The organism is Streptomyces sp. UG1, from assembly GCF_049974585.1.
Lineage (GTDB): Bacteria > Actinomycetota > Actinomycetes > Streptomycetales > Streptomycetaceae > Streptomyces.
Genome location: NZ_JBNGGG010000036.1, coordinates 55,981 through 113,149 on the forward strand (window position 1 = coordinate 55,981; position 57,169 = coordinate 113,149).

The 57,169-nt window shown below is 70.4% G+C and carries 48 protein-coding genes (2 of these 48 running past the window's edge); 23 read left to right on the forward strand and 25 right to left on the reverse strand.

Going from position 1 to position 57,169, the window contains the following annotated elements; all coding sequences use genetic code 11:
• The 6 genes from ACP4J3_RS34685 to ACP4J3_RS34710 form a co-directional block, all read left to right on the forward strand.
• On the forward strand, positions 1-110 hold the 3' end of the coding sequence (locus ACP4J3_RS34685; protein ID WP_426540270.1) for a GntR family transcriptional regulator. Its footprint begins 676 nt before the window's first position; 110 of the gene's 786 nt are visible here — the last part of the coding sequence; its start codon lies beyond the left edge, outside the window; the stop codon is at positions 108-110.
• A gap of 217 nt (positions 111-327) precedes the next feature.
• Positions 328-1,122 (forward strand): glycosyltransferase family 2 protein, encoded by a 795-nt coding sequence (locus ACP4J3_RS34690; protein WP_426540271.1) that lies wholly within the window; start codon positions 328-330, stop codon positions 1,120-1,122.
• Positions 1,119-2,483: a glycosyltransferase family 2 protein gene (locus tag ACP4J3_RS34695; protein WP_426540272.1), complete on the forward strand. Its 1,365-nt coding sequence runs from the start codon at positions 1,119-1,121 to the stop codon at positions 2,481-2,483. Before ACP4J3_RS34690 ends, ACP4J3_RS34695 begins: the two co-directional genes overlap by 4 nt.
• 93 nt (positions 2,484-2,576) lie before the next feature.
• Positions 2,577-3,857 carry a lipopolysaccharide biosynthesis protein gene (locus ACP4J3_RS34700; protein WP_426540273.1) on the forward strand — a complete coding sequence of 427 codons (1,281 nt, stop codon included), beginning with the start codon at positions 2,577-2,579 and terminating at the stop codon, positions 3,855-3,857.
• The gene (locus ACP4J3_RS34705; RefSeq protein ID WP_426540274.1) at positions 3,854-4,858 is read left to right on the forward strand and encodes a glycosyltransferase family 2 protein; all 1,005 of its coding nucleotides are present in this window, start codon (positions 3,854-3,856) and stop codon (positions 4,856-4,858) included. Before ACP4J3_RS34700 ends, ACP4J3_RS34705 begins: the two co-directional genes overlap by 4 nt.
• A complete protein-coding gene (locus tag ACP4J3_RS34710; RefSeq protein WP_426540275.1) occupies positions 4,855-5,688 on the forward strand; it encodes a polysaccharide deacetylase family protein in 834 nt (277 codons plus the stop codon). The genes ACP4J3_RS34705 and ACP4J3_RS34710 overlap by 4 nt, the downstream gene beginning before the upstream one ends.
• 10 nt (positions 5,689-5,698) lie before the next feature.
• Here ACP4J3_RS34710 and ACP4J3_RS34715 read toward each other — a convergent pair whose 3' ends face one another.
• From ACP4J3_RS34715 to ACP4J3_RS34725, 3 genes are read right to left on the reverse strand one after another with little or no spacing between them, the layout of a single operon-like run.
• Positions 5,699-6,514, reverse strand: coding sequence for a glycoside hydrolase family 16 protein (locus tag ACP4J3_RS34715; protein WP_426540276.1), 816 nt, complete (start codon positions 6,512-6,514; stop codon positions 5,699-5,701).
• A gap of 4 nt (positions 6,515-6,518) precedes the next feature.
• Positions 6,519-6,974, reverse strand: a complete 456-nt coding sequence (locus ACP4J3_RS34720; RefSeq protein ID WP_426540277.1) for a hypothetical protein — start codon at positions 6,972-6,974, stop codon at positions 6,519-6,521.
• Entirely contained in the window at positions 6,971-8,800 is a 1,830-nt protein-coding gene (locus ACP4J3_RS34725) for a glycosyltransferase (protein ID WP_426540278.1), read from the reverse strand. Before ACP4J3_RS34725 ends, ACP4J3_RS34720 begins: the two co-directional genes overlap by 4 nt.
• Positions 8,801-8,976: 176 nt before the next feature.
• Here ACP4J3_RS34725 and ACP4J3_RS34730 point away from each other — a divergent pair, with 176 nt between their 5' ends.
• Entirely contained in the window at positions 8,977-9,855 is an 879-nt protein-coding gene (locus ACP4J3_RS34730) for an alkaline phosphatase family protein (protein WP_426540279.1), read from the forward strand.
• Between the two features lie 21 nt (positions 9,856-9,876).
• Here ACP4J3_RS34730 and ACP4J3_RS34735 read toward each other — a convergent pair whose 3' ends face one another.
• From ACP4J3_RS34735 to ACP4J3_RS34750, 4 genes are all read right to left on the reverse strand, one after another.
• The gene (locus ACP4J3_RS34735; protein ID WP_426540280.1) at positions 9,877-10,908 is read right to left on the reverse strand and encodes a GNAT family N-acetyltransferase; all 1,032 of its coding nucleotides are present in this window, start codon (positions 10,906-10,908) and stop codon (positions 9,877-9,879) included.
• Between the two features lie 83 nt (positions 10,909-10,991).
• Positions 10,992-12,035, reverse strand: a complete 1,044-nt coding sequence (locus tag ACP4J3_RS34740) for an aminoglycoside phosphotransferase family protein (RefSeq protein ID WP_426540281.1) — start codon at positions 12,033-12,035, stop codon at positions 10,992-10,994.
• Positions 12,036-12,050: 15 nt separating this feature from the next.
• Positions 12,051-12,863 (reverse strand): DUF427 domain-containing protein, encoded by an 813-nt coding sequence (locus ACP4J3_RS34745; protein WP_426540282.1) that lies wholly within the window; start codon positions 12,861-12,863, stop codon positions 12,051-12,053.
• 47 nt (positions 12,864-12,910) lie between these two features.
• Entirely contained in the window at positions 12,911-13,894 is a 984-nt protein-coding gene (locus tag ACP4J3_RS34750; protein ID WP_426540283.1) for an aldo/keto reductase, read from the reverse strand.
• A gap of 183 nt (positions 13,895-14,077) precedes the next feature.
• On the opposite strand from ACP4J3_RS34750, the gene galE reads away from it, so the two are divergent.
• From galE to ACP4J3_RS34770, 4 genes are all read left to right on the forward strand, one after another.
• Entirely contained in the window at positions 14,078-15,166 is a 1,089-nt protein-coding gene (gene galE / locus ACP4J3_RS34755) for a UDP-glucose 4-epimerase GalE (RefSeq protein WP_426540284.1), read from the forward strand.
• Between the two features lie 208 nt (positions 15,167-15,374).
• A complete protein-coding gene (locus ACP4J3_RS34760) occupies positions 15,375-18,530 on the forward strand; it encodes an EAL domain-containing protein (protein WP_426540285.1) in 3,156 nt (1,051 codons plus the stop codon).
• A gap of 19 nt (positions 18,531-18,549) precedes the next feature.
• The gene (locus ACP4J3_RS34765; protein WP_426540286.1) at positions 18,550-19,800 is read left to right on the forward strand and encodes an aminotransferase class I/II-fold pyridoxal phosphate-dependent enzyme; all 1,251 of its coding nucleotides are present in this window, start codon (positions 18,550-18,552) and stop codon (positions 19,798-19,800) included.
• A gap of 8 nt (positions 19,801-19,808) precedes the next feature.
• Positions 19,809-20,585, forward strand: coding sequence for a class I SAM-dependent methyltransferase (locus ACP4J3_RS34770; RefSeq protein ID WP_426540287.1), 777 nt, complete (start codon positions 19,809-19,811; stop codon positions 20,583-20,585).
• Here ACP4J3_RS34770 and ACP4J3_RS34775 read toward each other — a convergent pair.
• Entirely contained in the window at positions 20,494-22,320 is a 1,827-nt protein-coding gene (locus ACP4J3_RS34775; RefSeq protein ID WP_426540288.1) for a glycoside hydrolase family 15 protein, read from the reverse strand. The two genes, ACP4J3_RS34770 and ACP4J3_RS34775, sit on opposite strands and share 92 nt — an antisense overlap.
• 137 nt (positions 22,321-22,457) lie before the next feature.
• Here ACP4J3_RS34775 and ACP4J3_RS34780 point away from each other — a divergent pair, with 137 nt between their 5' ends.
• Positions 22,458-23,201: a TetR/AcrR family transcriptional regulator gene (locus ACP4J3_RS34780; protein ID WP_426540289.1), complete on the forward strand. Its 744-nt coding sequence runs from the start codon at positions 22,458-22,460 to the stop codon at positions 23,199-23,201.
• A 27-nt stretch (positions 23,202-23,228) separates the two neighbouring features.
• Here ACP4J3_RS34780 and ACP4J3_RS34785 read toward each other — a convergent pair whose 3' ends face one another.
• From ACP4J3_RS34785 to lat, 6 genes are all read right to left on the reverse strand, one after another.
• Positions 23,229-23,891: an NUDIX domain-containing protein gene (locus tag ACP4J3_RS34785; protein WP_426540290.1), complete on the reverse strand. Its 663-nt coding sequence runs from the start codon at positions 23,889-23,891 to the stop codon at positions 23,229-23,231.
• A 54-nt stretch (positions 23,892-23,945) separates the two neighbouring features.
• Positions 23,946-24,614 (reverse strand): hypothetical protein, encoded by a 669-nt coding sequence (locus tag ACP4J3_RS34790; protein ID WP_426540291.1) that lies wholly within the window; start codon positions 24,612-24,614, stop codon positions 23,946-23,948.
• 93 nt (positions 24,615-24,707) lie between these two features.
• Positions 24,708-26,960: a protein kinase domain-containing protein gene (locus ACP4J3_RS34795; RefSeq protein WP_426540292.1), complete on the reverse strand. Its 2,253-nt coding sequence runs from the start codon at positions 26,958-26,960 to the stop codon at positions 24,708-24,710.
• Between the two features lie 63 nt (positions 26,961-27,023).
• Positions 27,024-29,204, reverse strand: a complete 2,181-nt coding sequence (locus ACP4J3_RS34800) for a thiamine pyrophosphate-dependent enzyme (RefSeq protein ID WP_426540293.1) — start codon at positions 29,202-29,204, stop codon at positions 27,024-27,026.
• Complete coding sequence (locus ACP4J3_RS34805; RefSeq protein WP_426540294.1) at positions 29,201-30,754, reverse strand: aldehyde dehydrogenase family protein; 1,554 nt, start codon at positions 30,752-30,754, stop codon at positions 29,201-29,203. The genes ACP4J3_RS34800 and ACP4J3_RS34805 overlap by 4 nt, the downstream gene beginning before the upstream one ends.
• A 30-nt stretch (positions 30,755-30,784) precedes the next feature.
• Positions 30,785-32,125: an L-lysine 6-transaminase gene (gene lat, locus ACP4J3_RS34810; protein WP_426540295.1), complete on the reverse strand. Its 1,341-nt coding sequence runs from the start codon at positions 32,123-32,125 to the stop codon at positions 30,785-30,787.
• Between the two features lie 215 nt (positions 32,126-32,340).
• Here lat and ACP4J3_RS34815 point away from each other — a divergent pair, with 215 nt between their 5' ends.
• The 3 genes from ACP4J3_RS34815 to ACP4J3_RS34825 all read left to right on the forward strand — a co-directional run bounded on the left by ACP4J3_RS34815 (position 32,341) and on the right by ACP4J3_RS34825 (position 35,363).
• Complete coding sequence (locus ACP4J3_RS34815) at positions 32,341-34,230, forward strand: AMP-binding protein (protein ID WP_426540296.1); 1,890 nt, start codon at positions 32,341-32,343, stop codon at positions 34,228-34,230.
• Positions 34,227-34,487: a hypothetical protein gene (locus ACP4J3_RS34820; RefSeq protein ID WP_426540297.1), complete on the forward strand. Its 261-nt coding sequence runs from the start codon at positions 34,227-34,229 to the stop codon at positions 34,485-34,487. The genes ACP4J3_RS34815 and ACP4J3_RS34820 overlap by 4 nt, the downstream gene beginning before the upstream one ends.
• A 132-nt stretch (positions 34,488-34,619) precedes the next feature.
• The gene (locus tag ACP4J3_RS34825; protein WP_426540298.1) at positions 34,620-35,363 is read left to right on the forward strand and encodes an XRE family transcriptional regulator; all 744 of its coding nucleotides are present in this window, start codon (positions 34,620-34,622) and stop codon (positions 35,361-35,363) included.
• Positions 35,364-35,459: 96 nt separating this feature from the next.
• On the opposite strand, the gene ACP4J3_RS34830 is transcribed toward ACP4J3_RS34825, so the two are convergent.
• Positions 35,460-36,104 carry a class I SAM-dependent methyltransferase gene (locus ACP4J3_RS34830; protein WP_426540299.1) on the reverse strand — a complete coding sequence of 215 codons (645 nt, stop codon included), beginning with the start codon at positions 36,102-36,104 and terminating at the stop codon, positions 35,460-35,462.
• 115 nt (positions 36,105-36,219) lie between these two features.
• On the opposite strand from ACP4J3_RS34830, the gene ACP4J3_RS34835 reads away from it, so the two are divergent.
• Genes ACP4J3_RS34835 through ACP4J3_RS34855 form a run of 5 tightly spaced genes read left to right on the forward strand, consistent with a single transcriptional unit; the run spans position 36,220 to position 41,676 of the window.
• Positions 36,220-37,344, forward strand: coding sequence for a radical SAM protein (locus ACP4J3_RS34835; protein ID WP_426540300.1), 1,125 nt, complete (start codon positions 36,220-36,222; stop codon positions 37,342-37,344).
• Between the two features lie 12 nt (positions 37,345-37,356).
• Positions 37,357-38,298 carry an Rv1678 family membrane protein gene (locus ACP4J3_RS34840; RefSeq protein WP_426540301.1) on the forward strand — a complete coding sequence of 314 codons (942 nt, stop codon included), beginning with the start codon at positions 37,357-37,359 and terminating at the stop codon, positions 38,296-38,298.
• A 5-nt stretch (positions 38,299-38,303) separates the two neighbouring features.
• Positions 38,304-39,197 carry a putative selenate ABC transporter substrate-binding protein gene (locus tag ACP4J3_RS34845; protein ID WP_426540302.1) on the forward strand — a complete coding sequence of 298 codons (894 nt, stop codon included), beginning with the start codon at positions 38,304-38,306 and terminating at the stop codon, positions 39,195-39,197.
• Positions 39,194-39,940 carry a phosphonate ABC transporter ATP-binding protein gene (locus ACP4J3_RS34850; RefSeq protein WP_426540303.1) on the forward strand — a complete coding sequence of 249 codons (747 nt, stop codon included), beginning with the start codon at positions 39,194-39,196 and terminating at the stop codon, positions 39,938-39,940. Before ACP4J3_RS34845 ends, ACP4J3_RS34850 begins: the two co-directional genes overlap by 4 nt.
• The gene (locus tag ACP4J3_RS34855) at positions 39,937-41,676 is read left to right on the forward strand and encodes a PhnE/PtxC family ABC transporter permease (protein WP_426540304.1); all 1,740 of its coding nucleotides are present in this window, start codon (positions 39,937-39,939) and stop codon (positions 41,674-41,676) included. Before ACP4J3_RS34850 ends, ACP4J3_RS34855 begins: the two co-directional genes overlap by 4 nt.
• A gap of 687 nt (positions 41,677-42,363) precedes the next feature.
• Here ACP4J3_RS34855 and ACP4J3_RS34860 read toward each other — a convergent pair.
• Together ACP4J3_RS34860 and ACP4J3_RS34865 are read right to left on the reverse strand one after the other, a co-directional pair.
• Positions 42,364-42,927: an MBL fold metallo-hydrolase gene (locus ACP4J3_RS34860; protein ID WP_426540305.1), complete on the reverse strand. Its 564-nt coding sequence runs from the start codon at positions 42,925-42,927 to the stop codon at positions 42,364-42,366.
• 54 nt (positions 42,928-42,981) lie between these two features.
• Complete coding sequence (locus tag ACP4J3_RS34865; protein WP_426540306.1) at positions 42,982-43,596, reverse strand: TetR/AcrR family transcriptional regulator; 615 nt, start codon at positions 43,594-43,596, stop codon at positions 42,982-42,984.
• 188 nt (positions 43,597-43,784) lie between these two features.
• Here ACP4J3_RS34865 and ACP4J3_RS34870 point away from each other — a divergent pair, with 188 nt between their 5' ends.
• Positions 43,785-45,440 (forward strand): amidohydrolase, encoded by a 1,656-nt coding sequence (locus tag ACP4J3_RS34870; RefSeq protein ID WP_426540307.1) that lies wholly within the window; start codon positions 43,785-43,787, stop codon positions 45,438-45,440.
• A gap of 89 nt (positions 45,441-45,529) precedes the next feature.
• Positions 45,530-47,017: an APC family permease gene (locus ACP4J3_RS34875; RefSeq protein WP_426540308.1), complete on the forward strand. Its 1,488-nt coding sequence runs from the start codon at positions 45,530-45,532 to the stop codon at positions 47,015-47,017.
• Positions 47,018-47,222: 205 nt separating this feature from the next.
• On the opposite strand, the gene trpC is transcribed toward ACP4J3_RS34875, so the two are convergent.
• The 6 genes from trpC to ACP4J3_RS34905 form a co-directional block, all read right to left on the reverse strand.
• On the reverse strand, positions 47,223-48,008 hold the full coding sequence (gene trpC, locus ACP4J3_RS34880; protein ID WP_426540309.1) for an indole-3-glycerol phosphate synthase TrpC: 786 nt from the start codon (positions 48,006-48,008) through the stop codon (positions 47,223-47,225).
• A 52-nt stretch (positions 48,009-48,060) separates the two neighbouring features.
• A complete protein-coding gene (locus ACP4J3_RS34885; RefSeq protein ID WP_426540310.1) occupies positions 48,061-49,398 on the reverse strand; it encodes a ferredoxin reductase family protein in 1,338 nt (445 codons plus the stop codon).
• A gap of 138 nt (positions 49,399-49,536) precedes the next feature.
• A complete protein-coding gene (locus ACP4J3_RS34890) occupies positions 49,537-49,851 on the reverse strand; it encodes an AbfB domain-containing protein (RefSeq protein WP_426540311.1) in 315 nt (104 codons plus the stop codon).
• Positions 49,852-50,001: 150 nt separating this feature from the next.
• Positions 50,002-50,184, reverse strand: a complete 183-nt coding sequence (locus tag ACP4J3_RS34895) for a hypothetical protein (protein WP_426540312.1) — start codon at positions 50,182-50,184, stop codon at positions 50,002-50,004.
• Between the two features lie 93 nt (positions 50,185-50,277).
• On the reverse strand, positions 50,278-50,421 hold the full coding sequence (locus ACP4J3_RS34900) for a hypothetical protein (protein ID WP_426540313.1): 144 nt from the start codon (positions 50,419-50,421) through the stop codon (positions 50,278-50,280).
• A gap of 389 nt (positions 50,422-50,810) precedes the next feature.
• A complete protein-coding gene (locus ACP4J3_RS34905; RefSeq protein ID WP_426540314.1) occupies positions 50,811-51,500 on the reverse strand; it encodes a FadR/GntR family transcriptional regulator in 690 nt (229 codons plus the stop codon).
• Between the two features lie 546 nt (positions 51,501-52,046).
• Between ACP4J3_RS34905 and ACP4J3_RS34910 the strand changes: the two genes are divergently transcribed.
• Positions 52,047-54,278, forward strand: a complete 2,232-nt coding sequence (locus tag ACP4J3_RS34910; protein ID WP_426540315.1) for an alpha-L-fucosidase — start codon at positions 52,047-52,049, stop codon at positions 54,276-54,278.
• A gap of 138 nt (positions 54,279-54,416) precedes the next feature.
• Here ACP4J3_RS34910 and ACP4J3_RS34915 read toward each other — a convergent pair whose 3' ends face one another.
• Together ACP4J3_RS34915 and ACP4J3_RS34920 are read right to left on the reverse strand one after the other, a co-directional pair.
• A complete protein-coding gene (locus tag ACP4J3_RS34915) occupies positions 54,417-56,063 on the reverse strand; it encodes a glycoside hydrolase family 27 protein (protein WP_426540316.1) in 1,647 nt (548 codons plus the stop codon).
• Positions 56,064-56,151: 88 nt separating this feature from the next.
• A protein-coding gene (locus ACP4J3_RS34920) for a non-reducing end alpha-L-arabinofuranosidase family hydrolase (RefSeq protein WP_426540317.1) crosses the window boundary here: on the reverse strand, positions 56,152-57,169 show its 3' portion. 401 nt of this gene lie beyond the right edge of the window; 1,018 of the gene's 1,419 nt are visible here — the last part of the coding sequence; the start codon falls outside the window, past its right edge — the gene reads right to left on this strand; the stop codon is at positions 56,152-56,154.

The window sequence follows — 57,169 nt, forward strand, 5'->3', positions numbered from 1 at the left end:
CGATGCAGCGCACGGCGTACGACGACACGGGCCGGCCGGTCGAGTACGGGACGCACATCTACCGCGCGTCCCGGTACGCGTTCGACTTCCAGCTCCTGGTCAGGCCCTAGGCGACCAGGCCCACGGCCGACTACCGCACCAAGGCCCCCGGCATCGCTCACACCACGCGATGTGACCGGGGGCCTCGCCATGAGCGCCGGTATACCACCGCACCACACCTTGACCACTTGCCCGAAATGGGCAAAATAGGCATGTATACAGCGTAAATATACGGCGTCGCCCGCACGACCGGCGTCCACCGCATCGCTCTCCGAAGAGACCGGCACCATGAACTCCTCGCGGCTCAACCAACACACCACACCCCTCCGGCGGCCCGATACCCATCCCCTGCGCAGGGCGGACGACCATCCGCGACCTCCAGCGACCGTCACCCTCGTTGTGCCGGCCCTCAATGAGGCGCGCAACATCCCATGGGTCTTCGCACAGATTCCGGACTGCGTCGACGAAGTGATCTTGGTCGACGGCGCCTCCGTCGACGCCACCGTGCACATGGCCAGGGAGTGTCTGCCCGGTGTCCGCAGCGTCCCGCAGAGCGGCCCGGGCAAAGGCAACGCACTGCGCACCGGCTTCCGCTCCGCGACCGGCGACTACATCGTCATGATGGATGCGGACGGCAGCATGTCCCCCACGGAGATCCCGCACTTCCTGCACTTCTTGGATCACGGCTACGACTTCGTGAAGGGGTCGCGGTTCATCGCCGGCGGCGGCTCACTGGACATCACATGGTTCAGGCAACTGGGCAACCACGTGCTGCTGACCGCCGTGAACCACCTGTACCACGCGTCGCTGACCGATCTGTGCTATGGGTTCTGCGCCTTCCGCCGCAGCTTCCTGGACGATCTCGACCTGCACTCCTCCGGTTTCGAGATCGAGACCGAGATGATCGCGCACGCTCTGTGCTCCGGTCTGCGCATCGCCGAGGTCCCGAGCCTCGAACTGCCTCGCCGCAGCGGACGCTCCAACCTGCACGCCATCTCCGACGGTCGGCGGGTGCTGCGCACCCTGCTCTCCGAGCGGCCCAGGGCATGGTCGGCCGCACGGTGCGAGCGGAGCCCGGCATGAATTCTGTCCACCGGCAAGTGAACGGCACCACCCGTCGCCCGACGTCGAGCACGACATCCTCCGGCCCATACACCCCGGTCGACGTCGTCGACATGGATCTGGTGCGGCCGTACGAGTTCCGCCCGCCGGGTGGTCAGGGCCTGGCCCATCCGCAACCACCGGTCCTGGCCCTCGTACGACTTCGAGGCCACCCGCTCGGCCTGGTCATGGCATCCGGCGACCAGGCCCCGAGCGGCGGTCCCGCCGAACTGTGGCTGGCCCTGGCCGAAACGGCCGACCGCCGATTCGGCTTCCCACAGCTCCGGCGTCAGCCGCCCGACGCGACCGGCCGCCCGGCACCGGTGCACGAGGCGCGCGGCAACCGGCCGCAGAGCTCCGTAGCGGGCCTCCGGTCGTGCGCGTCGGCTCCCCCCGCCAGCGTGATCGTCGCCACGCACAACAGGCCGGAACTGCTTCGGCAGTGCCTCGACACCCTGCTGCGCACGGAGTACCCGTGGTTCGAGGTGATCGTCGTGGACAACGCGCCCGCCGATGACGCCACCGCGCGCCTGGTCCTGAGCAAGTATCGGCACCGGCTCCGCTACCTCAGGGAGCCGAGGGCCGGTCTGGCCCGCGCGCACAACCGTGGCCTCGCCGCCGCCCGGGGCCACATCGCCGCGTTCACCGACGACGACACCCTGGTCGATCCGCGATGGCTGCCGGCCCTCGCCGAGGGCTTCACCCGGGCCCCCGGCATCACGTGCGTCACCGGCCTCATCGTCCCCGCCGAACTGCGGACCGCAGCGCAGGACACCCTGGAACGGCACGGCCGGTTCGCCAAGGGCTACGAATACCGCACCTGGTCGCTGAGGCACCCGCCGGACGACCCGCTCTTCCCCTTCACCGCCGGCCGCTTCGGTTCCGGCACCAACATGGCCTTCCGGGTGGAGGCGCTGCGCACACAGGGCGGATTCGATCCGGCGACGGGCGTAGGCACCCCCGCCCACGGCGGAGACGACCTGCTCGCCTTCTTCCGGGTGCTGGCAGCGGGTCACACTCTGGCCTACCAGCCGGACGCGATCGTATGGCACCGCCATCGCAGCGCACGCGAGGCTTTGGACCAGCAGGCGTTCGGCTACGGCGCCGGGCTCGGCGCCTATCTCACCGCCGCCGTGGTCCATGAACCCCGCATGCTCCCGGCCCTGCTCCGTGCCTTGCCCGGAGGCGTCCGGTACGGCTTGTCCAGGGCTCACGACCAGGTGTCGGCGGACAGCGCGTGGTCCCGGCGACTGGCCCTGCTGGAGCTGCGCGGGCTGCTGTACGGGCCGTTCGGCTATCTGCGCAGCCGCCGACTGAACGGTGGCGGCAGCCGCCCGGGCTGAGGAGGGACCGTGTACGCGTCACGGGACCTCAGGGATTCCGGACGAGCCCGTACAGCGGGCGGATCACGCCCCTGCGCCAGGGCACGACCGCTGGTGACCTCGGTACGGACCGGCATCGCACGCGTTCTGCCCAGCGAGCCGCTCGTACGCAACGGCCACCTGCTCGCGATCAGTTCTCTGATCAACGCGGGGGTCGGCGCCGTCTTCTGGCTGTTCGCCACCCATTGGTACGACGACGCGGACGTGGGGCTGAGCTACTCGGCTCTCTCCGCCTCCCTGCTGCTGGCCAACATCGGCCAGCTCAACCTCAACGACTTCCTGATCCGCTTCCTGCCGTGCTCCGGACGGCACACCCGCAAACTCCTACTCGCCTGCTACGCCGTGAGCGCCACGTGGAGCGCTCTCGTCGCCGTCGCGTTCCTCCTCGCCGTCCCCGTGCTCGCGCCCGGCCTGGGGTTCCTGCGCACCCCCGCGCTCGGTACCTGCTTCATCGCGGCGACCGCGGCGTACACCGTCTTCGTCCTGCAGGACGGTGCCCTGACGGCACTGCGCCGTCCCGGCTGGGTGGTCGCGGAGAACATGGTCTTCGCCTCCGCCAAGATCCTGCTCCTGGCCGGCGGAGCCGCCCTCGCCGTGCGGTCCGGAATTCTGCTGTCCTGGGCCGGGGCACTGTTCATCTCTCTGCTCGTGGCCAACTACTTGCTGCTGCGACGGGCAGTGCCGCGTCATGAGCGGGAGAATCCCGACACGATGCGCCCCCCGCGCCTGCTGAGCTACGCGGCGGCCGACTACGCCGGCTCCCTGTTCCGAATGGCCGCCTACACCCTCGTGCCCCTGCTTGTGCTGAACACCCTGGGAGCGGATCAGAGTGCGTACTTCTCGCTCGCCTGGATCATCGGCTACGTGCTGTTCCTGGTGGTGCGCAACATGGGCAGCTCCCTGGTCGTCGAGGTGGTGCGCCGCCCCGAACGGCTCGTCGAGCAGGGACTGCGGGTGCTGCGCCACACCGGGATTCTGCTGACAGCCGGCGTTCTGGTGATCGTGGCAGGAGCCCCCTGGATACTCGCCCTCTTCGGACCCGGCTACGCGGAGCACGGCACCACCCTCCTGCGCCTGCTGGCCCTCGCCGCGCTTCCCAACCTGGTCTTCAGCGTGGCCGTGGACGTGCTGCGGGCCCGCAGGCGAATGCGTGCGGTGGTCGGGTTGCAGGTCGCCCTGTGCGTCCTGGTGCTGGGGCTGGCCGGGCTGCTGCTGCCCGTACTCGGAGTGACGGGGGCGGGTGTCGCCTGGCTCATGGCGGAGTGCCTCATCGCGGCTCCCCTGTTGATCGGACGGTCTCATTGGCTCGCTTCCACCCAAGGGAGCACCCCATGAACAGTGCACCGAGCCTGTCGGTCGTGGTCTGCGCGTACACATGCGACCGCTGGGACGATCTGAGGGCCGCTCTCGCCTCGGTACAGTCCCAGCATCGTCCGCCGGACGACATCGTGCTGGTCGTCGACCACTGCGCGGACCTCCACCGACTGGCCCGCGACCGGCTGCCCGGGGTCCGCGTGATCCCCAACCGGTACCGGCGAGGTCTGTCCGGCGCCCGTAACACGGGAGTGGCGGCGGCCGTGGGGGACGTCGTGGCCTTTCTCGACGACGACGCGGTCGCCCATGCGTCGTGGACCGACCGACTGTTGACCCGGTACACCGACCCGCGGGTGGCGGGTGTCGGAGGGCTGGTCATTCCCTGGTGGCAGTCCGGCCGACCGGACTGGTTCCCGCCCGAGTTCGACTGGGTGGTCGGCTGTTCTTACCGCGGACTGCCCGAAGAGCCCGCGCCGGTACGCAACTTCATCGGCGCCAACATGTCCTTCCGCAGGTCCGAGCTCGTCGCGGCCGGAGGTTTCCGCACTGATCTGGGGCGCGTGGGCACCCGGCCGCTGGGCTGCGAGGAGACGGAGCTGTGCCTGCGGATCAAGTCCCGACACCCTCGCGCCGTGCTGCTCTACGACCCGTCGGCTGCGGTCCGGCATCGAGTACCGGCGGCTCGGGCCAGTTGGTCGTACTTCCGATCGCGGTGCTACGCCGAAGGGCTCTCCAAGGCTCTGGTCGCCCGGCACAGCGACGGCACCGCCGCCCTGTCCAGCGAGCGCACCTACCTCCGGTCGACCGTCCCCCGCGCCATGCTGCGTGCCCTGCGACCGGGGAGGTCGGCGCCGGTGCGCACCGTGGCGGCCCTGTCCCTGGGTGTCGGCGCCACCGTCGCGGGCTACGCAGTGGGCTCCGCACGCGCACTGCGCTCCGTGACGCCCCCGGCTGCACCGGCAGTCCTCGGCGCGGCCGGTGCCGCGCCGGTACGGGAGTCGACAAGGGGTGCGCTGTCATGACCTACCCGCCCGTCCCCGTCTTTCTGTACCACTCGGTGTCCATGGACGCACCCTCATGGATCGCGCCGTTCACCGTGAGCCCCCAGGCCTTCGTCGAGCAGCTCGACCTCCTCGCGGACAGTGGGCTGGTGATCATTCCCTTGCGACGTCTGGTCGCGGCACTGCGGGGCGGTCCGGCCCTGCCGCCCCGGTCAGCCGTGCTGACCTTCGACGACGGTTTCGCGGACTTCCACTCCACGGTGGCTCCGCTGCTCGCCGCGCGAGGGCTGCCTGCGACGCTGTACGTCACCACGGATGCCCTCGGTGGACGCCGGGCACCGTCGGACGGCTCCGGGCCGTTCCCGCCCGCCGTCATGCTGACGTGGCCTCAGGTCCTGGAGCTGGAGACGGCCGGCATCGAGATCGGCGGCCACACCCGGACGCATCCACAGCTGGACGCCCTGCCACGGCGCCTCGCTCGCGAGGAGATCGCGGGCTGCAAGGAGCGGCTCCAGGAGGCGCTCGGGCACCCCGCCGAGTCCTTCTCGTATCCGCACGGGTATTCCAGCCGCTCGGTGCGCCGCCTGGTCCTCGACTCGGGCTGGACCTCGGCCACCGCCGTACGCCACGGATTCAGCTCCTGCGCGGACGAGCCACTGCGGATCGCGCGGCTGATGGTGCGGGCCGACACCGACCGCGAGGAGTTCCAGTCCTGGGCGCGGGGTGTGGGAGCCCCTGTCGCGCCGTTCCCGGAGAAGACGCGGACGAAAGCCTGGCGCACCTACAGGCGCCTGCGGGCGGACATCGGCCATCCCTACACCGCGTTGCCCCGCTCCCTGGCAGCACAGTGACGTAAGCCCCTCACGGCTGCCAGACGCGCACCCAGTCCACCTTCATCTCGGCCGAGTCGACCGAGGTGGGCGGCGACCTCGGCACTCCGACGGCCAGATTGATCAGGACCTCCATCGGGACATGGGGGATCCGCTCGGGCTCGGTCACCCGGAACCGCCGCACACCGTCCACGTACCAGCTCAGCTCGTCGGGGGTCCACAGCAGGCCGAACACGTGGTGGTCGGCAGGGAAGTCGACAGGCCCGTAGCTCCCCCGCGCACGGTGCTCGGCGTCCGCGTCCCGCCAGTGCACGTACATGAAGACCTGCCGAGTGTTCCCGAGGAACTCCATGATGTCCAGTTCTGGGGGCGTGAAGCGGGACGCCGGCATCATCCAGAAGGCCGGGAACATGCCGGCCTGCGGGGGAATCCGGATCGCCGCCTCGAAGTATCCGTACGTGAAGGTGTGCCGGGGTGTGGCATCCCAGTGGTCGCGGCCGGTCGAGACCATGCCCGACCGCCACGGGTACGTCATGCCGTCACTGCCCCGGGTCGTACGACGCTCCGCGCTCAGAGTCAGGACACCCTGCCCGACGGACACCTGACCGGGCAGGTACCACTGCTCCTCGTCGTTACCGCTGTTGGTGCACCCGTCTCGGTTCCAGTCATAGCACGTGACCCAGCGGCCCGTGTCGAGTTCCGTACCGCCGAACTCGTCGTGGAAGGTCAGCCTCCAGCCACTCGGCACGGGCGACCGGGCCGGCTGCGACGCCTCCCCACTGCCACAGGCTGCCGTGACCAGCAGCACTATGGCAGCCAGCGCGGCTCGCAGCCCACGGGGACGCATGCGGTCACCCTCGCGGCTCGTCCGCGGCCGGACCGCGCGTCCGCGGGGGGCGAGTCCTCCCTACCGCGCGCCCGCCAGTGGCAGCGCGCCGGGGCAGCAGCGCGAGGAGGGATGTGACGGCCGCCAGTGCGGTCAGTACCCGGATCGGGGTGAACGCGTCGCTGAGGTAGAACACCTCCGCGGCGAGAACCGCCAGGCACAGGCTGAGCGCAACGGTCAGGAAGGCGGCCTCCAGTACCACCGGCCAGCCGGCGTCTCTCCACTGCGCCCCTGGCCGTGCCCACCGCACGGCCGCCGCCCCCGGTCCGAGCAACAGGAACGTCGTGGTCATCAGTGCGCGCGCGAAGGACCCGTCCGGCAGGCCGGTGGCCGTTGCCAGGGCAAGCCAGCCGGACAGTGCGAGAAGGAGGCGGAGCGGCCATCCCCCGCCTCGCCCGGGGCGCGTGCGGAGCGTAGTCATGGGCTCTCCCCGCTGTCCGGATTCTGGTACCGGTAGACCACGGCGTCCTGATTGCGGTATACGGGAACGAATCCCCATGTCTTGGACATCTGGGACTCCAGGCGGCGCGTCGTGTCGGCGGGCAGAGTTCCGTTGAGGTAGCACTCGGCGGCCTGGGCGCGGCTCAGCAGGATGTAGGCCGGGTCACGCACAGTGGCCCCTTCGACGAAGGGTTTCAGGCCTTCCAGCGGATTCTCGGCCACGCGGCGCCGATCGTCGGTGTCCTGCTCGTTGAGCTGGATCCGGGGATGGAGGTCGTAGTTCATGTCCAGGCCTGGCACGTCCGAGGTCAGCGTGATGATCAGCGACCCCGGCGGCGTGGTGGCCGTGATGAATTGAGCGGCCGCCACCTCGTCCTTGGTGAAGTAGTTCGCGGCCTCCTTGCCGTAGTAGCCGAAGAGCAGCCCTCCGATCATGGCCAGCGCCAGCGGAGAGACGGCAAGCGCGCCGAGTCGCGGACGTCTGTCCCACTGGAACAGCAGCGCGGACACCAGGAAGGCTGCCGCAGGCAGCGCGAACAGATAGGCGCGGAAAATCATCTCACCGCCGTAGGCGTTCGCCGCCAGGACCGGCAGCGGGGCCAGGACGAGCAGCGGCATCCCCGTACGCCGGGTCCACGGGCGGGCGACGACTGCGGCGGCCGCCATCAGGAAGACCGCGGCAGACAGACCGCGGTCGATCCAGGACACCAGCACCTGCCCCGGGGCGGCGGTACCCAGGGCCGCGAGACCGGAGACCACATTGGCCTCCGGCTCCACCACCGCGGCCAGGAACTCACCCAGGTGTGCGAAGACGTACGGCCGCGCCACGGTGGCGTCCCAGATCAGCGTCAGCAGCACCGCGCTGCCCAGGAGCGGCAGCACCACGCCCCTGTTGCGGCGCGGAATCGACAGCGCAACGAGTGCGCTGATCATCATCAGTGGCGTCAGCGGGTGGGAACAGACGATCACGGCCTGGACCAGCACCACCAGCGCGAATCGGCCGATGGGCAGGCCCGTGTGCGAAGGGTCGCGGACCGCGAGCTTCGATGTCGGCAGGTGACCCACCACAAGAGCGAGCATGGTGGTGAAGAACAGGAAGGCGAACGCCTGCGGCGCAAAGTAGTCCTGTCCCACCCACGAGCAGGAGTAGTAGACCCACGCAGCCCCCCAGATCAGCCTCCGGTCGCGTGTCACGGACCGGTAGATCAGCAGCAGCGGGGCGAGCAGCAGGGCGTTGACGACGGGCGGGGTCCACACGGCATAGCCGAGCGACGACTCCAGGCCCGTCACCTGCACCACGAACGCGTTGAGATGGAAGAAGCCGGGCCACTGGTCGTAGACGTCGAGCTGCTGCGCGCCCGGCACGTTGCCGTCGTTGCGGATCATCGCGTCGACGACCGCAACGTGCTTCCAAGCCCAGCCGTAACGAAGCGTGGGGTACAGCAGCCCGGGGGTCACGTGCAGGATGGCGATCAGCCCGAGGACGTAGGCAGCGAACCAGCCGCCGGGAGTCCGCCGGTCGGACAGGGCGAGGCAGAAACCGGCGACGAGCAGGCCGAGGGCGACCCAGAACAGCACTGGCAGAACCTGCAACAGGCCCAGGTCGTCCATCCCGCGCAGATTCACCTCGCGCAGGGACAGCAGCCACAGGACGAGCACGGCCGGCAGCGCTGCCCGCACCACCCACTGACGTGTCGTGGTGCTCAGTAGACCGTCCCGGGCGGTGCCGGAGTCGCCGGGCAGGTGCGTGTCAACGCTGGAGTGCGGCACCGTCCGGCCGCCCGTCAGCGTCGAACGCTTGCCCATGAAGCCGCCTCCCGCACAGCGATTCACATCGCCCATCTGAGGCATTGGTGCTAAAAATCACGTTACTTCCGTTTGTCATGCCCGGCAGCGTGTGACGGTCTGGCACGAAGGGACGTGCGGGCGCTCGGTTCTCGCCGGATCCATCCATCACCGAAGGGAGCACAGTGCGACCACGAGTGAGGCCCTTCCCCGAGTGGGGCCGCAGCGCGAGGAGGGTGCTCGTCGCGGCGTCGGCCGTCCTTGCGGTCCTCGCGCCGGTCGCGGGGTGCGGCTCGTCGGCGGAGGACAGCGTCGTCCCCCGGCCCGACCACGTCGTGGTGGTCATCGAGGAGAACCGCGGCTACGAGGACATCATCGGATCGCCGCAAGCGCCGTACCTCAACCAACTGGCCCGACAGGGCGCGAACCTGACCCAGTTCTACGCCATCACGTACCCGAGCCAGCCGAACTATCTCGCGCTGTTCTCCGGCTCCACGCAGGGCGTCAACGAAAACGACTGCCCCAACGACTTCTCGGGCCGCAGTCTCGGCTCCGAGCTTCTGCAGGCCGGTCTGACCTTCACCGGCTACTCGGAGGGCCTGCCGAGCGTCGGCTACACCGGATGCACGAGCGGTGCCTATGTGCGGCGGCACAACCCCTGGGTGAACTTCACGAGCCTGCCGGCCTCCGTCAACCGTCCGTGGACCGATTTCCCCGAGGACTTCTCGGAGCTGCCGACCGTCTCGTTCGTCGTACCGAACCTCGAGAACGACATGCACGACGGCAGCGTCCGGCGAGGCGACACCTGGCTACGGCGGAACCTCGGGGACTACGCCCGCTGGGCGATGACCAACAACAGTCTCCTGGTGGTCACCTGGGACGAGGACACAGGGGGCGAGGACGAGGACAACCAGATCCCGACCATCCTGGTCGGGGAGCGCGTGCGCCCCGGTGACCATGCTCAGCCGAACAACCTGTACGGCCTGCTGCGCACGCTGCTGGACGCCTACGGTCTCGACCAACTCGGTCACAGTTCCGACGCCGAGCCCCTCGACGTGTGGAAGGACGAGACCTGACCGACGGGGCCGATCGGCGCGTCAGGCGTCCCGGAAGCGGATCGCGCGTTTGACGGTCTCGCGCAGTGCGCGATCGGCCGCGGACACGGGCAGCCGTTCACGCAGGTAGCGAGGAGTGGGCCAGCTGTCCGCTCCGAAACTCGCCTTGTAGTCGGCCAGTGAGGATCCCGGAGCGGAGTCGCCCATGTCGTAGCATGCGCAGCCTGCCTCGCACGCCTCTTCGATCGCGAGTCGGTGGAGCAGGGCGTTGGCCCGGCACGGATGGGCGAGCTCCCGATCCATGGCGGCGCGCCACAGCTTGGCATGACGCCCGTGTCGCAGTACGACGATCGACGCACAGGGCTCCCCTCCGTACCGGGCCACCCAGATCGTGCAGGATGCACCGAGCCGGGTGGTCACCGCCCTGAGCCGGCTGACGGGGAACTCCCGCTTCCTGCGCCACCGGGCGAGCGCCGGCGGCTCGTGCTGCTGCCTGGCCCAGCGCTCGATGGACTTCTCGTACAGCTCGTAGAAGACGGGGGCGAGGCGACCGGTGCGGTCCGCCTCCACCTCGACTTCCATACGCTCCGCGCGGTGGACGTCGCGCCGCACCCGCGGGCGGAAGCGCCGCTCCCATACGGTGCTGAAACCACCGCCGAGATCCACCACCTGTGTCGTCCTCGGCTCCTGCCGGAACGCGGCCGGCGCAGCCGTCTCCCACATTCCGGCCTCCGTCGGCCGGAATCGCACCGCCACCTGCAGCACCGGGCGCCGCGCCAGGTCGCCGAAGACGACCCGCGCCTTCGCCGGATCGACTCCCCCCTGTGCCACGGGCCCGCCGATGCCCCAGTCGACGGGCCAGGACTCCTCCGCGTCCAGCCATCGCGGACGCCGAGCCCTGCTGACCAGCGGGAGCACGATCCGGCTGCCGTCGTGGAACTCGTAGAGCCGACTGGCGTCCTGGTACGGCCCGGTGGCACACAGGCAGTCGAGCCAGTCCGGTGTCTGCGTCGCGCGGCAGTCCGCGTCCCGCTCCGCCACCTCCCACCAGGTCTCACGAGGCGCCGGACTCATGATGTGCACGGGACCTGCCGCGGTGCCGGTCCAGAGGTCAGAGGATGTGTTCACAGCGGTCTCCTACGGAAGCGGGATCCCGGTCATGCCGTCTCCTGGGCCGCCACCTCGCGGAGCACGGGGACGATATTGTCGGCAACCCAGCGGTGGCTGCGCCCGTAACGGGCCGACTTCTCCAGGTTCCCCGAGGCATGCCACAGCCACGTCAGCAACGTGATCGCGACCTGCCCGCGAGGGTCGGACACGAGCGCCCTCGCCCCGGCGAGCAGCCGCTGGTCCTCGGGCCGCAGAGCACCGCTCCGTACGACGTCGGCCACGACCCGTCCGAACTGCCGCCGTCCGCGCTGATGCCGCAAGGTCAGGACGAACGTGTAACAGTCGAGCACGGACGGGCCGTCGGCCACGGCGCCCGCCCAGTCGATCACCCCGCACAGCGGCCCGTGCCCCTGCGTCAGCACGTTGCCCGGGTGGAAGTCGCCGTGCGTCCACCCGACCAGCAGACGGCGGCCGACCAGATCGCGTTCCAGGTGCGCACGCAGCGCCTTCAGGGCCTGCGCTCCTTCATCACGGCGACACCAGCGGACCTCGTCGCCCAGCACGGTCAGCCGGGGGTCGATCCAGTCACCCACCCGGTCCGTCGCCTCCTCGGCGTACCCCGTGGCCCGGTGCAGCTCTCGGATCGTCCCAAGAGCGGAGCGGGCGACCGGACCGGCCAGGTGCGGGAAACGCCGCAGCAGCACATCGGCTTCTATGCCGGGCAGGCGGCTTTCCACCACCAGCGGCAGCGGTCCGTCCAGTCGGCACTCCTCCACCACCGGCAGGAGCCGACGCCACGAGCCGAGGCGCTCATCACGGCCGAGCCGCCGCACGGCGTCGCATTCACGCGACAGCGAGGTCGTCGCGCGGGCGGTGCGGGGGTGCTTGACCACCGAGGGCCTAGCGGCTCCGAGGCCGAAGACCAGGAGGTCGGACAACGTCCGCCGCGTGCCTCGGGGATCGCCCTGGAAGACGTCGTCGGGGCCAAGGGAGTCTGCCAGCCGCCGTGCAGCCCGGACATCGGAGGGGAGGGTCAACAGGCCGACCGGGCGCAAGGGCAGCAGGCCCCGCAACTCCTCCGTGAACGTCATCCAGCCCCCTTTCAGCTACTGGGGCGATGTCCGAAGCACCTCGGTGAACGGCGTGACCGGGCGCTCAAGGCGTTCTCCGTCCACGATGAGGTCCACCGCCTCGTTGTAGAAGGCGAGCAGCCCCTCGATGGCGCCCACCGCGGGCAGCGGCTCCGGATAGCTCCAGACGATGTTCCGCGGCACCTTGCCCGCACCACGCCACGTCCAGTATCGAGCGGTGCCCTTGTACGGGCACCCGGTGTGGTGGTCGGTGGGTTCGAACAGGTCGAGGCGAACGTCCTCGCGGGGGATGTAATACCGCGTCGGCAGCCCCGTCTCGAACAGCAGCACCGGGCGATGGGTGTCCGCGACGACCGTGCCGGCGATCTCGACCCGCACATGGCGGCTGCTGGGCATGGCGTCCACCCGTTTGTGCGGGTCACGCGGGTGGACGAAGATCTCTTCCTGCTCCTCGTACCAGTGGTCGAGACCGGTCCCCCAGCGCCGGAACCACTCGAAGGCAATGTGTCCGGCGAGGTCGGCGGCGGGGAATGTCCAGGCCGCGTTCTCCACGATCTCGCCGTCGGCCTCGAGGTCGTAGAAGATCTGCGATCCGGAGTGTGAGCCCGGCCGTGGGTTCCCGGCCGGGCGGAGGAGGTCCGTGCGGACCTCCTCACGCGGGAACGCGTAGCAGGGCACGGGCACGCCGGGTTCCCACACCAGGACGGGGTGCCGACTGTCGACGACGGTGACGTCGCCCTTGCGGCCGCGCACCCAGCGTTCGCTGGGCTCCCACAGGAGGCCTTCAGGAGTCGTACGAACGGACCGCTCGGTGGGGAACAGAGGCATGGCCCACTCTCCCTTCGACAGCCCTTGTGAGCCTACTCCCGGTGTGGTCAGTGGGCCGCGTCCAGCCGCGCCCGCTGCTCCGCCGACAGCTCCAGGTCCACGGCGCCCAGGCTCTCCTCCATCTGCGCCACGGACGACGCTCCGACCAGCGGGACGATCGGCGGCTCGGCGCCGATCTGCCAGGCCAGGACGACCTGGTTGACGGTGGCGCCGGTCTCCTGGGCGACCTCGCGCAGCACCCTCAGTCGGGCCGGGGTGCCTGGGTGTTCGAAGTCCGCGGGCAGCCGGTCCGGGTGGGTGTAGGCGCCCTTGAGCAGGGGCGAGTAGGCGACCAGGGTCAGACCGGGCTCGGCTCGCAGATAGCTCAGCAGCTCGGGTCCGGCGTGGCCGAGGCTGCCGTCGGGGAACAGGCCCTCGGGGACGTCGAGGCGGGGTCGCAGGTGGCTGTGGGCGTACTGGAGCACCTCGTAGGAGGGGAGGCCTGCCGCGGCGGCGAGGGCACGGGCCCGCTCCACCCGCCAGATCGCGTGGTTGCTGACGCCGAGCAGCCCCACCGTGCCCTCGGCGACGAGTTCGGCGAATCCCTCGACGGTCTCCTGCAGCGGAACCCTGTGGTCCTCGATGTGGGCGTAGAGCAGGTCCAGCCTGTCCACGCCGAGCCGGTCGCGGCTGCGCTCGGCGGACTCGCGGATCACCTTCGCCGACAGGCCCTCGGCGTTGTCGACGTAGCCAGTGCCGGGGGCCAGAGGGCGAGCGCCGAGCTTGGTGGCGATGACGATCTCGTCGCCGACACCGCGGCTGCGCCGCCATCGGCCGAGCAGTTCCTCGCTCTGGCCGCCCTGGCCGCCGTCGATCCAGAAGGCGTAGTTGTCGGACGTGTCGATGAAGGTTCCGCCGGCCTCGACATAGCGGTCGAGCACGGCGAACGAGGTCTCCTCGTCGGTGCGCGAGCCGAACAGCATCGCGCCGAGCGCGAGAACGCTGACCTCACGGCGGGTGGTGGGGTCGGTGCCGACGGTGCGGTACTTCATGGATGAATCCCTCCCGTGCGCGCCCGCGTTCGGGGCACGCGAGGGGAGTCTGCAGCTTGGAGCGCGCTCTCAGTCAAGAACGTGGATGCGACCGGCCGCCTTGACTCCCGGGGAACAAGCGGCGCAGAGTTGTACATATACGCCGTAAACATACGGCGCTGGCGGCAGCAGGAGCGTCCTGCCATGGGGAGCAGCGCAGCCGAGGGAAGTGAAGTTCCGTGGACTCCGTCGACTGTGCTGGTCACCGGCGGAGCCGGTTTCATCGGCAGCCACGCCTGCGTGGAACTCCTCGACCACGGATACGAGGTGATCGTGGTCGACAACTACTCCAACAGCACTCCGCAGGTCTTCGCCCGCGTGGAGCGGCTGGCCGGCCGCTTCGTCGGTGCCGTCTACGAACTGGACATCCGTGATCGACGCGCCCTGTCGGCCGTCTTCGACCGACACTCCGTGGACGCCGTCGTGCACTTTGCCGCGCACAGGGCCGTGGGCAGGTCGACGCGGATGCCCATCGACTTCTACGACACCAATGTCGGCGGCACGACCGCCCTGCTGGGGGCCATGCACGAGCACGGCGTGCACCGGCTCGTGTACCCCTCCTCCTGCTGGGTCTACGGCGACGCCGGGCACGGTCCGCTCGACGAGACCACCCCGGCTCGGCCCACCAACCCGTACGCGACCTCGAAGTGGATCAGCGAGCAGATCCTCGCGGACGTCTGCCGCCGCCGCCCCGAGTACACCGTCCTGTGCCTGCGGTACTCCGCCCCGGCCGGGGCCCACCCCAGCGGACTGCTCGGCGAGACCCATCGCGTCGCGTCCGACCGCCTGGTGCCGTACCTCGCCCAGGTGGCCGATGGCCGAAGCGAGCGGCTCGAGATCTTCGGCGGCGACTACCCGACCCACGACGGAACCGCGATCCGCGACTACCTCCATGTCATGGACGCGGTCGAGGCGCACCGCGTCGCGCTCGACCACCTCGCCGACGAGCGGGGCATGCACGTGTACAACCTGGGTGTCGGAAAGGGCAGCTCCGTCCTCGACGTCGTCGCCGCGTTCTCCAGGGAGTGCGGAAGGCCCATCCCCTATGACGTCGGGCCTCGCCGGCCGGGGGACGTCGCCGAACTCGTCGTCGACCCGACCGCGGTCGCGCGTGCCTGGGGCTGGCGCGCCACCCGGGATCTCGCCGACCTGTGCCGGGACACCTGGCGTTTCCAGCGGCTCAACCCGCACGGCTACGCCGACTCCGCCCGGCGGCCGAACCCCAGGGAGTAGGGCCGTGGTGTGGACTTCGGTCGTCCGCAAGGCCCGTTGGGCGGGCCGGCATCGGCGCCTGACGTGGTCACCGCCGGGGCACCTCACGACCCGCAGCAGGGACCGGGTGACGAGGTGCAGGAGGGCGCTGACCGTGCCTACGATCGTTACAGGAGGCCCGAGTTGGCACCTCCCGCACAGCCTCGTGCCCTCCTATTCGGGGAGGCGCTTGCCCTTGCTGCCGGCCCAGCGGCTGATGGTCGCCCACATCGCGCTGGTAGGGATTGTCACCGGCCTGTACATGACCATCCCGGATCTGCGCACACCGCTGTGGGCGGTCATCGGGCTGGCGGGTGCCGCCGCCATCTTCGCCGGCGTGCACCTCCACCGGCCCGCGCACCGCTGGCCGTGGTGGGTACTCGCCACCGGTCTGCTGGCCTTCGCCGCGGGCGACGCCTACTACAACGCGCAGGAGGCCTACTTCAACGCGTCCAATCCGTTCCCGTCCCCGGCGGACGCCTGCTATCTCGCCGTGTATCCCCTGTTCGCCGCAGGGCTGTTCGGTCTGGTGCGGTACCGCTGGGTGGACCGTGACCTGCCCAGCCTGCTGGACGCGCTGATCATCACCGCGGGGCTCGCGCTGCCGGTCTGGGTGTATCTGGTGCAGCCCCTCGCCCGGCTGGAGGGCCTCACCTGGGAGCAACGCGCGATCAGTATCGCCTATCCGCTCGGGGACATCCTGGTGCTGGCGCTCCTCGCACGGCTGCTGGCCCCCAGCCCCGTGTCCGGCTCCCACCGCGCCGTCCAACTGCTCGTGGTGGGCACCCTCACGCTGCTCTGCTTCGACATCGCCTACGGGATCCTGCAGCTCAACGGCACATGGCAGGCCGGCACGCTCCTGGACTCCGGGTGGATCGTCTTCTACACGGCCTGGGGACTGGCCGCGCTGCACCCCTCCATGGCGCAGCTGACCGCATCGGAGTCCCAGCCGCAGTCCGTGCTGCTGCCCTGGCGCAGGCTGCTGCTGCTCACAGGGGCCACGCTGATCCCGCCCGCGGTCCTGGTGTACGAGGAACGCCTGGGCCGCGTGCGCCACGACGCGGCGGTACTGGCCGCGTTCTCCGGGGTGCTGTTCCTGCTGGTGATCCTGCGGCTCGCGGTGATGATCGTGGTGCATCGCAAGGCCGTGGCACGGGAACAGGCACTGCGCGCCGCGGCCACCTCACTGGTGGCGGCAGTCTGGCCGGAGGACGTCGACCGAGCCTGCGAAGCGGCGATCGGCAGGCTGTTCGCGCCGAAGGCCCCGCACGTGACCATGCTGCTGTCCGCCCGGGACGCCCAGGACCTGTACAGGCGCCTTGCGCGGTCCCTTGTGGATGTCGCCGGCCGACAGGTCATGGACCGTGCCGAGCCCTCGCGTAACGGGACGGCCGACCCTGCCCGCCACCGCACCCTCATGCTTCCCGTCACCGTGTTCGGGCCGAGCATCGCCGCCCGGCTCGGGGACGTGCGGACGGCCCTGGTCTGCCCCATGGTCCAGCCCGGCCGCCCGGCCGGCGGCGAACTGCCGGGCGCACTGCTGGCGGCCGGCCCCGAGCGCCAGCTCGCCGAGATGCGCGGCTCGCTGGAGATCCTGGCCTCGCACGCGGGACTGGCGACGGAGCGCATCGCGTTGCGGCGGGAGATCATCCGCCAGGAGAGCGAAGCCTACTTCCGCACCCTGGTGCACCATGCGACGGACGTCATCCTCATCGTCAACGACGACACAACCGTCCGTTACGCCACTCCGTCCGCGCAGGCCGTGTTCGGCAGCACCGTCGAGCTGCCCGGGAGACGGCTGCCGGAACTGCTGGATCCGCAGGACCGCGACCGGGTGGTCCGGACTTTGACGACCCTGCGGAGCGGCGGGCGGCAGGAGGCCCACGACCACTGGTGGGTGGTGCGGGAGGCCGGCCGCATCGAGGTGGAGGCGCGCTGCCGTGACCTGCGGCAGGACCGGACCGTGGGCGGTCTGGTCGTGACACTGCGGGACGTCACCGAACAGCGTCAGCTGGAGCAGGAGCTCACCCAGCGAGCCTTCCACGACCCGCTGACCGGTCTGCCCAACCGGGCGCTGCTGCTGGAGCGGACGGAGCGCGCGCTGCTGCGCAGCCGCCGGGAATCGACGATCACCTGTCTGCTCTTCATCGACCTGGACGACTTCAAGATCGTCAACGACACCCTGGGCCACTCGGTCGGCGACCGGCTGCTGCGCGCCGTGGGAGAACGTCTGTCGGGAACGCTGCGCCGTACCGACACAGCGGCCCGGCTGGGCGGCGACGAGTTCGCTGTGCTGATGGAGGACGCGAAGCGGCCCCTCGACGCCGAGCTCCTGGCCGCGCAGGCGATCCAGACGCTCAACCGGCCGTTCCAGCTGGCCAACGAATCGGTGAGCATCTCCGCCAGCGTCGGGGTGGCCACGGCCATGGACAGTACGAACGCCGAGGAACTGCTGGCCCTCGCCGATCTGGCCCTGTACGCGGCCAAGGCCTCCGGCAAGCGCCAGTGGCGCCGCTTCCAGCCCCAGCAGCGCGCCCGGGTGGTGGAACGCCACGACCTCCAGGCGCGCCTCGACAGTGCGATCGATCGAGAGGAGTTCACCCTGTGCTATCAGCCCGTCGTGGACATCGCCGCGGGCGACGTCGTGGGCTTTGAGGCACTGGCCCGCTGGCCGCGCCTCGGCAGCGATCCGATCCCACCGGGGCGGTTCATCCCGCTCGCCGAGGAGACCGGCCGCATCTCGGTGCTGGGCACCTGGGTGCTGCACCACGCCACGGCCGACATCGCCCGGCTGCAGCACCGCACCCGGCGGACCAGCCCGCCGTACCTCAGCGTCAACGTGTCCGCCCGGCAGTGGCGGGACGCGGGCTTTCTGAACGAGGTGTGCGGGGCCCTGCACACCGCCGGTCTGGTGCCGGGCACGCTGTTGCTGGAACTCACCGAGTCGGTGCTCATGCAGCGGACCGAGCAGATCGACACCCTCATCCGGGCGCTGAAGGACCTCGGCGTGCGCATCGCCGTCGACGACTTCGGCACCGGCTACTCCTCGCTGCGCTATCTCCGGGACTTCCCCATCGACGTACTCAAGATCGACAAGACGTTCATCGACGACATCCCTCAGGACCCCCGACAGGTCGCCCTCGTCGAGGGCATCGTCCACCTCGCCGACACGCTCGGGCTTCAGGTGATCGCCGAGGGCATCGAGAAGCAACAGCAGTGGGAGCTGCTGGCGGACATCGGCTGCGGCTACGGGCAGGGCTACCTGTTCGCGCAGCCGATGACGGTGGAGCAGGGCGAGTCCGTGCTCCAGCAGCACGGCGGCGTCCGGCCGGCGCCGCGGGCCTGAAACGAGAGGGAGCACCACCATGCGCGCAATCCACGCCGAACCCCCGGGAGTCCGGCGCGACCCGCGGTGGGGCGACCTCGACCACCTGCGGCGGACGAGCCCCATGAGCGACGCTGTCCTGGACGAGGTGCGCGGCCGGCACATCCGCAGCGGCGATCACTGGCTGATCGACTTCGCATCCTGCAACTACCTGGGCTTCGACTGGGACTCCGAGATCATCGACGAGATCGAACCGGCCGTACGACGGTGGGGCACGCACCCCAGCTGGTCGCGCCTGCTGGGCAGCCCGCGGCTCTACCCGGAGATCGAGGAGCGGCTCGCCGCGCTGCTCGGCGCGCCGGACACGCTGCTGCTGCCCACCGCCACCCTGATCCACGCCTCGGTGATCCCCGTCCTCGCCGACGCGGGCCATGTCTTCGTCGAGGCCAGGGCACACAAGACCGTGTACGACGGCTGTGTCTCGGCCCGCGGCCAGGGCGCACGGCTGCGGCGCTTTCGCGCCGACCGGCCCGAGGAGCTGGACACGCTGCTGCGGGCCGTGCCGTCCGACGGGCCCCGGCTGGTCTGTCTGGACGGTGTCGACAGCATGAGTGGGAACACCCCCGACCTGCCGCTGCTGGCTCGGATCTGCCGGGAACAGGGCGCGATGCTGTACGTGGACGACACCCACGGTTTCGGTGTCATCGGGGAGCGGACGGCAGCGGAGCCCTGCCCGTACGGATCGCGCGGCAACAGCGTGGTCCGGCACATGGGCGAGACCTACGACGGCATCGTGCTGGTCGGCGGTTTCTCCAAGGCGTATTCGTCCCTGCTGGCCTTCCTCGCCCTGCCCACCCGGCTCAAGGACCACCTGAAGACCGCCGCCGGTCCCTATCTGTACTCGGGTCCTTCGCCGACGGCGTCCCTGGCCACGGCGCTCGCGGGTCTTCGGGTCAACGACCGCCGGGGGGACGCCATCCGTGCCGATCTGTACCGCAAGACCGTGCGGGTGCTCCGGCACATCCGCGCCCTCGGCCTGAACACGCCGAGCGTTCGCGAGTTCCCGATCGTGGAGGTCCCGCTCGCCGACTCGGCCGATCTGGACGCGGTCGCCCGGTTCCTGTGGGAGCGCGGCATCTACGTGACCCTCGCGGCCTACCCGCTCGTCCCCCGCGACCGGGTCGGCTTCCGCGTCCAGGTCACGGCGCTCAACTCCGACGAGGACATCGACCGGCTGAACGACACGCTGAGCCGACTGGCCGAGCAGCGCGTCCTGGGGCTCAGGAGGTGACCGGGGGCATGCTCGCGTCCCAGACCTTCGGTGCCCTGCCGATCCGCAACGACGACGTGGACTGGGACACCTGGCCCGTCCAGGACTATCTCGCCGAGAACTACCGCGAGCTGCACCCGGCCGACGCGGAGGTCATCGCCCACCACGCGGAGCTGTACCGGAAGCTGGCGCCCGGGAGCATCGCACAGTCCGTGGAGTTCGGTGCCGGGCCGAACCTGTACCCCCTGATGCTGGCCGCCAGCGCCTGCCGCCGCGTCGACGCCGTGGATGCGGGTGCGGCCAACGTCGCCTATCTGACCGGACAGCTCCGCCACGGCCCCGACGCCAGCTGGCAGCCCTTCTACGCGTTGTGCCGGCGACACGTCCCGAATCTTCCGGCGACCCTCCCGGAGGCGCTGTCGCGGGTGCGTGTCATCCATGGCGACGTCCGGGGCCTGCCGTCCGGCAGGTACGGTCTCGCGTCGATGCACTTCGTGGCCGAGGGCGCCACCGAGGACTTCACGGAGTTCACCGAGTTCTGCCGTCTGTTCGCCCGCTGTGCCGTCCCGGGCGGGCATCTGGTGGCCGCGTTCATGGAGAACATGCCGACCTACCGCATCGGCCGGGCCTCACGCTGGCCGGGCTGCCCCGTGGACCCGGACGCGGTCCGGGAGGTGTTCGCACCGCTGACCGAGTGGCTCTCGGTGACCCGCATCAACGCCGACCCGACGCTCCCGGACTACGGCGACTCGGGGATGGTGCTGATGACAGGGCGAACGCCGTCTCCACCAGGGCGATATGGCTGAACGCCTGTGGTGCGTTGCCCAGTTGGCGGCCGGCGTCCGGGTCCCACTGCTCGGCGAGCAGTCCGACGTCGTTGCGGACGGCGAGGGCGCGTTCGAAGACTTCCCGGGCCGGCCCTGGACGCCCGATCGCGGCGAGGGCATCGGCGTACCAAAGGGTGCACGCCACGAACGTGCCCTCGGGACCGCGTATGCCGTCCACGTCGTGCACACCGCGGCCTGCGGGGGCGTACCGCCGGACGAACCCGCCGTGGTTCAGCCGCCGCACGGCGCGCACGGTGCCGCGCACCCGCTCGTCGCGGGCGGGCAGGAAGCCGAGCCTGGGGATCAGCAGGGCCGAGGCGTCCAGGGCCGCGGAGCCGTAGGACTGCACGAAGGAGCCCTGCCGCGCGTCCCAGCCCTGCCTGCAGACCTCCCGGTGCACCTCGTCCCGCAGAGCTCGCCACTGGTGGCAGGATCCATTCCGGCCGAGCGCCTCCCCCATGCGCAGCGCCCGGTCGGCGGCCACCCAGGTCATGACCTTGGAATGGACGAACTGCCGCCCCGGACCGCGCACCTGCCACAGTCCCTGATCGGGTTCGCGCCAGTGCCGGAGCAGGTGGCCCATCAGCGCCTCCACCAGGCCCCACACACGCCCCGGCATGGGAATCCCCGCTCGCAGCGACAGGCAGAGTGTGTCCAGGACCTCGCCGTACACGTCCATCTGGACCTGGTGCTCCGCCAGGTTGCCGAACCGGACCGGCCGCGATCGCTCGTAGCCGGGCAGCCAGGGTGCCTCGGTCTCGTGCAGGAGCCGCTGTCCCCCGACGCCGTACACGGCCTGCAGATCGGCGGGATCTCCCGCGATGGCCCTGATCAGCCAGTCCAGCCAGGCTGTGGCCTCGTCGCGGTAACCGCTGCGCAGCAGGCAGGACAGGGTCAGGGTGGAGTCGCGCAGCCAGCAGAACCGGTAGTCCCAGTTGCGCTCGCCTCCGATGCATCCGGGCAGCGAGGTGGTCGGCGCGGCGACGATGCCGCCCGTGGGGGCGTAGGTGAGCGCCTTGAGGGTGATGAGCGACCGCACCACCGCGTCCCGCCAGGGCCCCTCGTACCGGCACTGAGCGGTCCAGCGCCGCCAGAAGTCACTGGTCCCTTTCAGCGCCGTCTCCGCCGGGACGGACAGCGGCGCCGGCTCCTCGGCCAGGTGCGACGGCGACCACACGAGCGTCAGGGCCAGCCGCTGACCGGCCGGGACCGTGAAGTCGAGCACGGTGGGATCCCGCTGATCGGGCGGGACCACCGGACCGTCGGCGTGCAGCCAGACCGCGTCCGGCCCCGCGACCGCGACCGTGCCGGATGCGGCGTCACGCACCCACGGCACGACCCGGCCCTGGTGGAACCGCAGCCGCAGTTCGCTGCGCATGTGCGCGGAACCCGACAGACACTCGACGACGCGGACCAGGCACGGCAGCTGCGCGCGCGGAGGCATGAAGTCCATGACCCGAACCGCGTCGCTCCCGCTGCGCCACTCGGTTTCCAGGACCAGCGTGTCCGGCCGGTAGGCCCGGCGTGTACAGCGCGCGCGGCCTCTTGGAGCCACCCGCCAAAAACCGTTGGCCCGGGTGCCGAGGAGTGCGGCCAGACAGGCGGGAGAGTCGAATCGAGGCAGGCACAACCAGTCGATGGACCCGTCCCTGCCGACCATGGCGGCGGTTTCCAGGTCGCTGATGAGGGCGTAATCCTCGATGGGTGAACTCATGATCGGGAGTACGCCGTTGTGCGCTTTGCCGCACCTCCAGGCTACGCCGGTCACGGCTGACGGTACAGCGGACGTTTACGTCGTATACGGTGCCATTGCCCCATGCGTCATAGAGTCGACCGGTGAGGAGCAGGCGAATGAAGAACGACCCGGAGGCGGGCCCGGCTCGGCGTGCGAGTGACCGCGGGCGGCACGGCAGGCTCAGCCGGGAGCGTGTGCTGGCCACCGCCTTGGAGCTGGTCGACCGCGAGGGTCTCTCCGCGTTGAGCATGCGCCGCCTGGGATCGGAACTCGGCGTCGAGGCCATGACCCTGTACCGCTACGCGTCCAGCAAGGAGGCCCTGCTGGACGGGCTGGTCGAGGCCCTCTACCTGCAACTGGAGGACCGCCTCGCGCAGGCGCCCACCGGGAGTACGGCGTCGGCCGAAGGGCCCGGCGACCGGCGGCCCGAGTGGCGGGACGAACTCCACCGGATCGCCCTGACCACGTACGAGGTCTGCTTCGCCCACCCTCAGGTGGTGCCGCTCATCTCCACGCGCATGATGGCGGTCCCGCTGGCCCGGAGGCCGCCGGCGGTCCTGAGAGACCATGAGCGGGTGCTCGCCCTGCTCCGGGGGGCGGGGTTCGACGAGGAGCGAGCCGCTGCCGTCTTCCACGCCTTCACCGCCTGGGTCCTCGGTTATGTGTCCGTGGGTCTGCGGGCCATGGTGGACAACCCCGATGAAACGGATCCCGCCTTCCGTCTCGGCCTGCACCGCATGCCGCCCCATGAGCTGCCCACGCTCCGGGCGATCGCCCCAGTCCTCGCCGAGCAGGGCGGGCCGGAGGGCCTGGCCGCCGGGATCGACGCCGTGCTCGGCCGGTTCGCCGACGCGGAGTGAGGACGGGGCCGCTCGGCACGGAGGCGTTCAGCGGGCGAACGGGCCCTCCAGCGCCGCCCACTGCAGCAGCATGATCGTCTTCGCGTCGGCGATCTCCCCCGTGCGGACCATCTCCAGGGCCCGGCGGAAAGGCAGTTCGAGGATCTCGATGTCCTCGCCCTCCTCGTCCAGGCCGCCGCCCTCGTGGGTGCGGGTCGAAGGGCCGTAGGCGGCGGCGTAGAAGCTGACGCGCTCGGTGACCGAGCCCGGGCTCATGTAGACGTCGAAGACATGCTGGACCTCCCCGATGGTGTGCCCGGTCTCCTCCACCACCTCGCGGCGCACGGCGATCTCCGGGTGCTCGTCATCGTCGTCGAGCAGCCCGCCCGGTGTCTCGATCAGCATGCCGTCGGGGTGGCCGTTGACGTACACGGGAAAGCGGAACTGGCGGGTGAGCAGGACGGTTTCGCGTTCGGCGTCGTACAGCAGCATGGTCGCGCCGTTGCCGCGGTCGTGCGTCTCGCGCTGCTGGGTGCTCCAGGTGCCGTCGGCGTGCCGGAAATCGAAGGTGGTGGCGCGCTCGACGTACCAGTGGCTGGACAGGAGCTTCACGTCCCGCACCTTGACGCGGGGGTTGCCGGTCAGATCCCGGCCGGCCTGGTCGAGTCCGGTGCGCCCGCGGCGGTCGGGGGTGTCGATGCCGGCGGTCATCGGGCGCCGGCCGGTTGGATGAGCGAGTTGGTCATGGCTCGCTTCTACCATCCTTCAGCCCACGATGTCGGCCTTGTCCAGCACCTGCGCCGCCGCGGGCGGGCGGATGTCCAGGGGCTCGTCGAAGGCGCCGAAGGACGTGGTGGTGACGTTTCCGCCACCCTTGTGGACGACCCTCAGCAGATACGGCGTGCCCTCGGTGGCCACGTAGAAGGTGTACGTCCCCGCCTTGTCCGCCTTGTCCGTGACGTGCAGCGTGATCGCGTCCCGGTCGCCGACGCGGGTGGCCTCGCCCTTCCTCGCGGTGCCGAATGACTCGAACGTCCAGGTGCACGCGGCCAGTCCGTCGCCCGGCTGCGCCTCGTCGGCGGGGACCTTCGCCCACTGCTTCGGCCGGACGTCGGCGACGGGTCTGCCGCTCCAGTTCTCGAGGTAGGTCTCGTCCGGGCGGACGTAGTCCGTCTCACCGATCCTGATCTGTTCGAGGCTGCCCTTCTCGCCCCAGGTGGTCCTGGCCGTGCACCGGTCCTTCAGGTCCGTCCGCAGGCGCATGGTCACCGTGCCGCTGTCTGCGGTGTTGCTCATGTCAACGGTCACGGAACGCAGCGCGCGCATCGTGTCGTTGGCCTCGTCGAGCAGGTCGGCCGCGGACTTCTCGGCGCCGCCGTCGCCGCCCGCGCATCCGGTGAGCGCGACTCCCATGAGCAGGCACGCAGTCGTCATGGCAAGCGTTCGCATCGAGCCCCCCAGCTCCGTCACCGTTCGCCGTATGACCATGTTCATGATCGGCAGCGGGAGCCTACCAGCCCCGGAGGGCTAGGAGCTGGTGCCGACGGCCTCCGACGGACGGGCCTTGGGGCGGTCCGGGCGTGCCGAGAAGGCCGTGTCGCCGGCCACCGCCACGATCGCGTCCTTCACCAGCAGCACGCTCGGGAGCCTGTCCTTCGCCGAGGCCCCCGGGTCGTCCAGCTTGTCCGTGGTCCACCGTACGGCGCCGGTTTCGCGGTCGAGGGCGAGCAGGCGGCCGTAGCGGTTGGCGAAGTAGAGGGAGTCGTACCTCATCGACCGAACCGGTGCCGACAGGTTCTCGATCTGGGTGCCCTTCTGCCACAGCCGGGCGCCGTCGGTGACGCTTCTCGCGGTGACGGTTCCGTCGGGGCGGACGAAGTACACGACGCCGCCGACGAGCGTGGGCATGCCGCGCGGGGTGCCCGGCAGGGGGATCCGGGTGACGGCGCCGCTGGTCGGGTTCACCCGCAGGAGGGCCTTGTACGACTCGTCCCGCCTGTCGCTCGACTCGGAGTCCAGGCTCTGCCACACCGCGAACAGCGGCTGCCCGTCGATCGCGCCGATCGGCTGTGCCGCCAGGGGCAGCGCGCCGAGTTCACGCGCCGTGCCGTCGGCCGGGTCCAGGCGCAGGAAGCCGGCCGAACCCTTGAAGGGGTCGTCCGCGTCGGTGCACACGCCGTAGGGGGCGCCGCCCAGGACCGCCGGGGCGCAGGCGGTGCCGGCCGACGCCTGCGCGGGCGCCCGCCACAGGTCCTTGCCCGTGGTGAGGTCGAGGGCGACGAACTCCGTCCCCTCGTCCGACATCGCCAGGACGCCACCTCTGAACAGGGCGGCGGGATGACCGGCGTCGATCGTGCGGGTCCAGACCCGTTTCCCGGTCTCGGCGTCGAGGGCGACCAACTGCTGGGTCGAGTACACCGTGTCCTCGTTGGGCTGCACGTACACGTACACGATCCCGTTGCGCACGCCGAGGGGCCGCTCGGCCGCCTGCGAGTTGTTGCCGAAGCGCCACTCGACGCGGCCCGAGGCGGCTGCGATCCGGGCGACCGTGAAGCCGGTCCCCGCGCAGTACAGGGAGGATCCGCCGGAGACACAGCCGGAATCCACGGTGTCCACGTTGGTGACCAGGGACTCGTCCTTCACGGGCCGGGTGAGGTTCGCCTGCCAGGGCCGCCAGCTTGCGGGGAGCGCCGGGGCGGGCGAGGCGGGGTCGTCGGCGGCGGGCGTGTCGTCGGTGGTCTTCGCTCCGGACGCGAAGTGGTAGGCCGACACCCCCACCACGGCGACGGCCAGGGCCGAACCGAGGGCGACGAGGAGGCGGCGCGTGCGGCGGCCGCGGCCGGTGGCGCCGGTCGCGGCCGCCGCCGTGTCACCGAGGCGCCGGGATGCCCTCCGGCCGGTCGGAACGGTCGGCGGGCCCGCGATTGCGGGGGCCGTGTCCGGCAGGGTCTCGAACAGCCGGTGCAGCTCGGCGAGTTCGGGCCGCGCATACGGGCTCTTCTCCAGGCAGCGCTCGGTGATGCTCCGCAGGGGCTCCGGGACTCCGTCCAGGGCCGGCGGCTCGTGCATCACCTGATAGCCCGTCATGTATGGGCTGCCGCCGCCGTCGAAGGGACTGCGGCCGGTGGCCGCGTACACCAGCAGTGACCCCAGTGAGAAGACGTCCGAGGCCGCGCCGACGTCCCGGGGCGTGGCGAACTGCTCCGGGGACATGAACGGCGGGGTGCCCATCAGCCGTCCGGTCACGGTGAGGGCCTGGCTGTCGGCGGCACGCGAGATGCCGAAGTCGATGACGCGCGGACCGTCCGCGGCCATCAGGACGTTGCTCGGCTTCAGGTCCCGGTGCACCACACCCGCCTGGTGGATGTCCCGCAGCGCCTCGACGAGCCCCAGCGCCAGCGTGCGCAGCTCGCGCCCGCCCAACGGCCCGTCCTCGGCGACGATGTCGGACAGCGTGCGGCCCGGTACGTACAGCGTCGCCATCCACGGCTGTTCGGCGTCCGGATCGGCGTCCACGACGGGCGCGGTGAACGCCCCGCTCACCCGGCGGGCCGCCGCGACCTCCTGCCTGAAGCGGGCGCGGAACTCCTCGTCCTGCGCGTACTGCGCGTGGATGACCTTGACCGCGACCTGCCGTCCCGAGGCCGATCGGCCCAGGTGGACGACGCCCATGCCGCCACTGCCCAGCCGATCGACGAGCGCGTAGCCGCCTATGGACCCCATGGAGTCCATGGAGCCCTTGGAGCCGTCGGGCTCCGATTCCCCGGTGCTCAGCGGCATCGCCGGTCAGCCCTCCCAATTCCCTTGCGTCACACGCTTGTTCAGCGGCATCAGCCTAGTGCGTCACCGGTGATCACGCGGGACTGCCGAGAGCAGTTCGTCGGCGGCGCGCTCGACGTCGGTCTCGGACACGAGGACCAACTGCGCTGCCTGCCCCAGCGGGATGAAGCTGTCCCGGCTGGCGACCCGTCGGACGGAGCCGGTGAATCCGGCATCGATCAGGGCGGTGACGACACCCTCCGACACGCCTCCCGTACGGCGGGTCTCGTCGACGACGAGGACGCGTCCCGTCGCACGGGCTTCCCGCAGCAGGTCGTCGACCGGCAGGGGGGCCAGCCAGCGCAGGTCGACGACCCGGCACGCGATGCCCCGCCGCTCCAGGCGGCGTGCGGCTCGAAGCGCGATGCGCAGGCCGTTGCCGAAGGTCACGAGGGTGAGGTCCGCGCCGGTGCCGTAGGTGCGCGCCCGGCCGATCGGTACGTGCTGTGCGGGTGGCGGGTACGCGGCGAGCCACCCGCTGTCCCCGTCCGTGTGGAGATCCCGCGTGTGGTAGAGCGCGATCGGCTCGAGGAAGGCGCTGACCGTCCCGTCCACCTTCCCGGCCGCCACACACGTGCGCAGCATCGCGGCGGCGTCGTCGGGGCGGGCCGGGGAGGCGATGACCAGACCCGGAACGTCACGCAGGACGCCCAGCGCGTTGTCGTTGTGGAAGTGACCGCCGAACCCGCGCTGGTAGCCGTAGCCCGCGATGCGGACCACGAGGGGGTTGCGGTACTGGCCCTGGGAGAAGAACTGGAGCGTGGCGGCCTCGCCGCGCAGTTGGTCCTCGGCGTTGTGCAGGTAGGCGAGGTACTGGATCTCCGCCACCGGCAGCAGCCCGGACAGCCCCGCCCCCAGCGCGAGGCCGAGGATGGCCTGCTCGTCGAGCAGGGTGTCGAAGACCCGGGCGGTACCGAACCGGCGCTGCAGTCCCCGGGTCGCTCCGTAGACCCCGCCCTTGCGGCCGACGTCCTCCCCGAAGACGACCATCTCCGGGTGGCTGCCAAGCAGGTCGGCGAGGGTGTGGGTGATGGCCTGGGCGACGGTCACGGCCTCGCCCACGGGCGGTGCCGCGGGTAGTTCGCCGGTACGGCGTGCCTCGGCCGCCACGAGGTCGGGACGGCGGGGTGCGATGGGGGCGGCGATCTGCGTGGCGGTGGTCAGGGGCGCGCTGTCGAGGGCTTCTTTGGCTACCGCGAAGACCCGTCCGCCCACCTCGTCGTACCGGTCGAGCACCTGCTGCGGGGTGAGGGCGCCCGCCGCCGTGAGCAGCCGGGCCGTGGCCGGCAGCGGGTCGCGTTCCAGGTCCGCGGCGACTTCCGACGGCACCCGGTAGGCGGCTTCGGCGTCCGAGCCCGCATGGCCCAGGAAGCGCACCATCGACAGGTGCAGGAACGCCGGTTGCCGGTTCTTGCGCACATGGGCCACCGCCTCGCACGCGACGGCGAAGGCGGCCGCCGGGTCGCACCCGTCCGCGGCGAAGTAGGCGAGGCCGGGCCGGTTGCCGTAGGCGCGCCGCACCCAGTCGTGCGGTGTCGGCACGCTGATCCCCAGGCCGTTGTCCTCGCAGACGAACAGCACCGGCATCGGCAGGCCCTGGTAGGCCGCGTGGCAGGCGCTGTTGATGGCCCCCGCCGCCGTGGAGTGGTTGACCGAGGCGTCGCCGAAGGAACAGCAGACGACGGCATCGCCGGGCCAGGCGCACTCGACTCCGAGCCGCTTGGCGCGGGCGATGCTCCACGCCGCTCCGACGGCCCGGGGCAGGTGGGAGGCGATGGTCGACGTCTGCGGCATGACGGCCAGTTCGCGACGCCCGTACACCTTGTGCCGGCCACCGGCGATCGGCTCGTCGGCCCCGGCGGCCACCCCCAGCAGCATGTCCCTGACCGCGTCGACGCCGCCGGCCTGCCGGGCGCGGGCGCAGTAGAAGGCGCCGGAGCGGTAGTGCAGCAACGCCGGGTCGGTGGGGCGCAACGCGAGGGCGAGCGCGGCGTTGCCTTCGTGTCCGCTCGATCCGATGGTGTAGTAGCCGCGGCCCTGCTGCTGCATCCAGCGCGCGGCGGCGTCGGTGTGCCGGCTCTCCAGTTGGGCTTCGAACAGGTCCAGTGCGGTACGGGTGTCCAGCGGGCCGGCGGCGTGGGCGGCAGGTCGGAGACCGGCCACCGCCTCGCGGAAGTGCCGGTCCAGGTCCTCGACGCCGCTCACAGGCGGAAGGACAGGTCGGGCTCGAGGGTGGCCACGTCCATCTGTGCTTTCTGCAGACGGCCGGAGTGGTCCCAGTTCATCGACTGCCAGCGGGTGAACTGGTCGAGCACCCACTGCCCCGACTGGCGAGAGCCGTTGCCCGACTTGCCGTTGCCGCCGAACGGCAGATGTGCCTCGGCTCCGGAGGTGGTGTTGTTGACGCTGACCATGCCCGCGGAGATGCCGCGCCGGTACGTCCACACCTCGTGCGGGTCGGTGGTGTAGATCGCGGCGGACAGCCCGTAGCCGTGGGCGTTGGCCAGGTCGATGGCCTCGTCGAAGTCCCGGTAGGTGGTCACTGCGACCACGGGGCCGAAGGTCTCGGTGCGGAACAGCTCGTCGTCGCGGCGCACTCCGTCGACGATCACCGGGTGGTAGAACATGCCCGCTTCGGGGTCCCCGACGAAGCCCTTGCGCGGGTTGCCGGCCGTGATCCGCCCGATGCCGTCGGAGCCGTACGTGCGGTGGTGATCCTTGATCCAGCCGAGGAAGGTCTCGTAGCGCCGCGCGAAGCGCTCGTCGAGCATCGGGCCGTAGAGCACGTCCTCGAACGCGTCGCCGATCCGCGCCGCGCGGCTCGCGGCGTCGAAGCGGGCGAGGAAGTCCTCGTGCACCGACTCGTGCACGATGAGCGTCCCGAGGGAGGTGCAGCGCTGTCCCGCGGTGCCGAAGCCCGAGAACAGCGCCCCCTCGACCGCCAGGTCGAGATCTGCGCTCGGGGTGACCACCTGGGGGTTCTTGCCACCCAGCTCCAGACACGGGGTCTGCAGGTGGCTGCCGCACAGGGCGCCGATCTTCCGGCCGACGAGCGTGGAGCCCGTGAAGCCGACCTTGTCGACCAGCCCGGCCTCGAGGGAGGCCTCCAGACCGGCGTACGTCTGCTCCCCGTCGGCGAGTACGAGGTTGAGTACGCCGTCGGGCAGGCCGCCTCCGTGCACGAACAGCTCGAAGACGGCCTTGGCGCTCGCGGCGGCGTACTCGGCGGGCTTCCACACCACGGTGTTGCCGGTCACGAGCGCCGGCACGAGGTACCAGGACGGCACGGCCACCGGGAAGTTGCCCGCGGTGATCACCGCGACCGCGCCCATGGGGTTGCGGAAGGTGAACAGCTGCTTGTCGGGCATCTCCGAGGGCACCGTCTGCCCGTACAGCCGACGGCCCTCGCCCAGGAAGAAGTCGCAGGTGTCGATGATCTCCTGGACCTCGCCGAGCGCCTCGGCGAGCGGCTTGCCGATCTCTTCGGTCACGATGCGGGCGAGCCGGTCCTTGTTCGCCTCGACCAGCCGGCCGATCTTTCCGATCGCGGATCCGCGCACCGGCGCCGGGACGTCCGCCCAGGACCGCTGAGCGGCCTTCGCGGCCTTGGCGGCCTCGACGAACGTCGACGCGTCCCCGAGCGAGACCTCGGTGACCAGCTCGGCGGTACGGCCGGGATTGGGGCGCTGCAGGGTCCCGCCGGGAGCGCCGGCGACCTGGTGGCCGGCGACGACCGAGGCGACGGAACGGGCCATGACTTTGCTCCTTGTCCGCTGGTGTGGGGGTCAGTGCAGACCGGCGAGGACCCGGTCGAGGGCCCGCAGGGCGATCGTGAGCTCGTCCTGGGTGATGGACAGGGCGGGGCGGAAGCGCACCGAACGCTCGCCGCACGGCAAGGCGATCACCTGCTCGTCGGTTCGCAGCTTGCGCACCACCTCGTCGCGCATGCCGCTGTCCGGCAGATCGACGGCGCTCATCAGTCCGCGCCCCCGCGCATTGGACGCCATCGACGCGTGCCGGGCTTCCAGATCACGCAGTTCCTCCAGGAACCACGATCCCACGGCGGCGGCATGGCCCACCAGGTCGTCCCTCTCGATGATCTCCAGGATGCGGCGTGCCCGGACCATGTCGACCAGGCCGCCGCCCCAGGTGGAGTTGATCCGCCCGGAGACCCGGAAGACGTTGCCGGGCACCTGGTCGACCCGGCGGCCGGCCATGATCCCGCCGAGCTGGACCTTCTTGGCGAAGGCGACGATATCCGGCTCGAGGCCGAGTTGCCGGTAGGCCCAGGTGGTGCCGGTGATCCCCACCCCGGTCTGCACCTCGTCGAGCACGAACAGCGCGTCGTACTCGTGACAGAGCGCCTGCATCGCCTGCAGGAACTCCGGACGCATGTGGTTGTCGCCCCCCTCGCCCTGGATCGGCTCGGCGATGAAGCAGGCGACGTCGTGCGGGTTGTCCTCGAACGCCCGCCGCGCCTGCCCGAGGGCCCGTAGCTCGGCCTCCTCCACCTCGGCGAGGTGGCGCTCGAGGGGGAACCGCATGGCGGGTACGTCGATGCGCGGCCAGTCGAACTTCGGGAAGCGGGCCGTCTTGTTGGGTTCGGTGTTGGTCAGCGAGAGGGTGTAACCGCTGCGGCCGTGGAAGGCGTGCCGCAGGTGGAGCACCTTGGTGCCGAGCTCGGGTGAGCGGCCCGCGGCCTCGTTGCGGCGGCTCTTCCAGTCGAACGCCGCCTTGAGCGCGTTCTCGACGGCGAGCGCCCCACCCTCGACGAAGAACAGACTCGGCAGGTCCGGATCACCCAGCACCCGGGCGAACGTCTCGACGAACTCGGCGTAGTGCGTCGTGTAGACGTCCGGGTTGGCGGGCTTGTTCGCCGCCACCTGCGCAAGCAGGGCCATGAACTCCGGATCGTCCACGATGCCCCGCGCGTTGAGCCCCAGCGGAGCGGACGCGAAGAACGAGTACAGGTCGAGGAACTTCTCACCGGTGCGCGCGTCGACGATCCACGAGCCCCGGCTGGCGAGCGGGTCGAGCACAAGTTTGAAACCATCGGTCAGTACATGGCGGCCGAGCCTCTCGTGCACCTCGTCCGGGCGGACCGTCGACGTAGCGGCAACCGTCATGGAGCACCTACTCTCGATAGCCGTTCACGGAAGATATTTCGCCGATCATGAGAAGCATCGAAATTATTTTAGATGCGACGCGAAAAACACCGCAAGGTTTCGCACGCCGACCGTCGCCGGTTGCCACGGGCTGAAAATCATGACGCCGATTGAACGGCGGTGCCGGAGGTGAAAGTCTGGGCGTCCGCCGGATCAGGCACGGTAAGGAGTGCGCGATGGGAACGTACGAGGATCTCTTCCGTGCCAGTACCGAAAACCCGGAGGACTTCTGGTTGCGGGCGGCGGAGGGCATCGACTGGGACGTCACTCCACAACGGGCCTTGGACTCCTCGCGCGCCCCCTTTTACCGCTGGTTTCCCGACGGGCAGCTCAACGTCTGTTTCAACGCGGTCGACCGGCACGTCGAGGCCGGCCGCGGCGAACAGCCCGCGCTCATCCATGACTCACCCGTGACCGGCATCCGGCGCACCTACACCTACGCGCACCTGAGGAACGAGGTGGCGGCTTTCGCCGGAGCACTCGCGGGGCTCGGCGTAGGCCAGGGCGATCGTGTGGTCATCTACATGCCGATGGTCCCCGAGGCCGTCGTCGCGATGCTGGCCTGCGCACGTATCGGCGCGGTCCACTCGGTCGTCTTCGGCGGCTTCGCCGCACGCGAACTCGCCCTGCGCATCGATGACGCGGCCCCCAAGGTGGTCGTCTCCGCCTCCTGCGGCATCGAGGGCAAACGGGTCATCGCGTACAAGCCCCTGCTCGACGAGGCGATCGAACTCGCGGCCCACAAGCCGGAGAAGCGTGTGATCCTGCAACGCCCGCAGGAGCCGGCCGAGTTGGGGCCTGACGATCTCGACTGGGCCGACCTGGTCGCCGACGCACCGCCGGCCGACTGCGTTCCCGTCCCGGCCACCGATCCCCTCTACATCCTCTACACGTCCGGAACGACCGGAAAGCCCAAGGGAGTCGTGCGTGACTGCGGCGGCTACGCGGTCGCCCTCCACTGGTCGATGGGCGCCGTCTACGACGTGGGCCCGGGCGAGACGATGTTCACCGGCTCGGACGTCGGCTGGGTCGTCGGGCACTCGTACATCGTCTACGCGCCGCTGCTGGTCGGTGCCACGACGGTCCTGTACGAGGGCAAGCCGGTCGGCACCCCGGACGCGGGCCAGTTCTGGCGCGTCGCCGCCGAGTACCGGGTCAAGACCATGTTCACGGCGCCCACCGCGTTCCGGGCCATCCGCAAGGAGGACCCGAAGGGAACGCTCACCGCGGGATACGACCTGACCGGTCTGCGCCACCTCTTCCTCGCAGGCGAGCGCCTGGACCCCGAGACCTACCACTGGGCGAGCGATCTTCTGGGCATCCCGGTGATCGACCACTGGTGGCAGACCGAGACCGGCTGGCCCATCGTCGCCAACCCGATGGGCATCGAGGCGGCTCCCCTCAAGCCCGGGTCCCCCACCCGCCCGCTGCCGGGGTGGGACGTCCGCGTCCTCGACCCTTCGGGTGAACCGGCGCCCGCGGGGGTCGACGGCGCGATCGTCGTACGCCTCCCCCTGCCGCCCGGCGCGCTCCCCACGCTCTGGAACGACGACGACCGCTACGTCACCTCCTACCTCTCCACCTATGCCGGCTACTACCTCACCGGCGACAGCGGTCACATCGACGACGACGGCTACGTCTTCGTCATGGGCCGCACCGACGACGTCATCAACGTCGCCGGACACCGGCTGTCCACCGGCAGCATGGAGGAAGCCCTGGCCGCCCACCCCGACGTCGCCGAGTGCGCCGTCATCGGCGTCGCCGACGCCCTGAAGGGACAGGTACCGCGCGGCTTCGTCGTCCTGAAGGCCGGCACCGACCGCGCACCGGGTGAGGTCGAGGCCGAACTCGTCCAGCTCGTGCGTGAACGGATCGGAGCCGTCACCTCCCTCAAGGACGTCGCGGTCGTCGCCGCCCTGCCCAAGACCCGCTCGGGGAAGATCCTCCGCAAGACGATGCGCGGCATCGCCGACGGGCACGATGAACCCATCCCCTCCACGGTGGACGACCCCGGTGTCATCGAGGCCCTGCGCCCGGTTCTCCGACGCTCCGGTCACGCACGGTGATCCTCGAAGGCGCCGGCCACGGAGCCTTCGGCCCCGCGCCGTTCCACCCCTCAGCGCTCAGCATGTTCCCACCACACCAGATTGGCGGCAGCCTGGGCCACGGGCTCGATGGTCTCCCAGCACTCGGCGACCAGCCCCTCGTCGATCCGCCAGATATCGACGACCGCGACCTGACGCCCGGCATCGGCGAGCGGGACGAGTGCCGCCTGGCGGCAAGCCACTCCGTCTTGGTCGAGGAGGTCGAGTCCGGCCTGTGATGGACGAAGTCATCGCTCAACAGCGGTTCGAGCGCGTCGACGCTGCCCGTCTCCATCAGTTCGGCTCGCAACGGCTGTCGATGACATCGGATTTCATGGCGCACGGCCCCACGACGAGTACTCTCGATGGTCGTGCATACGGTCGGGGAACTCTTGCGGCAGTGGCGGCATCGCCGACGACTCAGCCAACTCGACAAGTCCAACCCGAGCGCTGACATGGTCCTCCGGCTCGCGGATCAGCTCGATGTGCCGTTGCGTGATCGCAACCGACTGCTGCTCGCGGCCGGCTTCGCACCCCGGTACGCCGAGCGGCCGCTCGATGACGACGCCCTGTCGGCGGCCCGGGACGCGGTCGAGAGGGTGCTCCGCGCGCATGAACCGTACCCGGCGGTGGCCTTCGACCGCCGGTGGAACATCGTGATGACCAACCGCGCGGTCGAGCCGTTCTTCGCGGACGTCGATCCCGATCTGCTACGGCCGCCGATCAACCTGGTACGGCTGGGACTGGATCCGCGAGGGTTCGCCCCGCTGGTCGTCAATCTGGCCGACGTGCGTGCGGTGTTCCGCTCCCGCATCAGGCGTCAGCTCGCCGTTGCTCCCGACGCTGAACTCATCGCGCTCTACGAGGAACTGCTGGAGCCCGATTCCGAGGACGCATCGAGCCGACCGGTCGAATCCGATGTCGTGATCCCGATGGTCCTTCGCTTCGACGGACGAGAGCTGCGGCTGTTCTCGACCATCACCACGTTCGGTACGCCGATGGACATCACGCTGGACGAGGTCGCGATCGAGTCGTACTACCCGGCGGACGCGGAGAGCGCCGCCTACTTCGAGCAGTCCAGCGGTGACGCCCGAGTAGCCGCCGCCTGTCCCTGATCAGCAAAGGTTCCGGTGGTTGGTCCCGCGAGCAGGGCGGCGGCGACGGTGGTTCGGAGGCGGATTCCCACCGCCGGAGCAACTCCCGGCCGCGGCTCACAGGCGTCGCATCAGGACCGCGGTGAACTGCTGGGAGGTGCCCCAGGGGGTGAGGTGGTCCTCGCCGGCGGTGTCGAGGAGTTGGTAGCCGGGGAACTGGGCGGCGAGTTCGGCGTGGGTGTAGCGGACGATCGGCAGGCCGCTGCACGTGGTCGGGCCGTCCGGGCCGAACGTCGCCACGACGAGCCGGCCGCCCGGTCGCAGCGAGCGCTCCAGCGAGGCGAGGTAGTCGGCGCGTTCGTCCGGCTCCGTGAGGAAGTGGTAGACGGCCCGGTCGTGCCACAGCGCGTACTGGCGGCCCATGCGCAGATCGAGGACGTCGGCCACCGTGAGGACGACGTCCGCGCCCGCCGGACCGAGCCGGTCGCGGACGGTCTGCAGGGCGGTGACCGACAGGTCGACCGCCGACAGGTCGCGGTAGCCGCGTTCGACGAGGTGGTCCACGAGCGTCGACCAGCCGGCGCCCACGTCGATGACGGGCTCGTCGAGGTCGAGCCCGGCCTTGTCGACCAGGCCCAGGGAGAGTTCCGGGACCGACTGCCACCAGGAGACCCCGTCGATGTCCTTGCTGTGGTGGACGCCTTCCCAGAACTCCGTCCGGGCCGCTGCGTCGTCGGGGCGCGGGGTGCCGTGGTCCGTCATGGCTGTGACGGTAGCGCCGGTGGGTCGGGCTCGGCCGTGGGGGGCAGGTGCCGTCATGGTTCCGTAAGGAGCGATCCCCTCCTTGCCGCGCCCGGCCGTGGCTACCGTGATCGCCATGGTCGAACGGACACATCCCGATCCGGCGCCGACTCCGCTCGGCGAGGTCCAGGCGCTGGTCGACGGCGGCGACATGGACTGTGGCAGTGGTCTGCTGCTGCTGATCACGCGGGCGATGAGGCGGCTGGAACCCGGGCAACTGCTCGGTGTGCGCAGCGCGGAGGCGAGCGTCGTCACCGATCTGCCGGCCTGGGCCGACCTGGTCGGGCACGACGTCATCCGCGAGGTCGCCGAGTCGGCCGAGGGTCCTTGGTGGTTCGCCGTGAGCAAGGCGGGGAAGGCGGGCAAGGTGGACGAGGCCGGCCCGCCCGTCGAGGCCGTCACGGTTTTCACCCGGGGCGAGCGGACTCCGGTGGGCCGGCGGCTGTGGCTCTACACCAACTTCGACTGCAACCTCGCCTGCGGATACTGCTGCGCCGAGTCCTCGCCCAGGGCCGCGGCCCGGCGGTTCGACCCGGCGGTGGCCGCCGCGGTGTTCGAGGAGTTCACGGCCCAGGGCGGCGCGGAGGTGTTCTTCACCGGCGGCGAGCCGTTCATGCACCCGCAGCTCGGTGCCCTCATCGCGGCGGCGGCCGGTCTGGAGCGCACCGTACTGACCAACGGGATGATCTTCTCCAGGGGCACCCGCCGGGAGACCCTGGAGAAGCTGGACCGCGACGTGGTACTCCAGATCAGCCTCGACTCGGCCACGCCCGAACTGCACGACCGGCAGCGAGGTCCGGGATCGTGGTCGCGGGCGCTCGACGGGATCACGCTGGCGCGTTCGCTCGGGTTCCGGGTGCGGGTCGCCGCCACGCTCTACGACGAGGACCCGAAGGGTGTGGACGCGCTGCACCGGCGCCTCGACGACGCCGGGATCGCCGTACCGGACCGGATCATCCGGCCGGTCGCCCATGAGGGCTTCGCCGACCACGGGGTGCACGTCTCCCTCGACACCCTGGAGCCGGAGCCGACGCTCACCGCGGACGGCGCCTGGTGGCACCCGGTGGCGGTCACCGACCCGCATCTGCGGATCGCCGACGCCCCGCTGCCGCTGGCCGAGGTCTTCGGGGTCGTACGGGACACACTCGCCGTCCAGGACGCCGCCGCCCGGTCCGGGCGCGAGGTCTTCCGCTGCGCCTGAGGGAGCAACCGTATGCAAGCACGTACGACCGGGACCGCGACGTCCAGGACCGCGCCCCTGCGCTGGCTCTTCGCCCCCGCCGCCGACTCCGTCCCCCGCGGACAGGCGGGCGGGGCTGCCTTCCTCCGGGTGCTGCTGGGCCTGATGTGGCTGCACAACGTGTCGTGGAAGGTGCCCCCGGACTTCGGGGACGCCGACGGGGGGCTCTACAAGTGGACGGCCTTCGCCGTGAGCCATCCGGTGTTCCCGCCGTACAGCTGGGCGGTGGAGAAGGCCGTCCTCCCGAACATCGAGGTCTTCGGCTGGGGAGTGCTGCTCGCCGAGAGCGCCCTGGCGGTGCTGCTGCTGACCGGTGCCTGGGTGCGGTTGGCGGCGGCTCTCGGTGTGGGCATGTCGCTGTCGATCGGGCTCTCGGTCGCCGAGGCCCCGCACGAATGGCCGTGGGCCTACTGGCTGATGATCGGTGCCCATGTGGCGATCCTGTTCTCCTCGGCCGGGCGGGCGTTCGCCGTCGACGCGCTGCGGGCCGGGCTGGGCTCCGCCCGCGGGCTCGGCCAGGTCTGGGGCGCGATCGTGGTGGTCATCGGCGCCCTCGCCGTAGCGGGCTCGGCGGGAGACGACGCGCTTGCCGCCAGCGGCCACGACGTGAAGGCCGGGGACCTGATGATCAGCTTCGGCCGCTACAACCTCGTCGGCAGCCTGGTGCTGGTGCTGGCCGGTGTCCTGCTGCTGTTCGCCGCCCGCGGCGGGAGCGCCCTCCTCGGCCGGGCGGCGGCGGCCGTCGCCGCCGGTGCCGCGCTGACCCTGCACGCCCAGATCGGCTTCAGCGACCCGCTCCTGGGCGGTACGGCGACCTCGGCGGCCCTCCTGCTGTCCGTCGCCCTGGTCGCCGCCGCCGTCGCCTCGAACCGCAATGCCGTCCACACGAAGAAGAAGGAGGTGTCGGGCCGGTGAGACCGATGACCCGACGTACGCTGCTCCTCGGCACCGGAGCGACGCTCCTGCTCAGCGCCTGCGGCACGGGGGCGGCGTCGGAGACGCGGCAGCTCGGGATCTCCGCCATTCCGGACCAGGATCCCGAGTTGCTGAACCGGCTCTACCCCTCCGTGGCCGAGCGCTTCGCCGACGCGACCGGCCTGAAGGTGGCCTACCGCCCCGTCACCGACTACACCGCCGTGGTGCGGGCGTTCGAGATCGGCGACATCCACCTGGCCTGGATGGGCGGGCTGACCGGCGTCCAGGCACGCGCACGCGTGCCGGGTGCCACGGCCATCGCGCAGCGGGACATCGACGCCGACTTCCACAGCCTCTTCATCGCCCACACCGGCTCGGGCCTGAAGCCGTTCGAGAAGGTGGACGGGTTGCGCGGACTCGCCGGGCACACCTTCACCTACGGCAGCGAGACCTCCACCTCCGGCCGGCTCATGCCGCAGTACTTCATGCGGCAGGCCGGTCTCGAACAGGGCGAGCTGCGGGGGAAGCCGGGCTTCTCGGGCTCCCACGACGCCACCATCGAGCTCGTCGCGGGCGGCAGCTTCGAGGCCGGGGCCGTCAACAAGCAGGTCTGGGACGCCGCCGTCGAGGCGGGCGAGGCCGACCTGAGCAAGGTGGTCGTGTTGTGGCGCACTCCCGGCTACGCCGACTATCACTGGCTGGCCCGTCCGGATCTCGACAAGACCTTCGGCGACGGCACCGAGGAGAAGGTGCTGGAGCTGCTTTTGGGTCTCGACGACCGCAACGCCGAGGATGCGAAGCTGCTGAAGCTCTTCGGCGCCAAGTCCTTCGTACGGACGAAGAATTCCGCCTACGACCGGATCGAGGACGTGGCCCGCGACCTGGGTCTGCTGCGGTGAGCGCCGCTCCCCCGGTGATCCGGCTCCGGGGCGCGGGGTGCCGGTTCGGCGGGCACGAGGCCCTGGGCGAGCTGGACCTCACCGTCCACGCCGGGGAACGGGTGGCGGTGCTCGGCACCAGTGGCGCCGGCAAGAGCACGCTCCTGGCTCTGCTCAACGGGTCGTTGGAGCCGACCACGGGCACCGTGGAGGTCTTCGGTGAGGACCCCGCACGTCTGACGGCCGGCCAACGGCGGCTGCTGCAGCGGCGCATCGGCTCGGTGAGCCAGGACCTCGCCCTGATCGAGCAGGTCCGGGTGGTGCACAACGTCAACGCGGGCCGGCTCGGCCGGTGGAGCACCACCCGCGCGCTGACCTCGCTTCTCTGGCCGCGCTCGCTCGACGTGGTCCGCGCCGCGCTCGACCGGGTCGACCTGGGCTGGGCGCTGTTCGAACGCACCGAGCGGCTGTCCGGCGGCGAGCGACAGCGGGTGGCGATCGCCCGGCTCCTGGTGCAGGAGCCCGAGTTGGTGGTGGCCGACGAGCCCGTCTCCGGTCTCGACCCGGTGCGCGCCGCGCGGGTTCTCAGCCTGTTCGGCGCCTTGCCGACCGTACGCACGGTCGTGGTCAGCCTGCACCAGCCGGCCCTCGCCCGCGAGCACTGCACCCGCGTGGTGGGCCTGCGCCAGGGCCGGATCGTCCTCGACGTCCCGGCCGCCGAGGCGACCGACGAGGCCCTGCACGACCTCTACGAGCTCGTATGACACTCCATCTCGACGCCCCGCCGTCCCAGCCGACCCCACCGTCCCCGCCGGCCGTTTCCGCGCCGGCGCGCAAGCCCGTGAGCGGGCGGCGGATCCTGCTGCGCAGGCTCGCGGCACTGGTGACGCTGGCCGGGCTGCTGGCCTGGGCGGCCGACCGTGCCGTCCCTTCGGACGGCGAGCTGGTCAATCGGGGCGGCCTGGCCCTGCTCGACGATCTCGCGGCGACCGTGCTGCGTCCCTCCCTGGACCCGGGCTTCCTCGGCGTGGTCCTGGAGGCGACGGCGACGACGCTGGCCCTGGCGCTGCTCGGCACGGCGGGGGCGCTGGTGTTCGGCCTGGCCGGCGGGCTGGTCCTCAGCGACGTGGCGTGGAGCGGCGCGCTGCCGTGGCCCGTACGGGCCGGGCGGCTCGTGCTGCGCGGCGCGCTGGTGGCCGTGCGCTCCGTGCACGAGCTGGTGTGGGCGCTGTTCTTCGTCAGTGTGCTCGGCCTCGATCCGCTCGTCGCCGTCCTGGCGCTCGCCCTGCCCTTCGGCGCGCAGAGCGCCCAGGTCTTCGGGGAGACGTTCGACGCCGTGTCCGACGCGCCGCTGCGCTCGCTCCGTGCCGCCGGCGCCAAACGCTGCTCCGCCCTGGTGTACGCCCTCCTTCCCGGCACGGCACCGCTGCTGCTGTCGTACTCCTTCTACCGGTTCGAGTGCGCCCTGCGGTCCGCCGTCGTGCTCGGGGTGGCCGGTGTCGGGGGCCTGGGGTTCGAGCTGACGGTGAGTCTGCAGTCGCGCAACTGGGGCGAGGTCTGGACGCTGGTCGCGGCGCTGCTGGCGCTCGCGGGGCTGGTCGAGCTGTGGAGCAGCCGGGTCCGCTCCGATGTCGCGGTGGTGACGTGCGCCGACTGGTCGGTCGGGCGTGAGCGGTCCGGGGGCGGCGGGGGCCGGTCGCCGCGCGGCCTGTCCCGCTCGACCCGCTGGTCCCTCGGCCTGGTGGTACCGGCGATGGTGGCCGCCTGGTGGTGGGTCGGCCTCTCACCGGCCGGCCTGGTCTCGGCCCGCACGCAGGAGCGCGCCGGTCGGCTGCTGTCCGACCTGTGGCCTCCGGCGCTCCCGGAGGGCGGCCTGCGCGTGCTGACCGGCGCCACCCTCGACACGGTGACCATGGCCCTCCTCGCCATGGTGGTGGCAGTCCTGATCACCCTGGTCGTGGGCCCCTGGGCCGGCCGCCCGCGCGCCGACCGGCGCGGCCCGGCGGGCTGGGGTCGACGGGCCGGGTGGGGGATCGCCCGGCTGCTGCTCCTGGTGCTGCGGTCGATCCCCCCGACGGTGTGGGCCGTCGTCGCGCTGCTGGGCCTGTTCCCCGGTGTCCTGCCCGGGGCCCTGGCACTGGGGCTCTACACCGGCGGCATCCTCGGCCGGCTGGTCGCCGAAGCGTGGGAGACGATGGACCTCGCGCCCCGGGAGTCCCTGCGCAACGCCGGTGTACCCCGCGTGGTCTCGGCCCTGGTGTCCGTGGCACCGCCGTCCGCGAACCACCTGGTCACCTACACGCTCTACCGGTTCGAGATCTGCGTACGCGACACAGCCATCGTGGGCGTCGTCGGCGCCGCCGGTCTGGGCCGACTGCTCAGCGAGCGCCTCGCGGCCTTCGACTTCCCCGTGGTCACCGCCGCCCTGCTGGCGTCATTGCTGGTCAGCCTGGTCATCGAGATGCTGGGACGTCGACTGCGACGCGCACTTCGCGCCTGATCACCGGCCGTCCCGTGCGTGAACCACCGGACCACCAAGGTCCGGTACCTCGCCTTTCGTCAGGCCGAAGCGAGTCGGTGTGTTCTCGACGTGGATCCGGGCGCCCGGTCGGACCCAGTGCGCGGGTGCACTGGAGGTGCCCACCGCAGGCCAGCGGCTCTTCCTCCCGCCCGACGCGGGTCGGGGCGGCGTGGTCGGCGAGGCGTAGAGGATGGTCGCCGGGAGGCCCTGCTCGTCGTCGCGGGCCTCATACAGGTCGACAACGGGCAGCCGCCGGGTCCGAACGCCTCCGGCAGCAGGCCGCGGAGAGGGTGGTCGACGGGCAAGTGGCCTGCTCGTGCCGGTCAGTTCGGCCTGTCTGACGAGCGTGGCGATGGCGATGCCCGTCTCCTTGGCGTACGGCTCACTGTCCAGTTGGATGACGGCAAACCAGCACATACCACGCCGCGGAGACCGGACACCCACTACTTCGCTCGGTCACGATGTGCCGTTCTTCCCTCGCACCGCGCGCCGTGTGGACCAGCGTGGCGGCCACCGCCGAAGCCATGGCCAGGAAACGCGCCCGGCTGATTCTCATGCGCGCTCTCCTCCCCCTTGTCCCTCCGGGTGGATACCAGTGTGGGAGGGGGGCGGAAGGGCCGGTGTCGGCCGATGGTCCATGGCTGGGCGACGAAGGTATGCGGCAGGCTAGACGGGCGTCGACTCCGACGGTGCGAACGGTGCTCCGTGTCCCGGGACGATCAGCGCCGGGCCGAGGGCCAGGACCTTCTGCCTGGCCGCCCGCAGTTGCTCGCGGTCGGGTGCGAAGGGGTCGTCGGCCGGTCCCTCGGCGGTCCACCACAGATGGGTCAGGACCACCAGGCCCTCGTCGGCCGTGACCAGGGTGCTGACGTCCTCGGCGGTGTGGCCGGGGGTCGTCATGAGCGTGATCGAGGGCGACAGCCGGTATCCGTCGGCATCGCGGTCCTCCCAGATGTCGTTCCGGTAGATCGCCATGTGGTCGTGGAAGCGGGCCTCGGGGAAGAGGGCCGCGTTCAGCGTGTGGTCCGGGTGGTGGTGGCTGAAGACCACGTCGGTGACGTCTTCGGGGTTCAGGCCGTGGTGCGCGAGCGGGTCCAGGATGAGCCGGCGGTCCGCGACCATGCCGGGATCGACCACTGCGACCGTCTCGCCGTCGACGAGCAGGGTGACGGTGCCGGCCACCCGCTCGTCGGCGTAGCCGGTGGTCAGGATATGGAGGGCGGCGGTCATGCGGGGCTCCTCGGGTGATGGGTGTGGGATGGGGGGTGGGGCCGTACGAGGCGGTCAACGGGGAAGGAGCGCCCCGAAGCCGGTGAGCAGGGCTCGCAGACCGATGTCGAACGCGAGCTCGGCCCGGCGGTGGTCGGTGGGGGTGTCGTCGAGTACGGCGCTGAGATGGGGGGCGGCCTCGCGGGTCACCTCGGAGACCATCACCGGCGGCGCGACGAGGTCCAGGGCCGAGCCGAGGACGAAGCTCTCCAGCGCGTTGATCAGGGGCATGACCTGACCGGCGGTGAAGCCTGCGGTCAGCAGGAGTTCGGCGACCTTCTCGTACATCGCGTGCATGAAGGGTTCGGCCAGCGGGGCCGTAGCGAGCAGCGGCACCGCCCCTGGGTGGGTGGCGAAAGCCGCGCGGTAGGAGCGGGCCCAGGCTTCCAGGGCCTGCTCCCAGGGCTGTGACGTGTCCCAGTCGTCAGGTCCGGTCTCCAGGGCCAGCTCTTCCCGCATGAGCGAGATGATCTCCTCGCGGCCGGACACATGGTGGTAGAGCGCGGAGGGAGCGACCCCGAGTTCCCGGGCCAGTGCGGGAATGGTGAGGGCGCCCTGCTCATCGACGATTCTCAGTGCCGCCGCGCCGATGCGCCGGCGGTCCAGCAGAGGGGTGCGTGGCCTTGGCACGTGGGCTCCTCTTCGTATGTCTCCCCCGGCGGGCGGCGGCACGGCTGCCCTCGGCTGTCACCCGAACTTTACCGAATGACTTTCAGTAAAACTCTTCCCGGCCGTTCGGGTCCCGCCTACATTACCGAAACCGAATCAGTTTCAGTTCGGCAGTTCGGTTGTCGTACGACGGGAGGGGTGCCGCCGGCATGCAGGCCGACATCGTGTTCACCGGAGGGACCGTCAGGACCGGGGCCGCCGAAAGCCCGGTGCGCGACGCCCTCGCCGTCACGGGCGGCAGGATCAGCGCGCTCGGGGCTCAGGCGCTCGCCGCCCGCGGCAGGGGCACCGTCGTGGTCGACCTGCAAGGAGGCGCCCTGCTGCCCGCGTTCGGCGACGGGCACGTGCACCCCGTGATGGGTGGCCTGGGCCTGCTCGGAGTCCCCGTGCGCGAGTGCACCTCGGTGGAGGGGATCGTGGACGCCGTAGGGCGCTGGGCCGAGGAGCACCCCGAGGCCGAGTGGATCACGGGCGACGGCTTCGACGCCTGGCTCGCCCCCGGCGGCAGGTTCGACGCCCGCCGGCTGGACGCGGCCGTCCCCGACCGGCCCGTGGTGCTACGCACGATGGACCACCACACCGCGTGGGTGAACAGCGAGGCGCTGCGCCGGGCCGGGTTCACCGCCGCCACCCCCGACCCCGACGGCGGAGAGATCGTGCGCCGGGAGGGCTCCACCGAACCCCTGGGCACCCTGCGCGAGTTCGGTGCCGTACTGCCCGTATTCGACCTCGTCCCCCAGCCGTCACACGAAGTGCAGGTGGACGCGCTGCGCGAGACCGCCGTCCGATTCGCCGCCTCCGGCGTGACCTGGGTGCAGGACGCCTGGGTGGAGCCGCACCACGCCGACGTCTGGATCACCGCGGCGACCAGCGGCCCGGGGCTGCCGGTCCGTGCCGACCTGGGCTTCTTCCTGGGGCCGGAGCACTGGCGCGAGCAGCTTCCCCGGCTCACCGCCGAGCGTGAACGTGTGGAGGGTGCCGCCCCGGGGCTGCTCACCGCGCACACCGTGAAGTTCTTCGCCGACGGGGTCATCGAATCCGGGACGGCCGCCCTCGTGGAGCCGTACACCGACTGCGCGCACTCCCACGGCATCGCCAACTGGGCTCCGGCGGAACTGGCCCAGGCCGTCACCGCGATCGACGCCCTCGGCTTCCAGCCCCACATCCACGCGCTCGGCGACGGCGGCGTCCGGGCCGCTCTCGACGCGATCGAGGCCGCGGCCCGCGCCAACGGCCCCCGCGACCGCCGCCCGGTCATCGCCCACGCACAGCTCATCGACCCCGCCGACCTGCCCCGCTTCGCCGAACTCGGGGTGATCGCCAATCTCCAGCCGCTGTGGGCCCAGCCCGACCGGCTGATGACCGACCTCATCCTGCCGAAGATCGGCCCGGAGCGTGGCGCGCGGCAGTACCAGATCGCCGCCCTGCTCGGCTCCGGCGCTCGCCTCGCGTTCGGCAGCGACTGGCCGGTCACCGACCACGAACCACTGCGGGGCATCGCCACCGCCGTGACCCGCCAGACGCCCGACGGCATCCCCGAGGGCGGCTGGCTTCCCCAGGAGCGGATCGACACCGCGACCGCCCTGGCCGCCTACTCCGCCGGATGCGCCTACCAGGCGTTCGAGGAGGAGAGGTGGGGCGTACTGCGCCCCGGAATGTGGGCCGATCTGGTGCATCTCGCCGCCGACCCGGTCGAGACCGCTCCCCGCGACCTCGCGCACCTGCCCGTCCTGGGCACCTGGCTCGCCGGCCGGCGCACGCACGGCTCCGGCACCCCCGTCACCGTGCCGACCGCGGCCCGATAGCCTCTCGGCGTCGTCACGGCCGGGCCCGCGTGCCAGGGACAGTCACCGTCCCCTCCCCCGCCGACCTCACGCACCACGCGGAGACCTCCATGACCGAACCGCAGACCCCCATCGCTCCCCAACGACCCCCCTCGGCCACCGGGGCGGACCCGGTCGGCCGTCTGCAGCGCGCCACGCTCGGCGTCGGCGACATCGTGTTCTTCGTCGTGGCGGCCGCCGCCCCGCTCACCGTCATGGCGGGCATCGCCCCGCTCGCGATCCTCTTCGGCGGCATCGGCGCCCCGGTCGCCTATCTGACGGTCGGCGTCGTACTGTGCCTGTTCGCCGTCGGTTTCACCGCCATGACGCCGCACATCCGCAACGCGGGCGCCTTCTACTCGTACGTCTCGCGGGGCCTGGGCCGCCCTGCCGGACTGGGGGCCGCGCTGCTGGCGGTGTTCTCCTACAACGCCCTGCAGATCGGCACCTACGGGGCCTTCGGCTTCTTCGCCGCCGGCACCGTGAACGACCTCCTGGGCGTCGACCTGCCCTGGCCGGTCCACGCCTTCGCGGGGATCGCCGTGGTGTGGTTCCTCGGCTTCCGGTCGATCCACGTGGGCGCCAAAGTCCTGGCCGCTTTGCTGATCGCGGAGACCGCCATCCTGGTGCTGCTGGCGGGCGCGATCCTTCTCAAGGGTGGTGCGAACGGGCTGAGCCTGGCCTCCTTCGCCCCCTCCAACGTCTTCACCTCGCAGATGAGCGCGCCGTTGGGCCTCGCCATCGCCGCCTTCATCGGCTTCGAGTCCACCGTCCTGTACCGCGAGGAGGCCCGCGATCCCGACCGCACCGTCCCTCGCGCCACCTACCTGGCCGTCGGCTTCCTCGGCCTCTTCTACACGTTCGTCGTCTGGGTCATCGTCCAGGCCTTCGGCGACGACAAGGCCGTCGGGACCGCGGCACAGAACCCCGCCGAGATGTTCTTCACCGCCATGACCCGCTACGTGGGCGGCTGGGCCACCGACCTGCAGCGCGTGCTGATCGTCAGCAGCCTGCTGGCCTCGCTGCTCGCCTTCCACAACGCCATCACCCGCTACGGCTACGCGCTGTCCGCCGAGGGTGCCGCCCCCGCCAGCCTGGGCCGTATCCATCCCCGGCACGGCTCGCCCTGGGTCTCCGGCATCGCGCAGACCGCGCTGGCGGCCGTCGTCACCGCCGTGTTCGCCGCGATCGGCGTGCACCCGTACAACCAGTTCCTGCTGTGGGTGAACACCCCCGGCGTGGTCGGCATCCTCGCGCTGCAGACGCTCGCGGCCTGCGCCGTGGCCGTCTTCTTCCGCCGCAACCCCGGCGCCCACGGGGCGGGACGCCTGCGCACGCTCGTCGCGCCGGTGGCCGCCGCGCTCCTCCTGGCCGTGATCACGGCACTGGTCTGCACCCGCCTCAATCTCTTCACCGGTGCCACACCGGCCGTCAACTGGACGCTGGTCGCGCTCACTCCGGTCGTCTTCGCGACCGGCACGGCACTCGCCGTGCGGATCCGTCGCAGCCGGCCCGAGGTCTACGCCAGGCTCGCCACCACCGACGTCGACTCCGTGTGAGCGTCCCGGGCAACAGGACCGCTCGGTGAGCCGGCAGTTCGAGAAAGAGGGAGGGGTCGGGAAGCCGAACGTGCTCCGTGGCCGCCCCCTCCCCACCGAACCCACTGAATACGGCCCAGGCTTCCACTGCAGCCGGAGCCGGAGCAGCATCAGTCCGGCGGCTCGGTCGGCGTTTCCACTGTGCCGCCGACCGAGCCGTACGCCGTTACGCCCCGGCCGCCTCGATGAACTCGCGCACGGCCGTGCTCGGGTCCCCCGAGCGGACCAGTGCCTCGCCGACCAGCACCACGTCGGCTCCCCAACCGCGGTACTCCGCCACGTCCTTCGGGCCCGTCACTCCTGATTCCGCGACGCTGACCGTGCCCTCCGGGATGGCCGTCACGAGGTCGGCGAACACCGTGCGATCCACGTCCAGGGTCGTCAGATCCCGCGCGTTGATGCCGAGCAGCTCGGCTCCCGCGGCGGCGGCGCGCCGCACTTCGTCGGCCGTGTGCGCCTCCACCAGCGGCGTGAGGCCCAACTCCTTGCACAGCCCCATCAGGTCGGCGAGCTGACCGTCGTCCAACGAAACGACCATGAGCAGCGCAAGATCGGCGCCGTGCACACGGGCCTCCCAGAGCTGATAAGGGTCGACGATGAAGTCCTTGCGCAGGACGGGCACGCCGACCCGGGCGCGTACGGCGTCCAGATCGGCGAGAGAGCCGCCGAAACGCCTGCTCTCGGTCAGCACACTGATCGCAGCGGCACCACCGGCCGCGTACTGGGCCGCGAGGGACGCGGGGTCGGGGATGTCCGCCAGCGCGCCCTTGCTGGGGCTCCTTCGCTTCACCTCGGCGATGATGGACACCCCCGGCGCCCGGAACGCGGGCAGCGGGTCGAGCGCGGGCGCCACGTCCGCCGCTCGGGAGCGCAGCTCCGCCAACGGCGTCGCGCGCTTACGCTCCTCCAGGTCCTCGCGAACTCCCGCGAGGATCCCGTCAAGAACGCTCATCGTCCTCTCCCTGTCGAATGTCACTCGGATCGGTCATGGGCTCAGGCGGGGCTCAGGCCAGGCCGAACCTCTCGGCGTGCACTTGCCGCTGGGGAACCTTCAGCCCGCGCAGGGCGCTGAGCACGGCCGAGGTCATCGCGGGCGGGCCGCAGACGTACACGTCGCGTTCGGCTATGTCGGGAACCAGGTCACGGAGACTGTCCGGCTCGAACGGCGCGTTCCCCTCCCCCGTACGGCCGGTGAGCAGGTGCAGCCGCCCACCGCGGTCGGCGACCAGGTCTCGTACCTCGTCGACCAGCACGGCGTCGTGCTCGCTGCGCACCCGGTAGAGCACGACCACGTCGCCGCCCGCTTCCTCCTCCAACAGGGCGCGAACCGGCGTGATCCCCACCCCTCCGGCGATCAGCAGTGCGCCGGGCCGCGTTCGATGCAACGAGGTGAACGCCCCGTACGGCCCCTCCACGAAAGCGCGGCTCCCGACCGGGACGTGCCGCAGGCCGCCGCTGGTGCTGCCGACCGCCTTGGCGGTCAGGCGCAACGTGCGGCCGTCAGGAGCCGCCGACAGCGAGAACGGATTGGCCGGCCACCAGTGGTTGTGCCCGGGGAACCGCCAGATGCAGAACTGGCCGGCCCGGGCCGGCAGCCTGTCGAGGTGGCGGCCGGTCACGCGCACCGACACCACGTCGTCCGACTCCACCACCACCTCCGCGACCTGGAACCGATGATAGGCGTTGCGCCACACAGGCATGACGATCCGGCCCGTGACCAGGGCACCGAACGCGAACAGCCACAGGGCCCACCAGTAGATTTTCGCGGGCGCGGAGGAGCTGAAGGTCGTGGTCTCCTGCAACTGATGGACGAACGCCAGCCCCAGCGCCAGGTACAGCAGCAGGTGCACGCCGTGCCACGTCTCGTACCGCAGCCGCTGCCTCACCTGTCGGGCGGAGACCGCGGCGACCACCACGACGATCGCCGCGGCCAGCATCCCGAGCAGGGAAGCCGGCACTCCGGCCAACGCGAAGAAGGTCTTCGTCATCGGCGCGTCATCGAGCCTCGCGTAGCCCAGCACCACCAGCACGGCGTGGGTGAGGAGGGTCCACAGCAGGGTGAAGCCGACCCACCGGTGCCACACCGTGAGCCGGTCCATGCCGATACGGCGGTCGAGCCACGGCAGCCGGGCCACGAGCAGCAGTTGGAACAGCATCAGCACGGCGGTGTGCAGGCCGAAGAACTTGGCGACCGTGAGCACCCCGTTCTTGCCGGTCCCGGCGGTGAGGAACAAGGCCTCGACGATCACCAAGTTGACGGTGACAAAGGTCCACAGCGCCCACCGCGCCGCAACAACCGGAGGTATGGTGCCTTGCCGCACCGGTGAAATGGTCGCCTCCACCGCTTCCCCTTTTGTTCATATGACGCACTTGCGCTCGGGTCCTCATCTGATACGACGCCCGGTCGCGGAAGGAAGTGAGGAACCCGACCCCTCACTCGTCGGCGCGTGCCGACCGCTGTCGACCGGTACGTTGAGCGATTAAGGCCTTGACCGCAAGCGATGCCCGCGGGCACCTTTTCCGGGTGCCCGCCGGCGTCGGCTCGGTTCGTTCATGCGGAAGGTGGCGTCGCCGCGTCCTGTCGTGGTGGTGATCGGGTCGGGGCGGAGCTGGTACGCGTAGTGCCGGATATAGCGGTCCGGGTAGTTGTACGACTGGAACGACGACCAGCTTGAGTCGGCGAGCCCGGCGACCTGCCGGAACGTGGCGTCCGCGGCGAACCGGGGGGTGCCGCCGTTGCGGGCGAGCTGGAAGTCGTAGTTGGAGTGGCGTAGGAAGTAGCCGGGGTAGTTCACCGACTCGAAGGAGACGGTGCCGGAGCCGGCCAGGCCGGGCCGGGCCGCAGCCGGAACTTGGCGCTCCCCTCGGCCGCCGTCAGGGGCAGGATCGAACCGTGGCGCTTCTTGTTGACGCCCATGTTGTAGCTTCCCGATGCCGGGAGCTTGTCACTCGTTGCGGTCGCGGAACTTCATCCACATCGGACCCTCGACCTGGGCACCGGTCAGGTCGATGCCGGAGAGGTTGCCGAGGTTGGTCCATGTCCCGAGGATCGAGTTGCTGCCTTCGAGGGTGATCTGGCCGTCGCCGGAGGCCCGTACGTAGCGGTAGTTGCCGATGCCGGCCGGCATTTCGACGATCAGGGTGTCGATGAGTTCCTGGGTGCCGGGACGCTCGATGTAGATCTGCGGGGTGGAGATGATGCGGAAGTCGCTGGTGCGGGCCTAGTAGATGATGGAGCCCTCCCAGTTCTGCCCGCAGCCGATGCACAGGTCGCTCGCGATGATCCAGTACTTGTCACCGCCCGGGGAGCGGACCAGTGCGGGGTCGCGCACCCCGCGCGTGCCGACCGTGGAGCGCAGGGTCATCCCGCCGCCGTTGAGGTCACTCCAGTTCAGGCCGTCGGTGCTGTGCGAGAAGTAGATCTGCTGACCGGTCGGCCCCTCCCGGTGAAGTGCGTCATCAGATAGCCCGGGTCAGCAGTGACGGCCCGGTCCGGTCCGGTGTGGTCAAGGCCTGGCCTGTGAAGAGCAGGCACGCGGCGACCGCGCACGGTGCCGGTGATGGCACGGTTGTCGATTCGAGCGCGTGGAGTTGTCCGATAAATCGAATGGCGTTCGTAGGGTCGGGCAGACGTTAAGCGTGGGCAGCAGGAGGCGTCAATACCTCCGGCAGCAGAGGTGCACTGGGACCTGAGAAGGCGGGCCGCGGGCCTGCATCGACCATCCGGCTGAGGGAAGTACGCCGAGTGCGCCCGTCACTCCGACCGCAGATGCTCCCTCAGCCACTGCTCAGTGTTGCTCACATGCAGCAGCGCGGCGGCTTGACTGAGTGTGGCGTCACGGGTGGACAGGGCGTTGAAGATCGCCTCGTGCTCGGCGAGGGTGCGGCCCGCGGCCTTGTCGTCGACCAGACCGCGCCAGATGCGGGCGCGCAGGGTGCGGCCGGAGATCCCTTCGAGGAGGGTGAGGAGGGTTTCATTGCCGGTGGCCGAGACGACGGCGCGGTGGAAGGCGGCGTCGTGGGCGTTGAGCTGTTCGACGTCGTCGCGGGCCTCGCGCATGGCGTCCAGGTGCCGCTTCACCTCGGCCAGATGCTCATCAGAAATCCGCGTGGCGGCAAGCGCCGTGGCCATCGGTTCGAGAAGCCGCCGTACCTCCATGAGGTCCTGCAGCGCCACCGAGTCGCCCTGCAGCAGCTCCACCGCACCGCCCAGCCCCTCCAGGAGCAGGCTCGGCTGCAGGCTGGTCACATAGGTGCCGTCGCCTCGCCGGACCTCCAGGACCCGCGCGACGGCCAGAGCCTTGACGGCCTCGCGGGCGAGGTTGCGGGACAGGCCCAGTTGGGCGGCCAGGTCCGGCTCCGGCGGCAGCTTCGAGCCCGGGGGCAGGGCACCGGTCCGGATCAGCTCACGGATCCGCTCGATGGCTTTGTCCGTCAGAGACACCGCGCATCCCTCCCCCCACCGTGCCCCGCCGGCACGTCCGACCTGATGAGTCCCCGGGCGCGAAGATCGCCCCAGAGACCGTCGGGGACGTGCTGATCATGGAGTTCCACGTTCGTACGACCTGTTCCGGGGTCCGCATGCCGAGGGTGATGTTGATGATACTGGGATGCATGTGCGGGAAGGCGATCGCGGCGACGGCCGGCGTAGCCCCGTACACAGCGACGCCGTGAAGATGATCCCCCTGTCCGCGCGCCCGCACCGGCGTCGCCGTGTTCGGCGCTTCCTCGCCGCCACACAGGCGTAATCAGCCATGAGACCCTGACAGACATTCCATGTCTGGCCAGTAAAAAATCGCATCAAACATGATGCAAAGTGAACCAACTACCTGACCGTAAAGCGCCATTCATCCCTGCACCCTGGTTGACATCCCAGGGAGACATGGCCGACCTTCATGCGTAACACGCGGCGCCCCAGACACACGCAACCGCGAAACGGTCTTCGTTCCCCTGCCTTCCCCTTGTCCCCTTTCGTACCAGGGATGTGTCCATGTCGAGCTCGATGCACAGACGCCAGTTCCTGGCCGGCGCCACCTGCGTGGCCGCGGCGGCTGTCGCCGGAGGTGTGTTCGGTGCCGGTGTCGCGCAGGCGGCGCCCAGCACGTACACGCCGGACTGGAACTCGGTCGACCAGCACCCACCGGCCCCGGAGTGGTTCCAGGACGCGAAGTTCGGAATCTACTTCCACTGGGGCGCCTTCAGCGTCCCCGCTTACGACAACGAGTGGTACCCGCGCAATATGTACCAGGCGGGCAGCAACGCCAACCGGCACCACATCGCGACCTACGGCCAGCCAGCAGCATGGCCGTACCACAACTTCATCAACGGCGCTCAGGACCCGGCGGGCAACTTGGTGAAGTTCGCGCCGAAGCTGAAGTCGGCCGGCGGGAAGTTCGACCCCGACGAGTGGGTGCAGCTTTTCGTCGACGCCGGCGCCAGGTTCGCGGGTCCGGTCGCCGAGCACCATGACGGCTTCTCCATGTGGGACAGCCAGGTCAACGAGTGGAACTCGGTGAAGAAGGGACCAGGCCTGGACCTGTTGGGGCTCTTCTCCACGGCCATCCGTGCGAAGGGCCTGAAGCTGTTGGTGGCCATGCACCACGCGTACAACTTCACCGGCTTCTACCAGTACGCCCCCGCCCAGACGGACCCGAGCCTCAAGAAGCTCTACGGGCAGTTGGGGCCGGCCGCGGAGAACCAGCTCTGGTTCGACAAGCTGAAGGAAGTCATCGACCGCGCCCAGCCCGACATCCTGTGGCAGGACTTCAACCTGGACGAGGTCGACGAGCAACAGCGCCTCAACTTCCTGGCGTACTACTACAACCAGGCCAACAACTGGGGCCGTGAGGTCGTCACCACGTACAAGGACGGCATGCACGGCAAGGGCGAGGTCTTCGACTTCGAGCGCGGCGGTCCCGCCGACATCACCACCCCGTACTGGCTGACCGACGACAGCATCTCCAGCAGCAGTTGGTGCTACACGCAAGGCATCGGCTACTACAGCATCCAGCAGATGCTGCACTCGTTCATCGACCGGGTCAGCAAGAACGGCAACATGCTGCTGAACATCGCGCCGATGGCCGACGGCGCCATTCCGCAGGCGCAGAAGGACATCCTGCTGGGCATCGGAGACCATCTGAAGCGCTTCGGCGAGTCGTTGTACGCGACCCGCGCCTGGACGGCGTACGGCGAGGGCCCGACGAAGATGGGCGGCGGCTCGTTCACCACCCCGCACGCCGGCACGCCGCAGGACATCCGCTTCACCCGCAACAAGGCCAACAGCGTCCTGTACGCCACCGTCCTGGGCTGGCCGGGCAGTTCGCTGACGATCAAGACTCTGAGCTCGGACCGGATCAACCTCTCGTCGCTGACCTCGGTGAAGCTCCTCGGCTCCACCGCGGGCACCTACATCGACCTGCCCGCACCGACGCAGAACTCCTCCGGCCTCACGGTCACCCTGCCGTCCTCCGCGCCGTACAGTGCGGGCGCCTACGTCCTGAGGCTCTCGTTCTCCGGCACGATCCCGGGCCTGCGGCCGCTCGCCGGCGCCATCGGCTTCCGGGACGTCGACTACACCGGCGAGTACGCCCTGCTCCCCGTCGGCGACCACACCGCGGCCGACCTGACCGCGGCCGGACTGGGCGCGCGCACCCTCTCCTCCCTCCGCCCGGCCCCCGGCTACCAGGTGATCGGCTACTCCGGAGACAACTTCACCGGCACCTCCTGGACCTTCACCGCCGACAACCCCGACCTCAGAGTCACCGGCAACAACGACCGGATCACCTCACTGAGGGTGCAGTTCAACCCCGCGACGTACTTCCGGATCAGCAACGTCACCAACGGCCTCGCCCTGGACAGCGGCGGCAACGTCGCCTCCGGGTCCAACCTCAAGCAGTGGACCTGGGACGGCAGCACCAACCTCCAGTGGCATGCGGAGGCGCTCGCAGGCGGCTACTACCGGCTGGTGAACCGTACGAACGGCATGGTCGCCGACGGCTGGGGCGCCACCGCCGACGGCTCCGCCGCCCGGCAGGCGCCCTGGAACGGTGGCACCAACCAGCAGTGGACGATCACCCACCGGGGCGGCGACAGCTACTCGATCGCCAACCGCACCACCGGACTGGTCCTCGACGGTGGCGGCGACGTCGACTCGGGCTCCGTCACCAAGCAGTGGACGTACGGCAGCAGCACCAACCTGCTGTGGACCTTCGCAGCGCTGTGACCCTCGCACCGCGATGACAAGCGGCTGCGCCACGAAGAGGCTGAAGGCCGGAGGGGCAGTCCCCGCAGCTTGGCCTGCTGTCGTGGGACTGCCCTCAACCGATCGGGCGTCTTCCTGCGCGGTGGTAGGGGCGGTGGGTTACGGGAGCGTGGTCCACTTCTGGTTGTTCTGGCCGTTGCAGGTCCACAGGATGGCCCGGGTCCCGTTGGCGGTTCCTGCCTGTTCGGCGTCGAGGCACAGCCCGGCGTGGACGTTGCGGATCGAGCCGTCGGCCTGCATGGTCCACTTCTGGTTGTTCTGGCCGTTGCAGGGCCAGATGATGACCGGCGTGCCGTTGGTGGTGCCCTGGCCGGAGGCGTCCAGGCACTTGTCGCCGTAGACACGGATCTCGCCTCCGGCCCACGTGGTCCACAGCTGGTTGGCGGCCGTGTGGCAGTCCCAGATCAGCGTCGCCGTCCCGGCCGCGGTGGAGGCGCCTTCCACGTCCAGACAGCGGCCGGACCCGGTACCGCGCAAGCGTGCGGTGGTGGAGTCCAGCGGGCTGCCACCGGTCATCTTGAACACGGCGACACCGTGCGCGGGAACACTCGCCGAGATCTGACCGGACGTGCTGGACGTACCGCCGGTCCACAGATCCGTCAGGGTGAACGGCCCGCCGGACAGGCCGACCTGCGCGGCCGTGGTGCTGATCGTCGTGGTGCTCCCTCCCCGGTTGAGCAGGCCCACCGCGACCGAGCCGTCCGCGAGAGGCTTGGCGAACACCTCGGTGTTCCCGTCGTCACGCACCCTGCGCCCGCCCGCACCCAGCGAGTCCTGGTTCACCGCCAGCAGACGCGGATTGCGCAGGATCGCGCTCACATCGGCGGACATGGTGCGGATGTCATTGCCGGCCATGAGCGGGGCACCCAGCAGCGACCACAGAGCGAAATGGGAACGGGACTCGGTCAGGGACAGCCCCGGACGGCCGACGACCAGCATGTCCGGGTCGTTCCAGTGGCCCGGTCCCGACTGCGCCGCCAGCGGCGCGGTGACGTCCAGGACGTTGCCGACACCCATCGGATAGCTGTTGGTGTTGTTGTTCTGCCAGATGTCGAGCAGATCCTCGGTCGTCCGCCACAGGTCGGCGACCTCGCCCCAGTTGTACTTGTCGCCGGTGGGGGCGTGGAAGCTGTTGGAGTTGATGCTGTAGACGATCGGCCGCCCCGTGGCACGCAGGGCGTCGCGCATGATGGTGAACCGTGCGACCTGCTCGCTGAGGGTGCCGCTGCCGGAGCACCAGTCGTACTTGAGATAGTCCACACCCCACGAGGCGAACGTGGCGGCGTCCTGGGCCTCATGGTCCTTGCTGCCCGTGCGGCCGGGGTAGGTGCCCACGCCCTGCGCGCACGTGACCTCGTTGGGCGCCTGGTAGATGCCGAACTTCAGGCCCTTGCTGTGGATGTAGTCCCCGAGCGCCTTCATGCCACTGGGGAACTTGGTCGGGTTGGCGCGGAGGTTGCCTGCCGCGTCGCGCTGCGGGTCGAACCAGCAGTCGTCGACGACGACGTACTGGTAGCCCGCGTCCTTCATGCCCGAGGAAACCATCGCGTCGGCGGCCTGGCGCACCTGCGCCTCGGTGATCCCGCACCCGAAGCTGTTCCAGCTGTTCCACCCCAGCGGCGGGGTGAGCGCCGGGCTGCCCGGCGCGGCCTCGGCGGTCGTGCCGGCGGAGGCGGTGACGCAGGCGGTGAGCGTCAGCGCGGTGGCTGTGAGGAGACGCAGCAGTCGTCTGTGTATGGGAACCATGGGGGGCCTTCCTGGGAGACAGGGCGGAAGCCGCTTGTGACCGTGCCCGACAGGCACGGTCACAAGCTTCTGGTCGTGTGCCCGCGGGTCAGCGCTGCAGGGTGAGCAGGGCCGGCCGGTACGGCAGCTTCAGGTAGTCGGGGTTGTTCGCGTTGGGGTCCCTGCCCTGGTAGAGGAACTGCAGGTTGCAGGGGTCGATGGTCATGGTCTGGTCAGGGTTGTTGCGGATCAGGTCACCGTGGCTGATGTCGTTGGTCCAGGTGGCGCCGCTGTTGGCCTTGCCCGCGAAGGGGTTGCTCTCGCTGCCGGCCTGCTCGGTCCACGGACCGTTCAGGCTGGAGGCGGTGAACGAGCGGAAGTAGCGCCCGTTCGCACCCTTTGCCTCGACGATCATGAGGTACTGGTTCTGGCCCTGGACCTTGTAGACCTCTACCGCCTCGAACAGTCTGTCCTCCGTGTCGCTCATGACCGTCGTGTACGACGAGCCGTAGCTGCTCGGGAAGTTCCCGATCGGCATGGTCGACTTGAAGATGCTGCCCTTGTCATTGGCGAAGAACAGGTGCATGTTCTGGCCGTCGCCGATGATGGTCGGGTCGATCGGGCCGCCTACGGGGAGGTCGCCGTTGAACAGCTCCTGCGGCGCGGACCAGCTATTGGCGTTGGTGGGGTCGCTGGAGGTGCGGTAGGTGAATTTCCAGTTGGTACCCCACCCGTTCGAGATCAGCACCCAGATGTCCTTGGGCGCGAAGTAGAACAGTCTGGGCGCCACCGCGAGCTGGCTCATCTGGGTCTGGGTGGCCGAGGCCATGTCGGACCAGTTCGTGAAGGGACTGAACATCATCGAGCGCCATCCCGGTTCCGTGGCGTTCGTCGCGTAGACCAGGTGCTTGCCGTTGTACGTCACGGTGGTGAAGTCCTTCAGCGAGTACCACCCGTTCGACGGCTGCGCCAGCGGGCCGGTCGAGGTCCACCGGTACGTCGACGGAAGAGAGCACGAGTTGGGCGTCCCGGACAGGCCGGTCCACTTCTGGTTGTTGCCGCCGTTGCAGTTCCAGAGCTGCACCGCCGTGCCGTTGGCCGTGGCGCCGCCCGAGACGTCCAGGCAC

Bases quoted from the DNA above. Each gene is read 5' to 3' on its own strand.
- trpC (WP_426540309.1), bottom strand. From the start codon at position 48,008: ATGAGCGTTCTTGACGGGATCCTCGCGGGAGTTCGCGAGGACCTGGAG.
- ACP4J3_RS34915 (WP_426540316.1), bottom strand. From the start codon at position 56,063: ATGGTTCCCATACACAGACGACTGCTGCGTCTCCTCACAGCCACCGCG.
- ACP4J3_RS34855 (WP_426540304.1), top strand. From the start codon at position 39,937: ATGACACTCCATCTCGACGCCCCGCCGTCCCAGCCGACCCCACCGTCC.
- ACP4J3_RS34710 (WP_426540275.1), top strand. From the start codon at position 4,855: ATGACCTACCCGCCCGTCCCCGTCTTTCTGTACCACTCGGTGTCCATG.
- ACP4J3_RS34690 (WP_426540271.1), top strand. From the start codon at position 328: ATGAACTCCTCGCGGCTCAACCAACACACCACACCCCTCCGGCGGCCC.
- ACP4J3_RS34860 (WP_426540305.1), bottom strand. From the start codon at position 42,927: ATGACCGCCGCCCTCCATATCCTGACCACCGGCTACGCCGACGAGCGG.
- ACP4J3_RS34785 (WP_426540290.1), bottom strand. From the start codon at position 23,891: ATGACCGCCGGCATCGACACCCCCGACCGCCGCGGGCGCACCGGACTC.
- ACP4J3_RS34815 (WP_426540296.1), top strand. From the start codon at position 32,341: ATGGGAACGTACGAGGATCTCTTCCGTGCCAGTACCGAAAACCCGGAG.
- ACP4J3_RS34720 (WP_426540277.1), bottom strand. From the start codon at position 6,974: ATGACTACGCTCCGCACGCGCCCCGGGCGAGGCGGGGGATGGCCGCTC.
- ACP4J3_RS34835 (WP_426540300.1), top strand. From the start codon at position 36,220: ATGGTCGAACGGACACATCCCGATCCGGCGCCGACTCCGCTCGGCGAG.
- ACP4J3_RS34790 (WP_426540291.1), bottom strand. From the start codon at position 24,614: ATGACGACTGCGTGCCTGCTCATGGGAGTCGCGCTCACCGGATGCGCG.
- ACP4J3_RS34795 (WP_426540292.1), bottom strand. From the start codon at position 26,960: ATGCCGCTGAGCACCGGGGAATCGGAGCCCGACGGCTCCAAGGGCTCC.
- ACP4J3_RS34775 (WP_426540288.1), bottom strand. From the start codon at position 22,320: ATGAGTTCACCCATCGAGGATTACGCCCTCATCAGCGACCTGGAAACC.
- ACP4J3_RS34895 (WP_426540312.1), bottom strand. From the start codon at position 50,184: ATGCCGGCCGGCATCGGCAACTACCGCTACGTACGGGCCTCCGGCGAC.
- ACP4J3_RS34900 (WP_426540313.1), bottom strand. From the start codon at position 50,421: ATGACCCTGCGCTCCACGGTCGGCACGCGCGGGGTGCGCGACCCCGCA.
- ACP4J3_RS34770 (WP_426540287.1), top strand. From the start codon at position 19,809: ATGCTCGCGTCCCAGACCTTCGGTGCCCTGCCGATCCGCAACGACGAC.
- ACP4J3_RS34765 (WP_426540286.1), top strand. From the start codon at position 18,550: ATGCGCGCAATCCACGCCGAACCCCCGGGAGTCCGGCGCGACCCGCGG.
- ACP4J3_RS34840 (WP_426540301.1), top strand. From the start codon at position 37,357: ATGCAAGCACGTACGACCGGGACCGCGACGTCCAGGACCGCGCCCCTG.
- ACP4J3_RS34780 (WP_426540289.1), top strand. From the start codon at position 22,458: ATGAAGAACGACCCGGAGGCGGGCCCGGCTCGGCGTGCGAGTGACCGC.
- ACP4J3_RS34725 (WP_426540278.1), bottom strand. From the start codon at position 8,800: ATGGGCAAGCGTTCGACGCTGACGGGCGGCCGGACGGTGCCGCACTCC.
- ACP4J3_RS34875 (WP_426540308.1), top strand. From the start codon at position 45,530: ATGACCGAACCGCAGACCCCCATCGCTCCCCAACGACCCCCCTCGGCC.
- ACP4J3_RS34805 (WP_426540294.1), bottom strand. From the start codon at position 30,754: ATGGCCCGTTCCGTCGCCTCGGTCGTCGCCGGCCACCAGGTCGCCGGC.
- ACP4J3_RS34870 (WP_426540307.1), top strand. From the start codon at position 43,785: ATGCAGGCCGACATCGTGTTCACCGGAGGGACCGTCAGGACCGGGGCC.
- ACP4J3_RS34845 (WP_426540302.1), top strand. From the start codon at position 38,304: ATGACCCGACGTACGCTGCTCCTCGGCACCGGAGCGACGCTCCTGCTC.
- galE (WP_426540284.1), top strand. From the start codon at position 14,078: ATGGGGAGCAGCGCAGCCGAGGGAAGTGAAGTTCCGTGGACTCCGTCG.
- ACP4J3_RS34745 (WP_426540282.1), bottom strand. From the start codon at position 12,863: ATGCCTCTGTTCCCCACCGAGCGGTCCGTTCGTACGACTCCTGAAGGC.
- ACP4J3_RS34695 (WP_426540272.1), top strand. From the start codon at position 1,119: ATGAATTCTGTCCACCGGCAAGTGAACGGCACCACCCGTCGCCCGACG.
- ACP4J3_RS34715 (WP_426540276.1), bottom strand. From the start codon at position 6,514: ATGCGTCCCCGTGGGCTGCGAGCCGCGCTGGCTGCCATAGTGCTGCTG.
- lat (WP_426540295.1), bottom strand. From the start codon at position 32,125: ATGACGGTTGCCGCTACGTCGACGGTCCGCCCGGACGAGGTGCACGAG.
- ACP4J3_RS34830 (WP_426540299.1), bottom strand. From the start codon at position 36,104: ATGACGGACCACGGCACCCCGCGCCCCGACGACGCAGCGGCCCGGACG.
- ACP4J3_RS34735 (WP_426540280.1), bottom strand. From the start codon at position 10,908: ATGAGTCCGGCGCCTCGTGAGACCTGGTGGGAGGTGGCGGAGCGGGAC.
- ACP4J3_RS34750 (WP_426540283.1), bottom strand. From the start codon at position 13,894: ATGAAGTACCGCACCGTCGGCACCGACCCCACCACCCGCCGTGAGGTC.
- ACP4J3_RS34910 (WP_426540315.1), top strand. From the start codon at position 52,047: ATGTCGAGCTCGATGCACAGACGCCAGTTCCTGGCCGGCGCCACCTGC.
- ACP4J3_RS34740 (WP_426540281.1), bottom strand. From the start codon at position 12,035: ATGACGTTCACGGAGGAGTTGCGGGGCCTGCTGCCCTTGCGCCCGGTC.
- ACP4J3_RS34705 (WP_426540274.1), top strand. From the start codon at position 3,854: ATGAACAGTGCACCGAGCCTGTCGGTCGTGGTCTGCGCGTACACATGC.